General features: G+C 46.8%; 53 protein-coding genes (1 of these 53 running past the window's edge). 25 read left to right on the top strand and 28 right to left on the bottom strand.

Annotation, left to right across the window (positions count from 1 at the left end):
* Nucleotides 1-39: 39 nt before the first annotated feature.
* Complete coding sequence (locus BFC18_RS21290) at nt 40-540, bottom strand: hypothetical protein (RefSeq protein ID WP_070127780.1); 501 nt, start codon at nt 538-540, stop codon at nt 40-42.
* A 249-nt stretch (nt 541-789) separates the two neighbouring features.
* Between BFC18_RS21290 and BFC18_RS21285 the strand changes: the two genes are divergently transcribed.
* Both BFC18_RS21285 and BFC18_RS21280 read left to right on the top strand, forming a co-directional pair.
* Complete coding sequence (locus BFC18_RS21285) at nt 790-1,338, top strand: YaeQ family protein (protein WP_070127779.1); 549 nt, start codon at nt 790-792, stop codon at nt 1,336-1,338.
* The gene (locus BFC18_RS21280; protein ID WP_070127778.1) at nt 1,338-1,646 is read left to right on the top strand and encodes a hypothetical protein; all 309 of its coding nucleotides are present in this window, start codon (nt 1,338-1,340) and stop codon (nt 1,644-1,646) included. Before BFC18_RS21285 ends, BFC18_RS21280 begins: the two co-directional genes overlap by 1 nt.
* Nucleotides 1,647-1,651: 5 nt before the next feature.
* On the opposite strand, the gene BFC18_RS21275 is transcribed toward BFC18_RS21280, so the two are convergent.
* From BFC18_RS21275 to BFC18_RS21245, 7 genes are all read right to left on the bottom strand, one after another.
* Entirely contained in the window at nt 1,652-2,113 is a 462-nt protein-coding gene (locus tag BFC18_RS21275; protein WP_070127777.1) for a YchJ family protein, read from the bottom strand.
* 50 nt (nt 2,114-2,163) lie between these two features.
* Nucleotides 2,164-2,523, bottom strand: coding sequence for a hypothetical protein (locus BFC18_RS21270; RefSeq protein WP_070127776.1), 360 nt, complete (start codon nt 2,521-2,523; stop codon nt 2,164-2,166).
* Nucleotides 2,524-2,659: 136 nt separating this feature from the next.
* Entirely contained in the window at nt 2,660-3,274 is a 615-nt protein-coding gene (locus BFC18_RS21265; protein ID WP_070127775.1) for a protein-methionine-sulfoxide reductase heme-binding subunit MsrQ, read from the bottom strand.
* Complete coding sequence (gene msrP / locus BFC18_RS21260; protein ID WP_070127774.1) at nt 3,274-4,281, bottom strand: protein-methionine-sulfoxide reductase catalytic subunit MsrP; 1,008 nt, start codon at nt 4,279-4,281, stop codon at nt 3,274-3,276. The genes BFC18_RS21265 and msrP overlap by 1 nt, the downstream gene beginning before the upstream one ends.
* Nucleotides 4,282-4,413: 132 nt before the next feature.
* Complete coding sequence (locus tag BFC18_RS21255) at nt 4,414-5,748, bottom strand: anti-phage deoxyguanosine triphosphatase (protein ID WP_070127773.1); 1,335 nt, start codon at nt 5,746-5,748, stop codon at nt 4,414-4,416.
* 121 nt (nt 5,749-5,869) lie between these two features.
* Complete coding sequence (gene yfbR / locus BFC18_RS21250) at nt 5,870-6,475, bottom strand: 5'-deoxynucleotidase (RefSeq protein WP_070127772.1); 606 nt, start codon at nt 6,473-6,475, stop codon at nt 5,870-5,872.
* A gap of 58 nt (nt 6,476-6,533) precedes the next feature.
* Nucleotides 6,534-7,763, bottom strand: a complete 1,230-nt coding sequence (locus tag BFC18_RS21245; RefSeq protein WP_070127771.1) for a pyridoxal phosphate-dependent aminotransferase — start codon at nt 7,761-7,763, stop codon at nt 6,534-6,536.
* A gap of 668 nt (nt 7,764-8,431) precedes the next feature.
* Between BFC18_RS21245 and BFC18_RS21240 the strand changes: the two genes are divergently transcribed.
* Nucleotides 8,432-8,752: a DUF3718 domain-containing protein gene (locus tag BFC18_RS21240; protein ID WP_070127770.1), complete on the top strand. Its 321-nt coding sequence runs from the start codon at nt 8,432-8,434 to the stop codon at nt 8,750-8,752.
* Nucleotides 8,753-8,831: 79 nt separating this feature from the next.
* Here the strand turns inward: BFC18_RS21240 and BFC18_RS21235 are convergent, their stop codons facing one another.
* From BFC18_RS21235 to BFC18_RS21210, 6 genes are all read right to left on the bottom strand, one after another.
* Nucleotides 8,832-11,918 carry an efflux RND transporter permease subunit gene (locus BFC18_RS21235; RefSeq protein WP_070127769.1) on the bottom strand — a complete coding sequence of 1,029 codons (3,087 nt, stop codon included), beginning with the start codon at nt 11,916-11,918 and terminating at the stop codon, nt 8,832-8,834.
* Nucleotides 11,911-15,204, bottom strand: a complete 3,294-nt coding sequence (locus BFC18_RS21230; protein ID WP_070127768.1) for an efflux RND transporter permease subunit — start codon at nt 15,202-15,204, stop codon at nt 11,911-11,913. The genes BFC18_RS21235 and BFC18_RS21230 overlap by 8 nt, the downstream gene beginning before the upstream one ends.
* A gap of 25 nt (nt 15,205-15,229) precedes the next feature.
* A complete protein-coding gene (locus BFC18_RS21225; protein WP_070127767.1) occupies nt 15,230-16,297 on the bottom strand; it encodes an efflux RND transporter periplasmic adaptor subunit in 1,068 nt (355 codons plus the stop codon).
* A 214-nt stretch (nt 16,298-16,511) separates the two neighbouring features.
* Nucleotides 16,512-17,387 carry a multidrug transporter gene (locus BFC18_RS21220; RefSeq protein ID WP_070127766.1) on the bottom strand — a complete coding sequence of 292 codons (876 nt, stop codon included), beginning with the start codon at nt 17,385-17,387 and terminating at the stop codon, nt 16,512-16,514.
* 87 nt (nt 17,388-17,474) lie between these two features.
* Nucleotides 17,475-17,870 carry an OsmC family protein gene (locus BFC18_RS21215; protein ID WP_070127765.1) on the bottom strand — a complete coding sequence of 132 codons (396 nt, stop codon included), beginning with the start codon at nt 17,868-17,870 and terminating at the stop codon, nt 17,475-17,477.
* Between the two features lie 19 nt (nt 17,871-17,889).
* A complete protein-coding gene (locus BFC18_RS21210; RefSeq protein WP_070127764.1) occupies nt 17,890-18,738 on the bottom strand; it encodes a CvfB family protein in 849 nt (282 codons plus the stop codon).
* Between the two features lie 67 nt (nt 18,739-18,805).
* On the opposite strand from BFC18_RS21210, the gene BFC18_RS21205 reads away from it, so the two are divergent.
* Genes BFC18_RS21205 through BFC18_RS21190 form a run of 4 tightly spaced genes read left to right on the top strand, consistent with a single transcriptional unit; the run spans nt 18,806 to nt 22,030 of the window.
* Nucleotides 18,806-19,546, top strand: a complete 741-nt coding sequence (locus BFC18_RS21205) for a 5-oxoprolinase subunit PxpA (protein WP_070127763.1) — start codon at nt 18,806-18,808, stop codon at nt 19,544-19,546.
* Entirely contained in the window at nt 19,530-20,225 is a 696-nt protein-coding gene (gene pxpB, locus BFC18_RS21200) for a 5-oxoprolinase subunit PxpB (RefSeq protein ID WP_083273232.1), read from the top strand. Before BFC18_RS21205 ends, pxpB begins: the two co-directional genes overlap by 17 nt.
* Nucleotides 20,222-21,154, top strand: a complete 933-nt coding sequence (locus tag BFC18_RS21195) for a 5-oxoprolinase subunit C family protein (RefSeq protein WP_070127762.1) — start codon at nt 20,222-20,224, stop codon at nt 21,152-21,154. The genes pxpB and BFC18_RS21195 overlap by 4 nt, the downstream gene beginning before the upstream one ends.
* A 9-nt stretch (nt 21,155-21,163) precedes the next feature.
* Nucleotides 21,164-22,030 (top strand): aminotransferase class IV, encoded by an 867-nt coding sequence (locus BFC18_RS21190; protein WP_070127788.1) that lies wholly within the window; start codon nt 21,164-21,166, stop codon nt 22,028-22,030.
* A 31-nt stretch (nt 22,031-22,061) separates the two neighbouring features.
* Here the strand turns inward: BFC18_RS21190 and fur are convergent, their stop codons facing one another.
* A complete protein-coding gene (fur, locus tag BFC18_RS21185) occupies nt 22,062-22,487 on the bottom strand; it encodes a ferric iron uptake transcriptional regulator (RefSeq protein WP_070127761.1) in 426 nt (141 codons plus the stop codon).
* 374 nt (nt 22,488-22,861) lie between these two features.
* On the opposite strand from fur, the gene BFC18_RS21180 reads away from it, so the two are divergent.
* Nucleotides 22,862-24,868 (top strand): methyl-accepting chemotaxis protein, encoded by a 2,007-nt coding sequence (locus BFC18_RS21180; protein WP_070127760.1) that lies wholly within the window; start codon nt 22,862-22,864, stop codon nt 24,866-24,868.
* Nucleotides 24,869-24,936: 68 nt separating this feature from the next.
* Here BFC18_RS21180 and fldA read toward each other — a convergent pair whose 3' ends face one another.
* From fldA to BFC18_RS21155, 5 genes are all read right to left on the bottom strand, one after another.
* The gene (fldA, locus tag BFC18_RS21175) at nt 24,937-25,461 is read right to left on the bottom strand and encodes a flavodoxin FldA (protein WP_070127759.1); all 525 of its coding nucleotides are present in this window, start codon (nt 25,459-25,461) and stop codon (nt 24,937-24,939) included.
* Between the two features lie 31 nt (nt 25,462-25,492).
* Nucleotides 25,493-25,711 (bottom strand): DUF2788 domain-containing protein, encoded by a 219-nt coding sequence (locus BFC18_RS21170; protein ID WP_070127758.1) that lies wholly within the window; start codon nt 25,709-25,711, stop codon nt 25,493-25,495.
* Nucleotides 25,712-25,803: 92 nt separating this feature from the next.
* A complete protein-coding gene (locus BFC18_RS21165) occupies nt 25,804-26,586 on the bottom strand; it encodes an alpha/beta fold hydrolase (RefSeq protein ID WP_070127757.1) in 783 nt (260 codons plus the stop codon).
* A 58-nt stretch (nt 26,587-26,644) separates the two neighbouring features.
* A complete protein-coding gene (locus tag BFC18_RS21160) occupies nt 26,645-27,037 on the bottom strand; it encodes an H-NS histone family protein (protein ID WP_070127756.1) in 393 nt (130 codons plus the stop codon).
* A gap of 139 nt (nt 27,038-27,176) precedes the next feature.
* Nucleotides 27,177-28,820 carry an electron transfer flavoprotein-ubiquinone oxidoreductase gene (locus tag BFC18_RS21155; protein ID WP_070127755.1) on the bottom strand — a complete coding sequence of 548 codons (1,644 nt, stop codon included), beginning with the start codon at nt 28,818-28,820 and terminating at the stop codon, nt 27,177-27,179.
* Between the two features lie 227 nt (nt 28,821-29,047).
* Here BFC18_RS21155 and BFC18_RS21150 point away from each other — a divergent pair, with 227 nt between their 5' ends.
* Both BFC18_RS21150 and BFC18_RS21145 read left to right on the top strand, forming a co-directional pair.
* Nucleotides 29,048-29,800, top strand: a complete 753-nt coding sequence (locus BFC18_RS21150) for an electron transfer flavoprotein subunit beta/FixA family protein (RefSeq protein ID WP_070127787.1) — start codon at nt 29,048-29,050, stop codon at nt 29,798-29,800.
* Nucleotides 29,797-30,723, top strand: a complete 927-nt coding sequence (locus BFC18_RS21145) for an electron transfer flavoprotein subunit alpha/FixB family protein (protein WP_070127754.1) — start codon at nt 29,797-29,799, stop codon at nt 30,721-30,723. Before BFC18_RS21150 ends, BFC18_RS21145 begins: the two co-directional genes overlap by 4 nt.
* A 69-nt stretch (nt 30,724-30,792) precedes the next feature.
* On the opposite strand, the gene BFC18_RS21140 is transcribed toward BFC18_RS21145, so the two are convergent.
* Nucleotides 30,793-31,101: an isoamylase early set domain-containing protein gene (locus BFC18_RS21140; RefSeq protein ID WP_070127753.1), complete on the bottom strand. Its 309-nt coding sequence runs from the start codon at nt 31,099-31,101 to the stop codon at nt 30,793-30,795.
* Between the two features lie 332 nt (nt 31,102-31,433).
* Here BFC18_RS21140 and BFC18_RS21135 point away from each other — a divergent pair, with 332 nt between their 5' ends.
* From BFC18_RS21135 to BFC18_RS21120, 4 genes are all read left to right on the top strand, one after another.
* Complete coding sequence (locus tag BFC18_RS21135) at nt 31,434-32,654, top strand: efflux RND transporter periplasmic adaptor subunit (protein WP_070127752.1); 1,221 nt, start codon at nt 31,434-31,436, stop codon at nt 32,652-32,654.
* Nucleotides 32,647-35,814, top strand: coding sequence for an efflux RND transporter permease subunit (locus tag BFC18_RS21130; protein ID WP_070127751.1), 3,168 nt, complete (start codon nt 32,647-32,649; stop codon nt 35,812-35,814). The genes BFC18_RS21135 and BFC18_RS21130 overlap by 8 nt, the downstream gene beginning before the upstream one ends.
* A 96-nt stretch (nt 35,815-35,910) precedes the next feature.
* Nucleotides 35,911-36,288: a hypothetical protein gene (locus BFC18_RS21125; RefSeq protein WP_070127750.1), complete on the top strand. Its 378-nt coding sequence runs from the start codon at nt 35,911-35,913 to the stop codon at nt 36,286-36,288.
* Between the two features lie 132 nt (nt 36,289-36,420).
* Nucleotides 36,421-37,584, top strand: coding sequence for a DNA-binding transcriptional response regulator (locus tag BFC18_RS21120; RefSeq protein ID WP_139139064.1), 1,164 nt, complete (start codon nt 36,421-36,423; stop codon nt 37,582-37,584).
* A gap of 56 nt (nt 37,585-37,640) precedes the next feature.
* Here BFC18_RS21120 and BFC18_RS21115 read toward each other — a convergent pair whose 3' ends face one another.
* Complete coding sequence (locus tag BFC18_RS21115) at nt 37,641-38,831, bottom strand: amino acid aminotransferase (protein ID WP_070127748.1); 1,191 nt, start codon at nt 38,829-38,831, stop codon at nt 37,641-37,643.
* A gap of 347 nt (nt 38,832-39,178) precedes the next feature.
* Here BFC18_RS21115 and BFC18_RS21105 point away from each other — a divergent pair, with 347 nt between their 5' ends.
* Nucleotides 39,179-40,423, top strand: coding sequence for a cystathionine gamma-synthase family protein (locus tag BFC18_RS21105; protein WP_070127746.1), 1,245 nt, complete (start codon nt 39,179-39,181; stop codon nt 40,421-40,423).
* A gap of 463 nt (nt 40,424-40,886) precedes the next feature.
* Here the strand turns inward: BFC18_RS21105 and BFC18_RS21100 are convergent, their stop codons facing one another.
* On the bottom strand, nt 40,887-41,423 hold the full coding sequence (locus BFC18_RS21100) for a glutathione peroxidase (RefSeq protein ID WP_070127745.1): 537 nt from the start codon (nt 41,421-41,423) through the stop codon (nt 40,887-40,889).
* Between the two features lie 200 nt (nt 41,424-41,623).
* Here BFC18_RS21100 and BFC18_RS21095 point away from each other — a divergent pair, with 200 nt between their 5' ends.
* From BFC18_RS21095 to BFC18_RS21080, 4 genes are all read left to right on the top strand, one after another.
* Nucleotides 41,624-44,131: a prolyl oligopeptidase family serine peptidase gene (locus tag BFC18_RS21095; protein WP_070127744.1), complete on the top strand. Its 2,508-nt coding sequence runs from the start codon at nt 41,624-41,626 to the stop codon at nt 44,129-44,131.
* 143 nt (nt 44,132-44,274) lie between these two features.
* A complete protein-coding gene (locus tag BFC18_RS21090; protein ID WP_070127743.1) occupies nt 44,275-44,973 on the top strand; it encodes a 3-keto-disaccharide hydrolase in 699 nt (232 codons plus the stop codon).
* Between the two features lie 2 nt (nt 44,974-44,975).
* A complete protein-coding gene (locus BFC18_RS21085) occupies nt 44,976-46,655 on the top strand; it encodes a GMC family oxidoreductase (RefSeq protein ID WP_070127742.1) in 1,680 nt (559 codons plus the stop codon).
* Nucleotides 46,655-47,419, top strand: a complete 765-nt coding sequence (locus BFC18_RS21080) for a gluconate 2-dehydrogenase subunit 3 family protein (RefSeq protein ID WP_070127741.1) — start codon at nt 46,655-46,657, stop codon at nt 47,417-47,419. Before BFC18_RS21085 ends, BFC18_RS21080 begins: the two co-directional genes overlap by 1 nt.
* 7 nt (nt 47,420-47,426) lie before the next feature.
* On the opposite strand, the gene rrtA is transcribed toward BFC18_RS21080, so the two are convergent.
* The gene (gene rrtA / locus BFC18_RS21075; RefSeq protein WP_070127740.1) at nt 47,427-48,017 is read right to left on the bottom strand and encodes a rhombosortase; all 591 of its coding nucleotides are present in this window, start codon (nt 48,015-48,017) and stop codon (nt 47,427-47,429) included.
* Nucleotides 48,018-48,101: 84 nt separating this feature from the next.
* Between rrtA and BFC18_RS21070 the strand changes: the two genes are divergently transcribed.
* Both BFC18_RS21070 and ggt read left to right on the top strand, forming a co-directional pair.
* A complete protein-coding gene (locus BFC18_RS21070) occupies nt 48,102-48,866 on the top strand; it encodes an enoyl-CoA hydratase (protein WP_070127739.1) in 765 nt (254 codons plus the stop codon).
* Between the two features lie 52 nt (nt 48,867-48,918).
* Nucleotides 48,919-50,637: a gamma-glutamyltransferase gene (ggt, locus tag BFC18_RS21065; protein WP_070127786.1), complete on the top strand. Its 1,719-nt coding sequence runs from the start codon at nt 48,919-48,921 to the stop codon at nt 50,635-50,637.
* Here the strand turns inward: ggt and BFC18_RS21060 are convergent, their stop codons facing one another.
* Together BFC18_RS21060 and cysK are read right to left on the bottom strand one after the other, a co-directional pair.
* A complete protein-coding gene (locus tag BFC18_RS21060) occupies nt 50,638-51,105 on the bottom strand; it encodes a nuclear transport factor 2 family protein (RefSeq protein WP_070127738.1) in 468 nt (155 codons plus the stop codon).
* Between the two features lie 103 nt (nt 51,106-51,208).
* Nucleotides 51,209-52,174, bottom strand: a complete 966-nt coding sequence (gene cysK / locus BFC18_RS21055) for a cysteine synthase A (RefSeq protein WP_070127737.1) — start codon at nt 52,172-52,174, stop codon at nt 51,209-51,211.
* A 208-nt stretch (nt 52,175-52,382) separates the two neighbouring features.
* Here cysK and BFC18_RS21050 point away from each other — a divergent pair, with 208 nt between their 5' ends.
* The 4 genes from BFC18_RS21050 (at nt 52,383) to BFC18_RS21035 (ending at nt 55,558) form a co-directional block, all read left to right on the top strand.
* A complete protein-coding gene (locus BFC18_RS21050) occupies nt 52,383-53,231 on the top strand; it encodes an RDD family protein (RefSeq protein WP_070127736.1) in 849 nt (282 codons plus the stop codon).
* Nucleotides 53,228-54,214: an XdhC family protein gene (locus tag BFC18_RS21045; protein ID WP_070127735.1), complete on the top strand. Its 987-nt coding sequence runs from the start codon at nt 53,228-53,230 to the stop codon at nt 54,212-54,214. Before BFC18_RS21050 ends, BFC18_RS21045 begins: the two co-directional genes overlap by 4 nt.
* The gene (locus BFC18_RS21040) at nt 54,199-54,813 is read left to right on the top strand and encodes a nucleotidyltransferase family protein (RefSeq protein ID WP_070127734.1); all 615 of its coding nucleotides are present in this window, start codon (nt 54,199-54,201) and stop codon (nt 54,811-54,813) included. Before BFC18_RS21045 ends, BFC18_RS21040 begins: the two co-directional genes overlap by 16 nt.
* 79 nt (nt 54,814-54,892) lie before the next feature.
* Entirely contained in the window at nt 54,893-55,558 is a 666-nt protein-coding gene (locus BFC18_RS21035) for a rhomboid family intramembrane serine protease (RefSeq protein WP_070127733.1), read from the top strand.
* On the opposite strand, the gene BFC18_RS21030 is transcribed toward BFC18_RS21035, so the two are convergent.
* Both BFC18_RS21030 and moeA read right to left on the bottom strand, forming a co-directional pair.
* Nucleotides 55,540-56,901 (bottom strand): MATE family efflux transporter, encoded by a 1,362-nt coding sequence (locus BFC18_RS21030; RefSeq protein ID WP_070127732.1) that lies wholly within the window; start codon nt 56,899-56,901, stop codon nt 55,540-55,542. The genes BFC18_RS21035 and BFC18_RS21030 overlap by 19 nt on opposite strands.
* Before the next feature lie 6 nt (nt 56,902-56,907).
* A protein-coding gene (gene moeA / locus BFC18_RS21025; RefSeq protein WP_070127731.1) for a molybdopterin molybdotransferase MoeA crosses the window boundary here: on the bottom strand, nt 56,908-57,671 show its 3' portion. Its footprint extends 490 nt past the window's final position; the window shows 764 of its 1,254 coding nt (coding positions 491-1,254); the start codon falls outside the window, past its right edge; it ends in the stop codon at nt 56,908-56,910.

The following is a 57,671-nucleotide window of genomic DNA, read 5'->3' as shown; positions in this document are numbered from 1 at the left end:
ATTTTTTCAATTTTTGAAGATTGTTGATAACATCGATTGTCACCTAGTTATCCCCTTTTTAATAAAGGGGTATAAAACTAGGTGTACAGCCGCTGACAATAAGGCAAGAACTAACACAAATACGGTCGGTAATACTGAGCCAAACGCTACCATCATGCCGAATACAAATCCAAGTATATATTGCGGTTGATAAATCCTCACAATGAGAGATATAGCGAGCAATATCGGCCCAAGCCATGATACCAGTGGCTTAATATTGTTAAGAAACACTACTGATACAATTACGCCAACTAATATCGCCGATATCCATCCGACAATTACTTTTTTATCAAAGGGTGAAGCTGAGTACTTTTCGTGTAAACCAGTGCATATGTATGTGAGTACTGGAATTAACAGTGCTCCCCAAGCATTGGTCAATGAAGGCATGTTTTTATCATGAAGAATATAATGACTGGGTATTCCTCCGTTGAAAAACTGAAATGCTAATAATAGCCAGATGCCTAAACTGGCGAATAACGTCAAACCTATCTTTTTGCTCAAGAATGCCGCTCCCTTATGCTATTTAGATTCATATTACCTTGCGAATAGTGATACGAAATAGCAGTTTGTTGTAACAAGCTTTTCCAGAAGTTACGTTTTGAAATATTGTAAGTAAGAATTGAATGAAGCCCATCAAAACAAATCGACTACAGCGCCTCTTGAGTTTTACTGATACTATACGCGGCGACATTACCGGGCCAAAATATCAACCAATTACGATGCCCGGATCAGCACTTATTCGGACATACCATGGCACTGAAAGCGACCATCTTTAAAGCGGACATTTCGATTACCGATATGGACCGTAATTACTATAACGATCATAACTTAACCATTGCTCGACATCCTTCCGAGAACGACGAGCGCATGATGCTGCGGCTGATTGCCTTTATTGTTAATGCCCACGAGCGTCTGCAGTTTACAAAAGGGCTTTCTGACGACGATGTGCCTGATCTCTGGCAGAAAAGCTACAGTGATGAAATCGAGCTTTGGATTGAGCTGTGTCAGCCGTCGGAGCAGAGAATTAAGAAGGGCTGTAATCAGAGTCAACAGATGACGATTTATGCCTATGCAGACAATAGCTTTGATGTGTGGTGGAAAAAAGAGAGCAGCAAACTGCAAATGCGGAAGAATTTATCGGTCTTTACTGTGCCTGAAAGCTTGGCCGCGCAGTTGGCTAAAGCTGTTCAGCGTTCAATGCAAATTCAGGTTACCATTCAAGACGGCCAAATGTGGTTAACCATTGATGGTTCGGAAACGAGCCAGAGTTTGGAAGTCGACATTCAGAAGCACATGTAATGAAAAAACTCTCTTCGGTACAGTTAAAACAACAGGCTATAGTTGGCGACATCTGCGACACCATTGAAGCTGAAGGGCGAGCGGCTCTGGCGGGTTTTGTTCAATGCTGGTTCAGTGTGGAATATCACCAGTTTCCAGGATCACTGTTATTGCGTTTTCAGTTTGAAAATGAGGACGCGCTGAAAGCGGCGGAGCCGGAATTAAAAAACTGGCAACGACGATTAAGCGCTATGCTACTTAAAAAGGGAGTCGTATTAAAAGATATGCGTCGCCATTTGTTGTTTACCGTTTTAGGACCTGACGACTAAAAAGTTTACCGCAGTTTAGTCATGCAACATTGTTTGTGTTTCTTGCCACTGCCACAAAAACATGGGTCGTTCCGGCCCATTTTTACACTGCCGGTATCATTATGCATTTCACCAGTATGGTAACGCCAGTGGCCATCTTCCTGCACAAAAGATGAAGTTTCGTGCATGAGTCCGAGTTTCTTTCCTTCGCTGAACCAAGCTTTGAATTCCACTGTGTCTATGTCTGCGTGACATACATCGAGATGTAACCAATGCGTATTGGCTGCACTGGCCTGTAGATCTTGAGTGGTTAGCTGGCTTCGTTTTTCTCGGCTGTATGTCGCTAAAATATAATCAAATCGCCCAACTTTGTATGCGCTATAACGGGAACGCATTAATTGTTCTGCGTTAGGTGTGGCAATGCCATCGTCTAATAATGGGCCGCAGCATTGCTTATATTCCCGTTGACTGTTGCAGTAACAAAGCATGTTTTACACTCCTGATGAATCTGGGGCGAGTGTACATGCAAGGCGGATAATTACCAAGGACCCATAACAACGTTCTTACGTTGCTGGCCATTTTCTTCATTAGTGACTTTCAGGTTAACCACAGAAACCGCATAACGCTGGCATAACTGTTTAATAATAACCCGTTGTGCTTCATCTAATGCTAAGTTCTCAACATAAATGGTTTTACATTGACCAGAAGTTATCAATCGGGAGATCCATGCTGGGACTTGTTCTTCGGCGGGCTTCTGCATGCGAATAGTGTGCGGAACATCTTTTTTAAACGCAACAGATTCGGCAAGTAGATAAGACCAACCGCGTATGCGGGTTACTTCTTTAGGTTCACCATCGAATGCAAAACTTAATTGAACTACGTTATTTGAATGTGCCATAACAATGCCTGTTTGTTTATACAGTGTATGGGTATACAGTACTTTGTGTTTGTATATTGGGCAAGTCTTTTTTGCATAAAAAAACACCGCAGGTTGTGCGGTGTTTATTAAGTTTATGATTTAATGGTGTTTTTATTTAAAACTTTTTTAGCTTCGTAAATCGTAAGGCGATGAGCACTACTGCGGCTATCCAGTAGTATACAGGTTCTTGCCAAGCCGTTTTCAACGACCAGGTATAATGGAGCACAATAAGCACCAGCGCGAGGTAGACTAAGTTATGCAATGGTTGCCACTTCTGTCGCATTCTTTTACGCACAATCATGGGGGAAGTGATGGTTAAAGCAAACAGAATGAGCAGTGCCAACATGCCCACAAGAATATAGGGCCGACTAACGATTTCCTCTGCCACCAGTGACATATCAAACTGCAATTCAAACGCAATATAGGTAAACAGGTGAAACAGTCCATAAACAAACACATATACGCCTGCCATTCGCCGACATTTTATTAAATCGCCGCAGGGAAGGCGCCGAGCAAAATGTGAGAGACAAAGACTGAAAAACAACATGAGCAACGCAATAATGCCGCTTGAGTGCAACAATGCTTCAACGGGGTCGCCGCCAAGATTATCGTTCACACCAGCCATGAATAGCCAAACGAGATAGCCAAGTGCCAGACTGTGATAAAAAGCCTTGATGCCGTTAACCTGCAACTTGGTTAAACGGACGGGTCGGTTAAACAGCGTTTTCATTAATAGTTTCTGGTTAAATCCATGCCGGTATACAAACTTGCCACTTCCTCATAACCATTGAATGGTAACGTTGGTATACGCTTCTGGTTAAACAAGCCACCTGTCGTGATACGTCTTTCACTGGCCTGACTCCATCGAGGGTGATCTACCGCAGGATTCACGTTTGCGTAGAAACCGTATTCCTGATGTGCCAGTCGTTTCCAGGTTGTAGGAGGCTCTTTGTCAGTAAGCGTAATTTTCACCACCGATTTGATGCTTTTAAAGCCGTATTTCCATGGCACAACGAGCCTAATGGGTGCGCCATTTTGCGGAGGAAGGGTTTTACCATACACACCTACCGATAACATGGTAAGCGGGTGAGCAGCTTCATCGATACGTAAGCCTTCAACATAGGGGTAATCAATGCCACCACCGACAAAGCGGCTTTTCTGACCGGGCATTTGTTTCGGATCGTACAACGTCTGGAAGGCCACATATTTGGCACTGGATAATGGCTTAGCGGCTGCAAGCAGGCTACTTAACTGAAAGCCCGTCCATGGGATCACCATCGACCAGGCTTCCACACAGCGCATGCGATAAATTCTCTCCTCAAGCGCGAACTTACTGTAGAGATCTTCATAGTTCAGAGTAAGCGGTTGCTCTACCAGACCATCGATGGTGAGCGACCAGGGATCAACATTAAAGCCTTGTGCGTTTTCAACCGGATCACCTTTGTCGGTGCCGAATTCATAGAAATTATTAAACGAGCTGACCTTGTCATACGGCGTTAACGTTTCATCAATAGCGAACTTTTTATTACGGGTATAATCGAGATCACGAGTTTGAAATACTGACTTTTCCTCATCGTCGTCGGTAAACCAGCCGAAAGCCGATGCGGGTTGGCTCATCAACGAACCCAGTCCGATGAAACCCATAGACTTCAGCAACTGTCGGCGTTGAGCGTATACCGACTCATCGGTAACGTCGTTGTCGGTAAGCTTCACGGATGGATTGAAAAGGCGAGGCATCTGAAATCCTTTGGTTGTGCTATTTACTCATTGATACTCAATGGACCACAAACAGACCGGATAAATTTCAATTAAATTTATGTCACCCAGGATAAAAAGCTGTTTCTAAGCTTTTATATGTCTACTGGGAGGTTAGTTGAATCCGTCGAATTGCGCCGTTTGGTTGGGCAAAAACAGACTGGCATACATACGAGCTGCGAAATCGTCAGTCATGCCGGAAATGTAATCCGCTATGACTCTGAAACCATTATCGACTTGTTGCGCTTTCTGCCAGCGCGCCCGGGTGTTGTCTGGTAATAACCGTTCTGGCTCAGCACTAAATGCTTCGAACAATTCCATCACGGTTTGTTGCCCTTTAAACTCAAGAATTTGTACTTCGGTTTTGCGGATCACAAATTTAAGAACGAAGTCTTTAAAAAGTGCAAGTGCAGCAAAGTGGTCTTCTGGCATTACTGCCTGATAACGCAGCAGAGGGTGGTTAAATGCCTCCAGGCTACGAATTTCAATGGCGGTGATAAAACTGTTCACCAGTGCGCCGATGGCATTTTTACGCTTGTGGTGGGTGTTACTGAATAAGCGCTCAGTCAGCGATAAAATATTGTCGGAAAGCCAAGGTACGCCAAGTTTGTTCAATGGCACGGCAACGGCTTCCATAAAGGCGCTTTGGCTTACCATCTTCATCACAATGGCATCTTCAAGATCATGAATGCCGTAAGCGATGTCGTCAGCCAGTTCCATTATTGAGCAATCAAACGATTTAAAGCGGGTTTTACCGTGATTAATATCCGATTGGCTGAAGTCCATGAATTGTTCGCAATCGTTATGATCAAGGGGCTCCAATAACCAGTCAAACAGTGGCTGATCGCAGCGATACAAACCCTTTGGCGGATGCCAGTGTGAGGCCTGTAATTGTCGGTATGAAGATGGCCGCGTGTCTAAACAGGCTGGATTGGTAAGGGTGTCGATAAAATTCGGATACTTTACCAGCCCAAGTACACTGCGCCGACACAGATTCATACCATGGTTTTCAGTGTACGGCTCGAGTTCACAAATGATGCGGAACGTTTGCCCGTTCCCTTCGAATCCACCGTGGTCGTGCATCATGTAATTCAGGGCGATTTCGCCACCATGACCAAACGGCGGATGGCCAATATCATGAGCCAGACACAGGGTTTCAATTAAGCTGGCGTCCAGTTGTAATTCTTCCGTTTGCTTCGGAAACTTACCTTGTAACTGAGCGGTAATGCCGGTACCAATTTGCGCCGCTTCCAATGAATGAGTGAGGCGGGTTCGGTAGAAGTCACTTAAACCGGCACCGAGAACCTGTGTTTTTGCCTGTAAACGCCGGAATGCGGCAGAGTGTAACACCCGTGCTTTGTCACGCTGATAAGGATTGCGATGATCACCATCGCGAGATTGGCTACGGGGAAGGCGTCGTTCACACCAGGGAGAAGAAAAATCCAGCATTATGTCACTGACCTGTCACTGCTTTTCAGGCAATTGGCTAAAATTAAAACATACCACTGATTGACGATTTACACCAACTGGCGGTTTGTACATGCATTATCAAATCGGCAAAGTAAAAGTTTTAAATATCTTGCTGAGACAGTTCGTCAACGCTGACTAAACAGTTATCGGTGAAGGTATCGAACAGAAACCGAACCTCTGGCAGCTTTTCTTTAAAGTGCGCCAACATGCCGTCGAGGCGGTCACGAACGGGAATAAATTCACGGTTACCAAACGCAATTTCGTCGCAGGCTTTGAGGTAAGCAGAAATTAAATCGGCTGCTTTAACCAGTGTTTTGTATTCCGGATCAACCTGCTGTTGTATTACTAATGAGGAAAAGTGCTTTTGCAGCGAGGCTGGCAACGAGGCGATACATTCTCGTTCTGCCACATCTTCGAGCTTCTTAAACTCGCGTGTAATATGGGGATTATGATATTTGGTTACATGGTTAATATCAGATAACTTGGTTTCTGATACTTCATGATACAGGGCGACGGTAGCCGCTCTGTCTGGATTCAGGGTACCACCGAAATGTTCATTGCGGATCACCGCCAGCAGATGCGCGATGACGGCAACCTGATGGGAGTGCTCGGCAATGTTTTCCTGTTTCACAGTGTGCATGAGTGACCAGCGTTTGATCAGCGGCATGCGTAAAATCCAGGCCAGGAAGGTGCTTTGCTTTTTCATATCAGATTGTCCGTAAAGAAGGTTACGTTAACGGGTACTGACTTTCCCCGTTAACCGATCATACCGCCGGACCGTGCTGACGATAGTGTTTAAAGAATGAACCAATACGGGTGAGGGCGGGTTGCAGAATATCTGCATGGGGCAGAAACACCAGGCGGAAATAGCAGCCTTCCTGCAGATTAAAGGCGCGACCGTGCACTAACAGGATTTTCTCTTCATTCAGCAGGTCGAATATCATCTGCTCATCATTGCTGATGTTAAATTTCTGCGCGTTTACCCGGGCGAAACAATACATGGCACCTTTGGGTTTCACGCAGTGAATGCCAGGAATATCGTTAAGCATGTTAGCAGCAACGTCACGCTGCATTTTTAGGCGACCACCGTCGTGTACCAGATCATTAATACTCTGGTAACCCCCTAAAGCCGTTTGAATGGCACTCTGGCAGGGCACATTGGCACACATTCGCATAGAGGCGAGCATGCTGATCCCTTCAATATAATCCTTTGCGACTCGTTTATTGCCACTTACCAGCAACCAACCCGCACGGAAACCCGCAACACGATAGTTTTTAGACAACCCGCCAAGGGTAACGAAGAATACTTCGTCGGTTAGCGACGCAATGCAGGTATGCTTATAGCCATCGTAAAGGATCTTGTCGTAGATCTCGTCAGAGAAAATGACCAGGCCGTGCTCTTTCGCCACATCGACTACTTGTTGCAGCAGCGCTTTATCGTAAACCGCACCAGTGGGGTTGTTTGGGTTAATCAACACAATGGCACGGGTACGACTGGTTATCTTACTTTTGATATCGTCGATATCTGGGAACCAATCCGCTTCTTCGTCGCAGCGGTAGTGTACCGGCGTACCAGATGACAAACTTACCGCAGCTGTCCACAGCGGATAATCAGGCGCAGGCAGTAATACTTCATCGCCGGTATTCAACAGCGCCTGCATGGACATCATGATCATTTCACTCACCCCATTACCGATAAAGATATCGTTAATGCGAATGTCCTGAATGTTCATCTGCTGGTAGTACTGCATTACCGCTACACGGGCAGCATAAATACCTGAAGAATCTGAGTATCCCTGGGATGTGGGCAGATTATAAATCACATCTTTAAGAATATCGTCTGGCGCTTCGAAGCCGAAAGGCGCTGGGTTACCAATATTCAGTTTTAAAATGCGATGCCCCTCATCTTCCATTTTGCGTGCTTGCGCAGCAATCGGACCTCGAATGTCATAACATACATTGTCCAGTTTATGAGAGCGTTCTACAGGTTTCATTGCGGTATCGATTAGTCGTGAAATAAGGTCGAACAGGGTATCCCATAGAGCAGGGGGATGTTAAGTGGATTTTGTTATCTTTATCATCATTTTATGCTGATATTGCAAAATAGTGTTTGCACGTTGATTTGTTTACCCGCAAATCACTGAGATAGCTTTCATCGGGAGGGGGGAGTTAATGGCGCTGAAAGAACGAAATGAGGTAACAAAAAGCGCAAAATGTAGCCAGGCTAATAGCGAACGAAACGCAAGATTACTCAAAAAAATACCACTTTACTTAGTCAAAAGTAGGGTTGAAATGTAGTTTTATTACAGAATTAGGTGCTAATTAAAGGGCCTTGACCCCAGAAAACCCGTTAAATTTTGTTAAACTTTCAGTTTAGCGGCGGCAAAAAGTGACGTTTCAAGCGTATTTTTTAGATTTTATTTGTCATTAATTTGTTTTTATTATTCCTATTTAATATATGTGTTTTGTATTTATCTTGCCAATTCAATCGCTTATAAATGTGAATAAACGCACACATTAGGTTTTACTAACCTGTTACCCACCTGAAACAATAATACAACAGCATTAACGCGCATTTTGTAGGATAACTATAAACGTCGAGAGGGCACAGGGTTCTCAAGGCAATAACAACAAGTTCGCCAAAACTTCTGAGGAAATAACTATGAAAGCTATCGTAAAATCTATCGCTGCTGTATTAACTGTTGCTGCTGTATCTTCGCCTGCACTTGCTGCTGACAAAGAATACCGTTTTGTAGGTGACACTCAATTTGCTGGTTTCTGTAAAGCTGTTGCAACTAACGACGTTCGTGCACTGCGCGTTAACCTGAGCCGTAACGTTGGACGTATCGCTGCAACTGAGCGTGAAGTTCTGCGTATGGTTACTGCTGAAGACGGTCTGACTTGTAACGGTGAAAACCTGGTTGATTTCTCAGTAAAACGTGATGCATCAGACGTACACGAGTTCCTGGTTTCACGTAGCTAATTGTGGGTTGGCTAAAGAACAGGGTGAATACCATGCCTCCGTTGGATATTCGCCCTGCTCAATAGCACCGCAATCTTCCCTACCCGGACTTAGCGCTCAGCAATCTGTCCACTTTCAATTTGCTACTTCTTAGCATCTTGTCCACTTGATATCGCATACGCAATAGCGCCACATACGTGAGTGGAACCAGAATTAAGCTGGTAAGCGTTGAAAACACCAAACCCCCAATGATTGCTATCGCCATCGGTGAATAAGCGGGGCCATCGCCACCAATTCTAGTGGTACCTACAGCGAGCGGAATCAATCCTAAAATCGTTGTGGCTACTGTCATTAACACCGGGCGAATACGTGTCATGCAACCCTCAATAACCGCTTCATATAAAGACACACCCTGAACCACTAGCTGATTGATACGGTCTACCAGCACAATGCCATTGTTCACCACAATGCCCATTAGGATTAGCATGCCAATCATTCCCATTACCGACATGGCGGTGCCTGTAATCAAAAAGGCCCAGAAAACGCCGGTAAACGAGAATAACAATGACGTGATTACCGCTGTAGGTAACAAAATGGATTCAAACAGGGCAGCCATAACAATATAAATCATGCAGATGGCCAACAGCATGTTCATCTGCATCACCGCCGTGGCTTCGTCTTGCCGGCGAAAACTGCCATCTAACGTCCACTGATAGCCGGTAGGCATGACAATATATTGCATGGCATTTTCAATACGTTCGCGCGCTTCTTCAACGGTGAGTTCTTCACTGAGGTTTGCGCCAATGGAAAGGGCGGTTTGGCGATAAAAACGGCGGATCTCTGAAAGTTGAGGCTTCATGGTAATATTCGCCACCATATCAAGGGTTATCGGGCGACCATCTTGTTGGCTGATCACAACGCTTTTTAATGTTTGCAACGACGCTGCTTCAGGTTCACCAAACTTCAACTGAACGCCTATTTCACCACTGTCGCCGTAGCGGAACGTTCGCAGATTACTGCCACGTAATGCCGTGCTGATAAGACTGGCAACATCTCGGGGTTTTATGCCCAAACGCCAGGCTTTTTCACTGTTAACCTTAATTTGATATTCCTGTTTTACTGCCCCGACGTCGGCTTTCACATCGTCTAAACCATCGATAGATGCGAGCACGGGAACGATATTGTCAGCCAGTTCACGCAGGCGGGTAGTGGAATCACCTAATAACGTCAATCGAACACCACCGCCACCACCGCTGTTCCATTGAAAAGACGGGCGAGCACGAGCAAACTTTGGCATGTCTTCGCGGATCATGTCTTTAATGGCTGACGCCGGGACCGGCAGTTCATCTTCCAGGGTGATACGGGAGGTGGCGTGCCCCGCTTCGAAATAACTATAAACCTGCTTGATATGGTATTCCTGCTGGTGGCTATACAGAAACTCTTCCATCTTAACCACGGTGCGTTCTACTTCTTCCAAACTGTAATTCTGGGTAATGTGGTAGTTCAGCCAGAATCCGTCTTCGTCGTCGTTACCTTCATCGTCACCACTAACAGCCCCCATGGGGATCGCCGTACTGAGCAAAATAATCATGGCAATTAAACCGGTGACTTTTTGGTGCTTCAACGACCATCTAAGTACGTTGCCGTAGCGGGTAATGTAACCAGGTTGGCTCAAGCTTTTTTGTTCCGGCACTTTTATTTTTGAGACCAGTAACGGGATCAATGTTTGCGACAACAACAGCGAAGCAAACAGAGAAATACAAATCGCAATGGCCACGTGTTCGAGGAAAATCGTGATGTCGATTTTTACGCCAACAATATTTGGCAAGAACACAATAGCGGTGGTGGCGGTACCCGCGATAACTGCCAGGCTAACCCGGTTTATGCCGGTTTGTGTTGCGCGCAGCGCGTTGCTGTCGGTTTGACGAGCCTGAAAAATACTCTCGGTGACGACAACGGCATTGTCTACCAGCATGCCCACGGCCAGCATTAATCCCATCAGTGACAGTATGTTTAACGTGTAACCCATGAGGTACATGAGGCCAAGGGTGATACAAATTGAAAAGGGCACAGAGAGCACGACGATAAGCGTAGAAGACAGCTGTCTGAGAAAGGCATACAAAACAATCACCGATAGTAGCGCACCTAGCAATCCGGCGGCAATGAGATCGCCAAGGGAGGAGCTCACGCTTTTAGCAGTATCTTCCATGACAAATAAGTTGATACCGTTAAATTCTGGGTCCGTTTCTGCTTTCTTAATGACCGCCATCACGCTGTCGGCCACTTCAACCAGGTTGCTTCCGGATTCGCGATAAATGTTAAAGCCAACGGCATAAGTGCGATCAAGATGACGACCTTCGTCGCGTTCAGGACTTTCTAGGCCAACGTCGGCAATGTCCTTTAACTTCACGCCGGGACGCACGATAAAGTTCTTGAAGTCGTCAATGTGGGTGAATTCGCCCATGGGATTCACCAACACTTTATTTTCTGTGCCGAGGGCACCTGCGCTGGCTGAAAAATTAGCCTGACGCAAGCGCTGCACTAATGCTGGCGTATCGATGTTCATAGCAGTCAATTTGGTGGGATTCAGGTGGATCACGATTTGCTTTTTCAGTACACCATAGAGTTCCACTTTGGATACGCCGGGCACGCGTTCTAATGGTTTTTTAAGATTGCGATCTAATAAATCGTAAGCGTTACTCAAATCTCGCTCACTGGACACCCGTAACTGAAAAACGGGCATATCATTGGTGTTGAATTTAAACACCAGAATACGTTCAACGTCATCTGGTAACGTGTTGCGGATGGTATCAATTTTCTCCCGGGCCTCAATGCTCTTGGCTTTGATGTTCTCATCCCAGTCGAATTCAATGAACACCTGGGCACGGTTTTCATAAGATGTGGCCTGTATGCGCTTGATACCCGACATGGTAGCGAGTACCTCCTCAAGCGGGCGAGTGATCATGCGCTCAACTTCAGCGGGGGTGGCATCTTCGTAGGGGACTTCCACAACGATTTGTGGAATATCAATACCCGGGAATTTTTCCAGTGGCAGTAAACGTGACGCCACTGCACCGAAAATCAGCATTGATAAAAAGCACATACACACGGTGACCGGATGACTCAGGGCAAACCTGGCTAAACCCGCTCCTGAACTGCGCGGCGACGGCACTTCTTGCTTATCCATAAGTACGCTCTCCGCTTTCGTTCGCCAGTTCTGTGTTTGTCGTACGGAACGTTTTGGTATCAAACAATTGATACAAAACTGGAATTAACACCAGTGTGAGCAGGGTGGCAAACACCAGTCCAAAAATGACCGTTACAGCCATTGGTGTGCGCACTTCCGCGCCATCACCAAAACCAATAGCCATGGGTAATAGCCCCAGTACGGTGGTGAGGGTGGTCATAATGATGGGGCGCAATCGGCTTTTGCCTGCGTCGATAATGGCTGCTTGTTTCTGCATGCCTGCTGCCCGCGACTGGTTAATTTTGTCCACCAACACAATGGCGTTGTTTACCACAATGCCGCATAGCATGATTAAACCGATAAACACCACTACGGATACATTGGTTCCTGTGATCCACAATCCGAACAGGGAGCCGGCACCGGCTAAAGGTACTGAAAACAAAATAAGTAACGGGTGTAAAAGCGACTCAAACTGGGAGGCCATAACCAGGTAAACCATGAATACTGCCAGCGCGAGAGCAAATTGCAGTGAGGCAAAGCTTTCTTCCATGTCTTCGCTTTGACCGGCTACTTTGGCTTTCATGGATAGTGGCAGTGACACTGTAGCGAGGAGATCTTCAGCCTGGCTAACGGCTTCAGCCAGATCGCCATAGGCCAGGTTAGCGCTAATTAGCACCACTCGTTGTTGACCCACGCGGGTAATTTCCCCCGGACCGGTGCTCATGAACACATCGGCTACAGCAGAGAGCGGTACTGGATAATCACTGTCAGGATTAACAATGATATTGCGTACGTCGTCAACGTTATCCCGCTGTCGCTGCTGGTTGCGAACCAATACATCGATTTTTCGATCTTCAAGACTGTATTGTGTTGCCACCGTGCCGCCAACCTGAGCAGCAATAACATCAGATACCGCTTTTGCATCGAGCTCTAATCTGGCCAGGCGAGCTTCATTAAAGGCAATCTTGAGTTCTGGGTTACCAGACTGCAATGTCGTTGTAATATCGGTAAATCGCGAATCTTGTTCTAGTCTGTCCATGATTAACTGACTGTAACGTTGCAATTGTGACAGTTCATACCCCTGAAGCTGTATTTGCAATGGAGCGGCAAAACTGAAGAGTTCTGGCTCGCCAAACTTACTTTGTACACCCGCTTTAGACGCCAAAAACGCACGCATATTTTGTTTAACGGCATCAATGTCTGTTTGACTGCTGCCTGGCTGCATCACTACGTTTAACTGTCCCCAATGATCGCCGCCTTGCGAGGGCGCCGCACTTAACAAACTACCGGTTCCAGCAAGAGAATACGTACGTGCCACATGGGGTTGTGCATTTGTCACCTCAGCTAGTTCTGCCAAGAGCGCATCGGTTCGTTCAACCCGGGAGCCAGCCGGTAAATTTACTTCTGCGTAAAATTCACCTTGCGACATCTTAGGTATAAGCTCTACGCCAATGCCAGGGATCAGCAGTAAGGATGAACCGGTGAGCAGGGCAGCAATGCCAAGCACTGAAACAGGTTTCTTGAGTGCCGCACGAATAACGTTATCGTAAGTACGTTCAAGTAAAGAAAAGCCTATTGCCACAAAAGCGGTGAGCGGTCGAAATATAAACCCCAGTACCATCGATGTTACCCGCCAAAGGCCCAGGCAAAGTGTCATTAGTACATAGGGTAAATAAACAAATACCACACGAAACGGCAAGGTTAGCGCAAATACTGCCCAGGCGACAAAACCCTGTCGTGGCGGCTTTGGTGGTGTTTCAAAGGTATCACCGTGGGCGGGCGAAGTATTTCGTGAACGGGCTGCCAGCGCTGGGATCAAGGTTAATGCGACAATCAAAGACGCAGCGAGAGCAAATGACACCGTCATCGCTTGGTCGCTAAACAACTGACCGGCCACGCCCTCTACAAAAATCAATGGTACGAAAACGGCCATGGTTGTGAGGGTTGAAGCAACGATAGCACCTGCTACTTCCCGGGTGCCTCGCTCGGCAGCCCGGGCATTGTCACCCGGTTGAGATTTACGGTGACGGTCGATGTTTTCGAGTACCACTATACTGTTGTCAACCAGCAGGCCCACTGCCAAGGCAATACCACCCAAGCTCATGATGTTCAGACTGATATCGTTACCGTACATTAAATTGAAAGTGGCAATAACTGAAACAGGGATCGATACGGAAATGATCAGGGTGGTCCAGAAATCTCGCAGGAACAGGTAGATGACAAGCATGGCGAGTAAGCCACCGATAATCGCTGATGTTTTTACATCATCGATAGCCTGCTTTATGAAGGTACTTTGGTTATAGATAGTGTCCAGATGGTAATTCTGTGGCAAAGCGTCATGCAGAGAAGCGAGCTCTTGATTAACACTGCGGGCCACATCTACGGAGTTGGCATCGCCTTCTTTGTAAATGGCAATTTCAGTACCTTCAACACCGTTAAAACGGGTGATAGCATCTCGCTCTTTGTAATTGTTTTGGATGCTTGCCACGTCTTTAAGTTGAACATTACGGCCCTCGAACTGGCTGATAAACACGTTTCCAATATCGTTAAGGCTGTCGAATTCGTTCAGTGTTCTTACCAGGAAGGCCTGCGAACTCGCGTTTAGACGCCCACCGGCGGCATTCACATTTTCTTCCTGTAAACGGGTGATGATCTGACTCATGCTTACGCCCAGCTGACTGGCTTTACGAGGGTCTACCAGTACCTGAACTTCATTTTCCAGTCCGCCACCTAAGCGAACTGATGCGACACCTTCAACCGACTCCAGTTTGCGTTTAATTTGTTCTTCAGCAAAAAGTCGTAACGTTTTCATCTGACTAATTCGCTGTTCAGTATTGCTGCTTGCGGCATTTTCATTGAGTGACAAACCGAGCTTCATCACCGGGTCCATGCCTGGATTGAATTTCAACAGGCGGGGTTTCTCAACATCCAGGGGCAATTGCAGAATGTCGAGCTTTTCACGTACTTCAAGCGCTGCAAAGTCCATGTCGGTACCCCAACTGAACTGTAAAACGACATCCGATTGCCCAGCCCGGGAAATGGAGCGCACATCTTTTACGCCTTTCACCACGCCGACCGCTTCTTCAATGGGTTTGCTTACCAATTGTTCCAACTCGGCAGGCGCTGCGCCTTCGTAATCTGTGCGAATGGTTAAGGTTGGGTAGGAGAGTTCAGGGAGTAGGTTAACGGAGAGCCTGCTCAACGACACCATACCAAAAAGTAAGATGGCTGCGGTGAACATGGCGATAGCTACCGGGCGGTTAACCGCCAGTTTTACGATATTCATAGTAAACAGTCCTTTTAAAATAAAATCAGCTGTTTACAACTTCAACTGGGGTTTGGTCCTTGAGGTTCTGGTGACCGACGGTAACCACGGTCTCGCTGCCTACCAGGCCGCTGGTAATTTCAACCATATCGCTGTTTTCGAAACCCAAGGTAACGGGTACTTTTAGCGCTTTTCCTTCGCGCACCACGAACACAGTGCTTTGATTATCAATACTGATTAATGCCTGGCGCGGTAACAATGGTGTATCTGAACGGGTGTCATAATTCAGCGCAACTTCGGAGAACATGCCAGCCTTTAATTGTTCATTGTCGTTGGCAACGGTTAGCGTCACTTTAAATGTGCCGGTGGTGGCATCGATGACCGGACTGATCCGTTCTACCCGGGCGGTCACGGTTTCATTCGCCAGGGCAGGAATTGTAAGGGTAGCGGCTTGTGCTTTTTTAATACGAGAGAGCTCGCTTTCTGGCAGATAAACAATACCTTGTAGGGCTTTTTGCTGAACAATGTGGAACATGCGTTCACGTTGGAATGATTCGGTGAGGTTCCCCACCTTCGCATTGCGCTCTGCAATGTAGCCGCTGATCGGTGCGGTAATGGTGGTTTCTTTTAAATCCAATTCGGCTAACTCTACATTGGCGCGTGCAGATTGATACTGTGCCGTGAGCTTTTGAAATGCATCATCACTCACCAGTTTACGGGAGTAAACCTTGTTAATTTTCGCCAGTTCCTGCTCGATACCAGCTAGATCAGCCCGAGCCTTTTCGAGGTTCAATTCATATCGACGTTTATCGAGTTGCGCCAGCACCTGGCCTTTCTCGACGTAATCGCCTTCTTCAACCAAAATGTGTTCAATGATCCCGGCTGCTCTGGCGACCACAAACGCTTCTTCCTTGGCTTCGAGGATCGCTGTGGTGGCGTAATTTGAAGAAATGACACCCCGCGTAATGGTGGTGGTTTCCACCGGAATGCTAACAACAATAACGTCTTTTTTCTTATCGTCTACGGCGCCAGCATCGCCGCAGCCAGTGAGTAGTGAGGTGAGCATCCCTAGAGTAAGAGAGGCGGCTAACAGATGTGTTTTCTTCGTTTCCATGGTCAAAACCCGCAAGGTGAACTGTTATTAGTTATAGGCGGTTATGAGCATCGTGCATGCCAAGGTGTGGAAAACGAAATAATATGTTTTAAATCAGTATGTTATTTTTATTTGTAAGATATGGTGAATTTGAAGAGTCGCTAAATGTGGTCTGAATAACTATTTAATGGTGAATGCCGCCATTGTTATATGGCGGCATTAGGCGAAGCAACGGTTAGGTCCACATGACACAAATGGCCGCTGCCGAGATTAACAGCAAGCCGGCTATTTCGTTCCGTTTAACCGGAGTTTTAAGCATCCATGCGGATATCAACATGGTGGTGAGCACTTCAACCTGACCGAGTGTTTTCACATAAGCCACATACTGAATACTCATGGCACTGAACCAGCACATAGAACCAAAGCAACTGGTTGTACTGGCAGCCAGCGTGAGCGGTAATTGACGGCGAAGTTGGCCAAACACTTCGGGTTCTTTTACCGCGATGTAGCCGGCCAGTAGTGCGGTTTGCACACACAACACCCATAACAACACCCAGGCGGCGCTAACCGGAAACGGTACGTCGAGTAATTGAGCGGCTTCACGGACATACAAAGAGGTAAGGGCGAAGCTACCGCCACAGGCAAGACCAATTAGCGCCGTTTTAATGCTTAGTTCACCCTTTCGGGTTGCACCACTTAATACAAAAACAGCAACAGCGCCGACAACAATTCCAACCCAGCCGAGTAGCGAGAGCTGGCTACCGAAAAACAGCGTACCAAGCACTGCTGCCACCAATGCTTCACTCTTTGCCAGCCCGGCGCCTACAGCAAAGTTTTTTTGCTTAAATAGCGTCACCATTAAGAAGGTGGCGACAATTTGCATCACTGCAGATATACAAACAAACCCAATGAACTTCATTGAAAATGAAGGTACCGATACCGAATAAAACTGATACAGGCCGAGAAGATATACAAGCGCGATAGGTGGAGCAAAAAGAAAGCGGGCGAGGGTGACGCCGGAGGTATTTACTTTTGCACCGAGCTTGCTTTGGAAGGCATTTCTGAACGTTTGAAAAAGGACTGCGCCCAGGGTAAGAAATATCCAGGTCAAAATCTGGTTTCCCTAATGGAATTAAGCGATTGAGAAAATAAAACGAAGACGCCAGAGCGGCGTCTTCACATGTTTGGTATTCGTTTTCTAGCTGAGAATTTCGTAGCTGGTTTCAATGTCCACATTGCCGGCCAGCATAAGCATCACAGAACAGTATTTTTCTGCTGACAACTGTACGGCACGAGCAACGGCTTTATCGGTAATACCGGTGCCTTTCACTTTATAGTGAGCGTGAATTTTAGTGAATACGCGAGGCGGATTTTCAGCCCGTTCCGCATTGAGCTCACATTCACAGTGCTCAATTTCAAAACGGCCTTTCTTTAAAATATCCACAACATCAATACTTGAACAACTTCCCGCCGCAATCAACACCGATTCCATGGGGGAAATAGCCTGGCCATTGCCATCCATCACCGTTTTGTATCCGGAATCTGTTGTACCGGTAAACGTAAGGTCGTTGTCCCAGATAACTTTTGCTTTCATTTATACCTTGTCCTTAACCTTATTTGTTCAGTCTAATGGCAGTTTTATCAATGGAAATACGACGCTGTTTATACAGTGCCCCCAGCGCCTTTTTATAAGCGGCCTTACTCACATTAAAATGTGAATAAATTTCCTCTGGTTTACTTTTGTCGGTTAGCGTAGAAACGCCGCCATGCGCTTCTAAGTCGTCGAGAATGGCTTCTTCCAACGTTTTACGACCGGCTTTATCGGTGCGCTGTAGGGCAACATCAATTTTGCCGTCTTCACGTACCGTTTTGACAAACGCTTCCAATTCCTGGCCGATGCGCAATTTCTTGTAGGCATCACTGTGAAAAATAAGTCCAAGATATTGCTTCTCGATGACAACCTTAAAGCCGAGTTCGGTTTTTCCGTAAACAATGCAATTAATCGCATCGCCGGCTTTCAAATAGGGCGCACTTTCCTTCAGGAATCGATGCAGCTTGGTGGCACCTAAAATACGGTTAGTACTTTCATCAATATAAATATGCACTACATAATGCATGCCTTCATTTACCGGCGTTTCCTGCATCCCTGATGGCACCAGCAAATCACGGTCGGCGCCCCAGTCAAAGAAGCCGCCAAAATGTGTCGCACCAACGGCCTTAAGTACCACCGTATCGCCTACATTCGCTATAGGGGCATTGGGCCAGGCTTCGAGATTGCCGGTTTCATCCAAACCAACGAACACATTAAGCTCGTCTCCTGGCTTAACTGGCTGATCTAAATTTGCGGCTTTCTCGTGAGAAAGCAGAACAAGGGGATCGTTGTCGTCACCGGTAGTGAGGTGAAAGCCAAAGGGTAATTCTTCGGCAACGCGTAAAGGATTGATTTTTCCAATGTCTATCATCAGGGACTGACTGTAAAAGTAAATACAGGTAGTATGATAACGAATTGTCGGAGTTAGCTAAACCATTATGAAGTTGAATTGCGATTTGGGTGAGAGTTTTGGGGCCTGGACCATGCCGGTAGATGCCTCGGTAATGAATTATATCGACCAGGCCAATATTGCCTGTGGCTTTCATGCCGGCGATCCCGTTGTTATGAAACAGGCAATTAAAGCCGCAGTTAGCGCTGGTGTCACCATTGGTGCGCACCCTTCTTATCCTGATTTACAAGGTTTTGGCCGACGCTCAATGGCCATGTCCGATACAGAACTCAAAGCCTGCATTCAGTATCAGGTGGCGGCCTTGAGCGGCATGGCAGTGTGTGAAGGTGAAACCGTGCGCTACGTTAAGCCCCACGGCGCATTGTATAATGATTTGATGCAAGACAAGCGCATCCGTCAGACCGTGATGGAGGCGGTGGCTGAAATCGGCAACGGCAAGTTGGCATTGATGATTCAAGCGCACCCTACGGCAAATCTGTTGCGTGAAGAAGCGGCGCAGTTTTCACTACCGTTGATGTTTGAAGCGTTTGCCGATCGTCGCTATACCGATGATGGCTATCTGATGTCTCGGCGACTCGCGGGGGCCGTGCTTAACACGCAACAAGCTGAAGCACAGGTGCGTCAACTACTTGCCGAAGGCACGGTGACAACAGAAAGTGGCCGCCAGCTACTGTTAGAAGTCGATACGTTATGTGTACACGGCGATTCAACCGGCGCTGTGGAAATGGTAAAAACCTTCAGGACGATGCTAAATGATGCAGCCATTTAATGCCGTCAGCCGTATTGAGCATGCCGGGTTGGATGGACTGATATTATACTTTTCAGACAACGATATTCAGGCAACCAGTGCCAGAGTGTCGAATTGTCATCAGGCATTGAAAGCCGCCTCGCCAATTTGGCTTCGTGAAGCCATACCGTCGTTTGATTCTCTGCTCGTCATCTTCGATCCATACGCTATTGATGATCATGGTGTGTATCAATTTATTCACCAATTACCGGTTCGCCAGGATAATGTCATTGCCGGTAAGCACCACCGTATTCCTGTGTGGTACGGCGCGCCTGAAGCCAATGATTTGGAAGATATTGCTCGTTTAACCGGCCTCAGTAAAGATGGCATTATCAATACCCATACTGCCACCACATATCGTGTTTACGCGGTGGGGTTTGCGCCAGGTTTTGCTTACCTGGGTGACAGTGCGGATAGCTTAAACGTGCCCCGACGACAATCGCCTCGTACCGCCGTTCCTGTTGGTGCTGTGGCCCTGGCCGATAAACAAAGTGCGGTTTACCCGCAGCGCTCGCCCGGTGGATGGCAGCTACTCGGACTTACGCCGGTAGCCATGTTTCGCCCTGGGGCAGAGCAACCGGCGTTATTAAACATGGGCGATACGGTATCGTTTTATGGTATCGACGAAGACACATTTCGACAGTGGGATATACAAGCATGACGTCGCTTAACGTAATCAGCCCTGGAATTGTGAGTCTGCTGGTGGATGGCGGTCGAATTGGTATGCAGGATCAGGGTTTTTCTGGGTCTGGTCCGTTGGATCCCGTGAGTTTTCGGTTCGCTCAGTGGTTGTGTGGTAATGCTATCGACACCGCAGCCATCGAAATTGTGGGGAATGCCGCTTTTCGTTTTAATATGGCGGCTACCATTGCCTTATGCGGGCCCGATGTTCACCTCACCATCGATGGCGGTGAATTTCCCACCTGGCAAACGGTAACGGTAAAACCGGGGCAAACTATTCAAATATCGGCTGAGCAAATAGGGCAGCGCTATTATCTTGCGGTGTCGGCGGATTGGCAGGTACCCACAGTGGCAGGTTCGGCTTGTACCGTAATGCGAGAAAAACTGGGTGGGCTAAAAGGGGATGGTTCGCCGCTGAAGGCGGGAGATGACTTGTCGATGAAGGCAAGAGCGGTAGCACCGACCAGAAAAATTCCGTATTCCTTGCGCCCTGATTTTTCATTAACCACGCCTGTCGACATTATTCCGGGTTATCAGCATCTTGCCTTTGACACCGTGACGCAAGCAACCTTCTATTCATCTGCTTATACCGTTACGCCGCAAAGCGACCGTATGGGCATGCGGTTGTCGGGGGCCGCTGTGCCAAGTTCGTTAACGGCAATGCGCTCAGAGGGGATTAATTTCGGTTCTGTACAGGTGCCATCCGATGGTCAGCCAATTATAATGCTCGCCGATCGGCAAACCCTGGGGGGTTATCCCAAAATTGGTGTTGTTGCCAGTTACGACATCCCGCGATTAGCCCAGGCCGTGGCAGGGAGTGAACTTGCTTTTACACCTGTCGATGCAAACAATGCCAGAAGTACCTGGCTTCTCAAAGAAACTAAGATTAAACGATTTTTTCAGGAATAAGTGTTACTGATGACAACGGCTTTTTTAAACGATTCGTATCTTCCACTGGAAGAAGCCAGAATATCTCCTATGGACCGTGGTTTTCTCTTTGGCGACGGTATCTATGAAGTAATTCCCACTCTTGGCGGCAAGCCTGTTGGGATGGGCGCACATCTATCTCGACTGCAAGATGGTCTTGATGCGTTATCGATTACCAATCCTAAATCCGAAACAGAATGGCGTGAACTGGTATCAGCGCTGGTGCAGAAAAACGCACAACATCTTCAGTCTGACTCTGTTGGTATTTATATTCAGGTGTCCCGTGGCACCGTGATGAATAGGGCGCATGGATATCCGGAAGATATTCCGCCAACGGTGTTTGCCTTTGCTTTTGCTACAGCTGCGCCGCCAGTTGAAGACATAAACAAAGTGTCTGTTTTTTCCGTGATCACCGGTGAAGATAAACGCTGGCAACGCTGCAATATTAAATCGACCTCTTTGCTAGGTAACGTAATGCATTTTCAGCAAGGAAAAAGTGCCGGAAAGCAGGAAATAATCTTACTGAACCACAGAGGCGAAGTTACCGAAGCAAGTGCGTGCAATGTATTTGTCGTAAAAGACGGCGTAATTATGACGCCACCTCTCGATAATCAAATTTTACCGGGTATCACCCGTAAATTGGTGATCGACAGCCTCAAGCTTGAGGGAATAGAGGTGCAGCAGAAGCCCATAACGAAAGCCTTACTGGATAATGCCGATGAGGTTTGGCTAACCAGTTCAAGCAAAGAAATCGCGCCTGTGACATCGGTAGATGACAAACCGGTAGGCAGCGGCAAAGTCGGGGATGTTTGGCTACAAGCTATTCGCGTGTTTAATCGCCACAAATTTGAGTTGTAAAAAAAAGCCTGCTTCAAAGCAGGCTTTTTTCTTATTCTGTTTTGTCACAGGTGCCGTCTTTACATTCACCGTAGAGATAGAGGCTGTGATGCGTTAGTTTGATGTTGTTACGTTCAGCAATTTCGATCTGACGTTGTTCAATAACCTCGTCTTCAAACTCAATAACCTTGCCACACTTCAGGCAAACGAGATGGTCGTGGTGTTCTTTATGGCTGATTTCGAAAACTGACTTACCGCCTTCAAAATGGTGACGGTTAAGAATGCCCGCATCGTCGAATTGGTTAAGGACGCGATACACGGTAGCCAGACCAATTTCTTCGCCCTGATCGATCAGGATCTTATACACGTCTTCAGCGCTGATATGCTGATTAGCCGGTTCCTGCAGTATCTGCAGAATTTTTAAACGAGGAAGCGTAACCTTAAGGCCCGCTTTTTTCAGTTCTTTATTTTGATCCATAGATAACCACTTCTATACGCACTTTTATTTAATCGCTCATTATAGGTACTTTGTTTTCATTTGAAAGTACATGCCGACGAATTCTTCACATTTATTTGCGCTTGTTGTTGCGCATTATTCATTTTTTGACCAGTGATAACGATGAGAGAGTAAAACGATTTCTCTCAGTATATTAACAAAACTAAAACATGTTATTTCATTATCAGATTAATAAGGTTAATCTTAAGGACAGGTATGACCTCTTGTTATTCAGTCACTGTGCATGTCAAAAGGCGATGTTAATTTTCGACTGAATTACGCAAAAATAACAATATAAATTAAGATTATCAGTGCAATGCATTGATTTCATGATTACAAAGGGTTGAGACCGTCTAATGCGCTTAACAGTAGTTCAAAAAATCACATTGGGTTTTGCTTTATTTGGCTGCCTGCTCCTTATTACCAGCTTGCTTGCTTACCTGGGTTTAACCGACATTCGGCAATCTGCCCGTGCCGTGGTAGCAGAAAAAATGCCGCTGCAAACGAGTATGATGTCGCTTAAAACCGATAGCCAGCTTTTGGCCAACATATCGGTAAACGGTTATTTCACCGAAGAAGCCACAGCGCTCAAAGAAAACCACGCGGAATTCGCTGCACTGAGTGAAGTATTGGCTGAAGAGATGTCGGTGTTCGACACGCACTTCTCGAATAATCAGGAAGCTGCACAGGCTGTAGAGTCCACTCAGTTGTTTATTAGTGAAAGCATGAAAATGTATGCTGCCCTGGAAGAGAGCAAAGAAGACCAGTTTTCTTTGGCTGAGAAACTAACCAGTGCCCAGGCGCACATCAATGAAGCTGGTGCGTTGATGATGGATTTAAGCTTTCTTGAGTCGGACCAGCCTGGTTTTGATGCGCTAGCAGGCCTGGGGACGAACATCGATAATAAGCTCATCACCCTTAGTGCGTTAGTGGGTGAACTTGTTGAATCGGTTAAACCAAACCAGTCCGCTAAATTAATATCAGACCTCAATTATCAACTGAGCAATCTGGATGTCGATAAAGCGTACTTTTTACGCTCAGCCGACGGCATGGATACAGACGGCATTGTAGAGAAATTTCAGTCTGAATATGCCGAAGTGGTGCAATTTATTGAAGGTGACAATGGCATTATTGCGTTGCAAGAAAATAAAATAGCGCGGATCGAGCTTGCAGCAAATAGCAGACTTATTGCCAATACTGCCTTTACCGACGCCATGGCGACAATTAATACGCTCTATGATGAAGTGTCTGCAGAAACCCTCGAAGGACAAAACCTTATTCTCGACACGGTTCAGGATAGTTTGCTCGATACTCTCATTGTGTGCGGTATTGGCCTGTTGGCAGCAGTCATACTTACGTTAACTGTAAGAAAGAGTATCGCGGGGCCATTAGGTCGAATTAACGCTGGACTCGGGCGCTTGAGTCAGGGAGATTTATCTTATCGTCTGGCACAAGATGGTAACGATGAATTTGCTGATCTCGCTGCAAAGGTAAACAGCTTGGCTGATGCTCTGCGAGAACTTATCGGCAACATTCAGGATAAAGAGCGTGCCGTACTTAGCGTTGCTCAGGAAAGCATGAAAATGGGCGAACGCAGTTTGTCGCTGGTGGATCAACAGCGAGATCGGGTGCACCAAACGTCGGCAGACACCGATAATGTCCGTGAAACCAGTCAGAAAAACCTGGCGATGATTGAACAAGCGCTAAATGAGTTAAATGGCGTGGCCGAACAAGCAACGGCAACCTCTGATATGGTGAAGCAAAATCGTCAGCAGGTTGCGGAACAATCTGCGCAGGCGCTGGAATCTGCAACTATTATCGGTCGTCTTGAAGAAAACAGTAAAAATATCGGCTCTATTCTTGATGTCATTAAAACCATTGCAGAACAAACAAACTTGCTGGCGCTGAATGCTGCCATTGAAGCAGCACGGGCAGGTGAGCAGGGGCGTGGCTTTGCGGTGGTTGCTGACGAAGTACGGACTCTGGCTAACCGTACCCAGAACTCTACCGAAGAAATTGAGAGTATGATTGGTAGTTTACAGCGTGATGCACAAAACGCGGTAACAGCCATTAACATCAGTAAAGAAAAAGCCGAACAGGGCGTGTCGGTGAGTGAGCAGGTTTATCAGCAAGTGAACGACATTAGCGATGTTATCGCTAAGCTACAGGCTTTCAATAAATCTTTTGTGCAAGATACCCATGCGCAGAACGCATTACTAACGGCGGTGGCAGGCAATCTTGATGCGATTGTTAAATTGGCAGACGAAAGTGCGCAAAGCACACGCCAGGCCAATGAGTCGAGTGGCCGTGTAGACAAACAAATGGAGGGCTTAAGGGCGGTAATTGAGCGCTTTAAGGTTTAACCTAAAACAATTTAGCACAGGTACAAAAAAACGGGCTGAAGCCCGTTTTCTTTAAAAATGTATCTGCTTTAAGCCAATTCAGCTAAACATAATTCTTCGTGAAGCTGCTTACACCAGGCGCGAACACGCTCTTCAGTGAGTTCAGGCTGACGATCTTCATCGATACCTAAGCCAACGAAATGATCATCGTCTGCCATGCCCTTGGAGGCTTCAAAGTCGTAACCTTCAGTAGGCCACTGACCAACCAGAATAGCACCACGTGGTTCTACGATATCGCGTACCATGCCCATGGCATCCAGGAAATATTCTGCGTAGTCTTCCTGGTCTCCGCAACCAAAAATCGCAACTAGTTTGTCATTGAAATCAATCTCTTCCAGTTCAGGGAAGAAATCATCCCAGTCGCATTGGGCTTCGCCGTAATACCAGGTTGGAATGCCGAAAATAAGCAAATCAAACTCTGCGATCTGTTCTTTGGTACTTTTTGCGATATCCTGAACATCAATCAGGTTTTTACCTAATTCTTTTTGAATCATTTTCGCAACGTGTTCGGTATTTCCTGTGTCGCTACCGAAAAACAAGCCAACACTTGCCATAATTAACCTCTGTCCGATATGTCTTGTGAAATTACACGCCAGTGCTCAGGAAGAACAACTCAATGATACCTTTGGCAACGAAACCCAGTGCACCCAGGCCAAGTACTCCGTAGGCCACCACGCGACCAATCAACGGTACATCATTACTTTTCAAAACATCATGAACGGCGTAGCCCATTAACAGAAACAGGCCAATCAGGCCCAGAGTGAACATGATGGATTCGATGGTTTCGTAATTTTCAGCAAGCATAGTTTTACTTAGTCCAAAATCGGCGCAAACTATAGCACACAATTTATCTCACTCGCAGTGAAATGAATGACATTTTTGCGCTATATCAGTTGTTATGGGCGCGCCAACTGTTTTTCAATAATTCGATTGAATGCATCTGGCTTTTCAGAGTGCAGCCAGTGTCCCACACCTTCAATAATGTGAGCACGTGCATTAGGGAAATAATCAGCAATTGTGCCTTGCATATTCATATCGATGTAATCTGAATTACCCGCTTTGATAAACAATGTTGGCTTATCAAATACGGCATCAATAGTCTGCCAGCCAATAATTTCCTGATAATTAGCTTCCAGACCAGCAAGGTTAAATCGCCACTGCCAGTTTTTCTGCTCGTTTTGATACAGGCTTTTTAACAGGAACTGTCGTACGCCTGCTTCCGGGATAAGGGGTTTCATTGCAGCATCTGCATCAGAGCGTTTGCTTACTGCGCCGAGATCAACCGAATTCAGCCCTTTGAATATGTCGTCATGTCGCGGTTTGTAAGTCACAGGAGCGATATCTGCAACGATCAGCGAATCCAGCTCATCGGGATAACGCAGTGCAAACCGCATGGCCACTTTACCGCCAAGAGAATGGCCAACTATAGCCACTTTCGATTTTTTGTATTGTTGAATAAGGGGAAGTAGCGCATCCACACAGGCGTCGAGTGAAAAATTATCAATGTGTTTGGATTCACCGTGATCAAGCAGGTCGATGGTGAGTACATTCATGGAGTCGACAAAATGGCGTCTTACCACAGACAAATTATCCATGGTGCCAAATAGACCGTGAATAACGACTAAAAGTACATCGGAATCGTTTTTTTCAAAATAAGAGTAATTTAGCGGGGAGGGCATGTCATAACCTAAAAAAGGCGACCAATGTCGCCTTTGTAAATTAATGTAAACTTAGAAATTAAATCGCGTAATCTTCGAGAGATTTACCGCTTTCAAGGGCGTCTTTGTATACGCGAGGCATACGTCCGATACCTGTCCATGGGTGCTCTTTACCATCGCTGTCTGTTAGCGTGTATTTAACAGGACGTTTCTTACCAGTAGATTTCTTTTCTGCAGGTGCGGATTCTAAATCACTAACATCAAGGCCAGCTTCTTGGAGTTGCTTCTGAATGTCTGCAATTTTTTGCAGTTTTTCTTGCTGCTCTTTCTGTTCTTCGAGATCTTTTTCTTTACGCTTCTCGATAATGTTGGTTAATTTTTCCTGTACAGATTCTAATTCGGCTGTGCTTAAATCCTTTACTGCACCTTGTAAACGTCTTCCGTGAGTTAAAATTTCTAAAAAGTCGCTCATTAATCAACCTTGTGTTAGTTTTCTATGTAATTAAACGGGTATTTAAATTTTAGTCTAAAAAAAGCAGCGTATCACTGCTTTTTTTATTTAATTCGATAAATACTTACAAAAAATGAGATAGATCACTATTTAAGAGCGTTTACATATTCGGATAGTTTGGCCCGCCACCCCCTTCAGGTGTTACCCATTGAATATTTTGTGAAGGATCTTTAATGTCGCAGGTTTTGCAGTGAATACAGTTCTGTGCATTTATTTGTAAACTTTTGCCCGTGCCATTTTCTACTATTTCATAAACCCCCGCAGGGCAATAGCGTTGTGCTGGCTCGTCAAACTTTGGCAAATTCACATTGATTGGAATTAATTTATCGCTGAGTTTAAGGTGACAAGGCTGATTTTCTTCATGATTTGTATTCGACAAGTACACCGATGAAAGCTTATCGAAACTAAGAATGCCATCAGGTTTAGGATACGTGTGAAGTACGCACTCTTGAATACTTTGCATAGAAACGTAATCCGCTTTCCCGTCGGCAATTTCAAATTTTGAATTACCATTCAATACATTTTGTTCAAATGTATTAAATGCGCCGCCCCAGATTGCACCATATTTGTGAATTGCAGCACCAAAGTTTCTTGAACTATGTAGTTCATTAAATAACCAGCTTTGTTTAAATTGCTGGCTAAATTCTGCTTCTAACGACTGTTGAGAGCTTTGAGTCATTTGTTTAATTAGGGTGTCCGCGGCGAGCATGCCGGATTTCATCGCGGTATGATTTCCTTTTATTTTAGAAAAGTTCAAAGTACCCGCGTTACACCCCACCAGCATACCGCCAGGAAAAGCCATTTCTGGTAAGGAATTAAAACCACCTTTTGTAATGGCCCTGGCGCCATAAGAAACCCTTTTTCCATTTTCGAGATAGCGTTTAAAAACGGGGTGATGTTTTAACTGTTGGAATTCATCGAAAGGACTTAACGTTGGATTCGTGTAATTAAGGTCTACAATTAATCCGACAAATACCTGATTATCTTCGGCATGGTATAAATAGCCGCCGCCAGTGGCGTCTGAAAGTGGCCAACCCGTGGTATGAATGACTTTTCCAGGTTGATGCAGTGCAGGATCTATATCCCATACTTCTTTAAATCCGAGGGCGTAGTGTTGAGGCTGGCTATCTTTATCTAAGCTGAATTTTTCAATTAATTGTTTCCCCAGATGTCCCCGACAACCTTCAGCAAACAGGGTATATTTTGCTCGTAGTTCCATGCCGGGCATAAAGCCTTCCTTATGGCTACCGTCACTGGCCACGCCCATGTCACCGGTAATCACACCGGCCACAGCGCCATTGTCATCATACAAAATGTCTGCTGCAGGAAAGCCCGGGAAAATTTCAGCGCCTAAGGTTTCTGCTTGTTCTGCCAGCCACCTACAAACATTACCCATAGATACAATGTAGTTACCAGGGTTATGCATCGTGCGTGGAACAAGGCTATTGGGAATTTTATGACTTCGCTGCTTATCGCGAAGATAATAGATATCATCTTCCGTTACCTGCACATGCAGCGGTGCATTTTTTTCTTTCCAGTCAGGAAAAAGCTCGTCTAACGCCGTTGTTTCAAATACAGCACCGGAAAGAATATGTGCGCCTACTTCAGAACCTTTCTCAACTACGCACACCGTCAGAGGCTCAGCTAAAGAAGAAGCTTGCTGCATCAATCTGCACGCAGCAGAAAGGCCTGCTGGGCCAGCACCAACGATAACAACGTCAAATTCCATCGATTCTCTTTCCATGACTCCTCCGCATTGCTTGATTTTTGTAATCAGGTTGACGTTTACGTCAACAGAAAGTAAATTGCATGCTAAGTTTACGTTAACGTAAAGATAAAGTCAGGTAACAGAAAGAAGGCTTTCTTCGACAAGTGGTAACAAATGCTGACAGTGCACTATCCCTTGTCGACGAAGAAGAAAAAGCCCACATGTTATTTGGCAATAAATTAACCGACAGAATGGGGTGTAAAATGAAAATACTCGTTCCCGTAAAGCGCGTTGTGGACTACAACGTAAAGGTGCGTGTTAAAGCAGATGAATCCGGGGTTGATCTGACCAATGCTAAAATGGCGATGAATCCATTTTGTGAAATTGCGGTAGAAGAAGCGATACGCCTGAAAGAAAAAGGCATGGCTGCTGAAGTTGTGGTGGTTTCCATTGGAACAAAAGCCTGTCATGAGCAGATAAGAACGGCACTGGCGCTTGGGGCAGACCGGGGTATTCATGTTAACACCGAGCTGAGCCTTGATAGCTTACAGGTCGCAAAATTACTCAATAAGGTGGTAGAAAAAGAACAACCTGGATTGGTTATTTTGGGTAAACAAAGCATTGATTCAGACAATAACCAAACCGGACAAATGCTGGCTGCGTTGGCAGATATGCCGCAAGGCACTTTTGCCTCTGAAGTCTCTGTAGAAAATGACCAAATAAGCGTAACCCGTGAAGTCGACGGCGGGTTGCAAACACTACGTCTGAATTTGCCTGCTGTGGTTACCACCGATCTGCGACTGAACGAACCCCGTTATGCCACGTTGCCGAATATTATGAAGGCCAAGCGTAAACCCTTGGATACCATTGAGGCCGATGAGTTTGGTGTTTCACTGGAATCCAAAGTAAAAACCATAAAGGTAACGCCACCGGCGCAACGCAGTGCCGGAATTAAAGTGGCGGACGTGGCAGAACTGGTGGATAAACTTAAAAATGAAGCGAAGGTGATCTCATGAAAACACTGATTATTGCTGAACATGATAACCAGAGCCTGAAGCCGGAAACCGCAAGACTGGTATCGGCTGCCACAAAGTTGGGCGGCGAGATTCATATTCTTGTTGCGGGTGAAAACTGTGCAAATGTAGCAGATGCAGCGGCTAAACTTGAATCTACCGCGAAGGTATTGTTAGCAGACGGGGCATCACTAGGTCACCAACTGGCAGAAGAGGTCGCCGCATTGATAGTGACGTTGGCAGGCGAGTACAGTCATGTTCTGGCCGCTGCAACCACTACAGGTAAAAATATTATGCCAAGGGTGGCTGCTTTACTCGATGTTGCGCAGATTTCCGACATTATCGCCATCGAAGCGCCTAACCGGTTTGTTCGTCCAGTTTACGCTGGCAATGCTATTGCTACCGTTGAGTCAGATGAAACTCAGCACGTTATTACGGTGCGCACATCGGCATTCGAAGGTGTGGTGGAAGGTAACAGCGCGCCCGTTGAGTCGGTGGCTGTGCCAGCAAGCAAAGATAAATCGACGTTTATCAGTGCCGAAATCGCTAAGTCGGAAAGGCCTGAATTGACCGCTGCCAACGTGATTATTTCCGGTGGTCGGGGTATGCAAAATGGTGAAAACTTTAAGCTGTTGGAAGCCATCGCTGACAAACTGGGTGCGGCCATAGGCGCGTCGAGAGCTGCGGTAGATGCAGGCTTTGTGGCAAATGATATGCAGGTGGGTCAAACCGGGAAGATCGTTGCGCCTGATTTGTACATTGCAGTGGGAATTTCAGGCGCCATTCAGCATTTGGCTGGGATGAAAGATTCCAAAGTCATTGTTGCAATAAATAAAGACGAAGAAGCCCCGATTTTTCAGGTCGCTGATTATGGTTTGGTGGGGGATTTATTTGATATTTTGCCGGAATTGGAAAAAGCACTCTAAACGGCGTTTATCCAATGAATGCGGTAAGGCTCCTGCATGATTAGGAGCCTTACTCGGGATAAATTGTAGCTAGACTCTGACCACTGAGTTTTCTTCGAGAGACACCGGGGAGGGAGTATAAGCATCTGCTTCCCAATCATTTTCCCAAACATCACCGTCTAACAGATAGCGGAATTGATATTCGCTGTCCGATTCCAACGTTACCGTTTGCGTAAAGTCACCATTTTTCAGTTTCTTCATAGGCGCGACTTCTAAATCCCATTCGTTGAAGTCGCCGATAAGCTTCGCGGTTTCTGCTTCCTTGGCTTCATTGGCATTTAATCTGAAAGTGACTTTGCAAGCTGGTTTAGATTTCAAATACTGTTTTTTTAGACTCATGAGATCCCTCGTGCTAAACGACTAATACCTATACAACTTAAGTCTAAAATATCAACAGTTCAAGGTGTTTTGCAGATATTTTAACCGCATCAGCTATATAACGTTTTTTAGCGGCGAGCGACAGGCTGAACCCATGCGTTAAAACGTCATTTATAGGCTATACATTATTTGTAACAGGTTTATAGATTTAGAAATAAAATTTAACAATCTAAAGGCAGTCAGCTTTACGGAAGGCGGTTACACTTAGCGCCATCATTATTATAAGGGTAATTTGCATTCTTCTTCAGAATGGGTCTTTACCTGTCAAAACGATATCCCATAAAGGAAGCACCATGTCTAAAAGCGGTTGGGTCAGATCTATCGGGCCATTATTAGTACTTTTAATCGCCGTATTGTTGGCCATCATTTTCATTGCATCGAAAAAGCCACCTGAGCAAAAAGAGGTGGTGACCAAAGATTTTCTGGTAGAAGCACAAGTAGTAAATCGTGAGGCAACCGCTTTTGTGGTGAGTTCACAGGGTAATGTGGTGCCAAAAAACCAGACGCGAATCAGTGCCCAGGTAAGTGGTCAGGTTGTGTCGCTTGCAGACGTGTTTGAAGTGGGTGGCATGTTTAAGAAAGGGGATGTACTGGCGGTACTGGAACAAACCGATTATGAAACCGAATTAAAACTCGCTGAAGCCGAATTGGCGCAAGCTGTGGCTGCTTTGCAGGAAGAGATAGCCCGCGGCAAGGTGGCTGAAACGGAGTGGCGTTCGGTGAACTCTAAGGTACCACCGGAATTGGGCTTACGGAAACCGCAACTTGCCAGCGAGCAGGCGAATGTGAAAGCCGCAGAAGCCAAACTCGAAAGAGCACGCCGTAATCTCGACAGAACTGAAATTAAGGCCCCATACAATGGTATTGTGATTGCTCGCAATATCGACCTGGGACAATTTGTCTCATCGGGGAGCGAAGTCGGTACGTTGTATTCCACTGATGTGGCGGAAGTGCGTTTACCGATTACGGAATCTGAGTTGGCGTATATTGATTTGCAAGCTGAACTGGCCAATAACACTGCGGTTGTGCTTTCAGCTAAAGTGGCAGGACAACGACAACACTGGCAAGCTAAATTAGTGCGTACCGAAGGTATTCTCGATTCAGGTAGCCGGGTTATTTATGCCGTGGCTCAGATCAACGATCCGTACAATATGAATAAAGATCCTGCCCGCGCCACACTGCGTTTTGGCCAGTTTGCTGAGGCAGAGATAACAGGAACCCAGTCACAACCCCTTTATGTGCTTCCTCGCAGTGTCTTACGACTGGACAATTCTATTCTCACTGTTTCTGATGAGAACACGCTGCAAATAAACGACGTTGAAGTGATTCGTGCTACCGCTAAACATGTGTATATCAACGACGGGTTACCCGAACAGCCAAAAGTGGTATTCAGTGTAGTGCCAAACCCTTATGAAGGCATGAAAGTGAGAATTTCTGGCGAAGAACTACAACAGGAAGACGATACCGATGCTGACTCTATTGAACTGAATGTTACAGGTGGTAGCGATGAGTAGAGTCGACACGCAAAAAGGCGTCATTGCCTGGTTCGCAAGAAACAGTGTAGCGGCGAACCTGTTGATGATCATACTGATCATCGGCGGCATTTTTTCAGCCCTTTCAATTCAAAAACAGGTTTTTCCGGCGTTTGAAATTAATGTGATTAACGTTCGCGTACCTTATCTGGGGGCCGCCCCACAGGAAGTGGAAGAGGGCGTCATCCTTAAGATTGAAGAAGCCATCAAAGAAGTTGAAGGTATTAAGCAGATTAACTCAACCGCCGTGGAAGGCATGGGCACGGTAAGTATTGAGGTGGAAGACGACTACGACGTACAGGATGTGATGGATGAGGTAAAAGTGCTCGTCGACGCCATTCCTAGTTTTCCTAACAATACTGAAAAACCCGTCGTATACCGGCAAAAAATTCAGCAGGACGTTATATGGGTGTCGGTGTACGGCGATGCCAGCGAGCGTGAGTTAAAAGAATTCGCTAAAAGCATGCGTGATGACATTGCAAATCTGCCGGGTATTTCCAGCGTATCTGTTGAAGGTGCCCGTGACTATGAAGTGTCAATTGAACTGTCTGAAGTTGCGTTGCAAAAATATAGTCTGACATTTTCAGAAGTCGTTAACGTGGTACGTGCTTCCAGTGTTGATTTACCTGGGGGTTCGATAAAAACTGAAAATGGCGACATTCTGCTGCGCACCAAAGGGCAGGCTTACCGCGGCGACGAATTCGCCCGTATTATTCTGCTCACCGACAGTAACGGCAGTCGGGTGACCTTAGGTGATGTGGCTGAGATCAACGACGGTTTTGTTGAAGACAATCAGTTCTCTGAGTTTGATCACAAAGATGCGGTGCATATTCGCGTTCGTGCCGTGGGCGATCAAAACGCACTTGAAATTTCCAAACAGGTTAATCAATACCTTGACGAAAACCGCGACAGCTTTCCGGGGAATATTTCAGCTGATTCGTGGGGCGACAGTTCGTTTTATTTAGCAGACCGCTTAAACATGATGTTGTCGAACATGTTCTTCGGCGCCTTACTGGTGTTTATCGTTCTGTCGTTGTTCCTGAAAATTAAACTGGCGTTCTGGGTGATATGGGGGCTACCCGTGTGCTTCTTAGGCACGTTGCTTGTGATGCCTACAGACGCTGTAGATGTCTCTATCAATATGTTGAGTCTGTTTGCCTTTATTCTGGTGCTCGGGATTGTGGTAGATGATGCCATTATCATGGGGGAATCAGCGTATTCGGAAATAGATAAAAAAGGGCACTCTACCGAGAACGTAATTATCGGCGTGAAGAAAGTGGCAATGCCTGCCACCTTCGGCGTATTAACCACGGTAGCTGCGTTCACCCCTATGGTTCTGGTATCCGGACCAATGGGCGTAATTTGGAATACAATTGGATGGGTGGTAATTGTTTGTTTACTTTTCTCTTTGTTGGAATCCAAACTTATTCTTCCGGCTCACTTGGCGCACATGAAGCTCAAGCCCTACGATCCGGCAAAAGCGAACCGTTTCCAGCGTTTCCGAGACTTTTTTGCTGAAGGCATTAAAACCTTTGTCGACAAAAAGTATGCGCCGTTTTTACGCAAAGCTATCCATTATCGTTATCTAACGCTGTCCGTGTTTGTGGCAATGATGATCCTCACCATTGGTCTGTTTGCAGGTGGTTTGGTTCGGTTTGTGTTTTTCCCCAATATTCCCAGTGATTTTATGCAGGCTTCCTTCGAGCTTGAGCCTGGTTCGTCAATCCAGCAGCGTGACCAAACCCTCAATACGTTACTTGAAGCCATGAGCCGTATGGATAAAACCATCACTGACGAAACCGGCGCGGCCATCGTTAAACATGCCGTGGCATTTGACAGCGGTTCCACAGGAGGTGAGATCTTCGTGGAACTGACGAAAGGTGAAAGCCGTGAAATGAAGGACTTTGAGATCCATCAACGCTGGCGTGATGAGCTGCCTGAAATACCTGGAATGAAAACACTGGATATCGGCGCTGGCGGTGGGTTCGGAGGCGGTGCCGACCTCAGTTTTGAATTCACTTCGTCCAATATCGACGCGTTACGGTCTATCAGTGCTGAGTTAAAACAGCGTTTGTCGACTTTCGAAGGTGTAACCGATATTAACGATACCTTTGCTGGGGGCAGTGATGAAATTCAGCTATCACTGACACCACAGGCAGATGCGTTGGGTATTTCGCTGCAGCAACTTGGTCAGCAGGTAAGATACGGCTTCTACGGCGCTGAGGTGCAACGTATTCAGCGTGATGAAGAAGAAGTGAAGGTGATGGTGCGCTATCCCAAAGAAGAGCGTTCCTCTATCAGTCATTTGCAAGAAATGCGTGTACGCGCGGCAAATGGCGATGATATTCCGTTTGAAGAAGTGGGCGAGATTTCCCTGGGCAAAGGGTACGACTCGATTCTTCGGGTTGATGGAAATCGATCGGTTACGGTTACCGCCAAAGTGAATAAAGATCTCATTGAGCCGGGTGAAATCACCCGTGAAGTGACAATGACCATTGTTCCGGATTTACTTGAACGCTATCCGCGGGTGAATTTTAAATTACAAGGTAACTCAAAAGAGGAAGCAGACGCTATGCTGGGGCTTGCGCAGGGGCTTATATTCGCGCTGTTTGCGATATATGCGCTGTTAGCCATTCCTCTGAAGTCTTACAGTCAGCCGTTTATCATTATGTCGGTTATCCCATTTGGCATCGTTGGCGCTATTTTTGGTCACCTGGTACTTGGCCTGGCGGTGAGCGTATTGTCGATATGCGGCATTATTGCGTTATCCGGCGTAGTGGTAAACGACAGCCTTATTATGGTTGATTTTGTAAACCGGGCACGACAAGAAGGGCACCGATTGATTGATGCTGCCATTCAGGCCGGAACACAACGTTTCCGCGCCATTGTATTAACATCGCTGACTACCTTTATGGGCTTAATGCCCATCGTGGCAGAAAAAAGCTTACAGGCACAAATTGTTATCCCAATGGCGGTATCGCTGGCATTCGGTATCTTATTTGCCACTGTGATTACCTTGTTGCTAGTGCCTTGTCTGTACATGATGATGCACGATATACGGAACTTGCTACGCGGCCGCAAAAAACAACAGCATGTGGGTCATTATCAGCAGAGCGACCCGCAAGCGGTCGATCAGCAGTAATTTAAAAAAAGCCCGATTCGGGCTTTTTTCATACAATTTGCTTGATATGTGTTCGTTTATACAGTACTGTTTTTCCGTACAGTATTTGGAGGTGTTATGAACACAGGCCTAAAAACTATCGACAATTTAATCCATTCCTTTGGTGTTCGCACCGAGGAAGGGGCAGATAAATCTCAATCACTTACCACATTCTGTGGTGGTGATTTTCGGGTTAACACGGTGAAAATGCCGTTTTGCATTATGCAGAAGATTTTGCAGACACCACAAGAAAAGCAGTTACGTTTATTGCAGTGGTTTTTACCTCACAAACAAGCCCGGCTAGCGAGTTTTCTCATTGATGAATCCGGTTCTGTGATCGAGCAGGTTTATTTCCAGCGTGATGCCAAGCATGTTGAGGCTTGCCGCCGAATTCAAAAAATGGTCACCCGAACCTACCGACAAATAGCTGCTACGCCAAGCGTATTAGCGGCGTAATTTCCCCGCTACCTGGCCTTCGACCCAACGGGGCGGGTAGCTTTTTTCCCTTTATTTCAGGGCATTCCGTGCAAGATTGCTTTTCAGAAGCTATACCTTAGTTGATATGGCAAAAATGCACCGGAGGCACCGTTGAATTTACTCGTCGTCGAACCCGATGAGATACAGGCAGAAATACATCAGTTGTCATTGTCGGATATCTTCACCGTTGATATAGCAAACTCCTTTGCTCAGGCTAAATCTATGCTTGAGCAAAAAAGTTATTTGATTGTGGTGAGTGAATGGGAAATTGGCGGTGAGGTGGCAGCCTGCCTGGTACCCGAGAAATCCGATCCAGATACCATCACCACGCCTGCTGTTGTCGTTGTCAGTCACATTAAAGACGAAGAAGTCATGGTAGACGCGTACAAACAGGGGGCGGCTTACTATTTTACTAAGCCATACAACGTTGTTCCGCTTCATGAAACCCTGGTGGCCATTCAAAGTCAGTCTGAAACGCTAAAACGATTAAAGCTGAGTAACGAACAAACAGAACTCGCTTCCCGGCAAGCCGTTAATCAGGCTGCACTTTATAGTATGGGAATGGGGTTATTATCACATCTCAATGAAGCTGAGGATGTCAGCGATATTGCGCGCATTACCTTGTCGGCCTTGAAAGAGCGGGGCATTTACGCTTGCCTGGAGTTCCGTCATCAAAACCGGCCATTGTATTTTGATAATCGTGCTGAAGGTTGCGACGAAACCACAGTAAAAGTATTTACCACGCTGCGCAAACAAGGCCCGGTGTTTTGCTTCGGTGAGCGGGTGATGTTTAATGCGGAGCATGTTTCATTGCTTGTTAAGCAGGTGGCATCTGCAGAGCTTGTCAGTCAGAGTTTGCTTATTGATTTGGGCACCAAATTGCTTCCCGCGTTGAATATGTGTTTTCTGGCCTGGATGCAGGAGCATGCTCTTAAAGAATCGAACCATGACATTGTGCAAATGAAAAATCATCTACACGATGCCTTTCTTTCAAGCCGGGCCGGAAGTCTTGCATTGAGCGAAGCTGTTGCAAGCAAAGTGTTTGAAAATCCATCGTTCAGTGAATTAAAGCCCAACCTAAGAAAAGATCTGGTAGAGATTGTTCAGCAGGAACTTAAAACCAGTAATACGGAAGACGCTTTTATCAATCTCGAATCCCTTGCTGCAGGAATTATTGGCAGAATGGAAACCCGGCTACGGGCATTCTCCATCCACCCACGTGATTTCGGACACACCGAAATAGACGATGAACTTAGTGGGTTAGAGTATTTTTAAACATAAAAAAAAGGGTGACACAATGTCACCCTTTCCGTTTTTGTATCTGTTTTAAATTACAGTACAGAAATCAGTGCTTTTGCCAGGGTATCAACGTTGTTTTGGTTAATACCTGCAACGTTAATTCGGCTTGAATCCACAAAGTAAACCGCGTGCTTCGCACGAATCTCACGCACTTGCTCTGGGGTAATACACAAGTAAGAGAACATCCCTTTCTGCGTATTTAAGAAGCTGAAGTCTTTATCTGCACCATTTTCGGTAAGTTTATCTACCAGCATCGTGCGCAGTGAAGACATACGGTTGCGCATTTCATTTACTTCTGTCATCCACTCGTTTTTCAGTGCCGTGTCAGCCAGAATGATATCGACCAGAGCGCCGCCCCAGCTTGGTGGCATAGAGTAGATTGCACGGGCTACAGACTGAATTTGTCCTTGCGCAATTTTACGGGTTGCTGAGTCGTTAGTCACGATAGCAGCCAAACCTGTACGCTCGCGGTACAGACCAAAATTCTTTGAGCACGATGCAGCAATGATAACTTCTGGCAGGTTTTCAGCCAGCAAACGAATACCGTAAGCATCTTCTTCCAGGCCGTCACCAAAACCAAGGTAGGCAACGTCGATAAATGGCAGGAAACCACGTTCTTGAGCCAGAACCAGGATTTCGTCCCACTGTGCGTTAGTTAAGTCAGCACCCGTTGGGTTGTGGCAGCAACCGTGAAGTAACACGATGTCGCCTTTGCCCGTTTGCTTCAGGGTTTCCATCATTGCGTCGAAATTGATACCCGCGGCTTCTTTATCGAAATACGGATAGGTTTTAATTTCGAGGCCAGCTGAACCAATCAGTGGAATATGGTTGGCCCACGTAGGGTCGCTCACCCAGCATTTCAGATTGTCGCCGCAACGTGCAAGTAGTTCAGAAAGAATGCGCAAAGAGCCACAACCACCTGGTGCCATTACAGCGGCTACACGGTCAGCCATCATCACTTTGCTGTTTTCGCCCAGCAACAGTTTCAGCATGCCGTCGATAAAACCTTGATGACCTTGTGGCGTGATATAGGTTTTAGTGGTTTCTCTTTCTAACAGAATATTCTGGGCCTTAGCCACAGAAGACATGATAGGAGTTTTGCCTTGCTCATCTTTATAAACGCCAACACCTAAATCAATCTTAGCCGGATTTGTATCTTCACGGAAAGAGGCGGATAAACCAAGAATTGGATCTGGGGATAGTTGGGGTAACACTTCAAACACGATAGTTCCTCACGTTGCGTGATAATTAAGCGAGGACGGCATTATGCCACTGCCCGCGCAAAATACGAGACTTAATAACAATTTTTATGCTGACAATTTGGAATAAAACATAATGTATAGACGAATATATTGAAATAGCACGGTTAATCACATGCTGTATTTTTACCTGTAAGCGTATACTTGCACTCATAGGCTGAATTGACACTGGGCGAAAGCTGCTGATTAAGTTAATATTCAGTCCCACTGGCATAGTCACTTGTGCTGTTTGCGTTCTGCCCCCGGACACTACTCATCATCTTCGAAGTGATTCTGCACAATCCAATACCATTCAAACGTGGAGTTTCAGCGTGAATAAACAGGGATTCACTACCCGTCAGGTCCATGCCGACCGTGTGCTTAACAAACCAGCTGATGGAACCGTACATACGGCGACCACCAATTCTGTACTTTATGCCTTCGATGATGCGCAGGGCATCATTGACGTGTTTCAGGGCAAAGTACTCGGCCACGTTTATTCTCGTTCGTCTTCGCCGTCAATTGCATCATTGCAAAATATTCTTAATGAGCTTGAGGGCGGTGTAGGGGCGGTGTGCTTTGCAACGGGTATGGCAGCCATCAGTGGGACGCTATTGTCTCTCTTAAAAGCCGGTGACCATATTATTATGAGTCAGTACCTGTTTGGTAATACCCGCTGTTTCGCCGACACCATGGCCGATTTAGGTATTCAGATTAGCTTTGCGGATGTGACATCAGTAGACGATGTAAAAGCGCTTTATCAACCGAATACCCGCGCCGTGTTTTCCGAAACGGTTGCGAACCCGGCAACACAGGTGGCCGATGTGCACGCCATCGGTCAATTCTGTAAAGAAAAGTCGCTGTTATTTATTCTTGATAACACCATGACACCGCCGCCGCTGTTTGATGCCAAAGCCGCCGGCGCCTCTATGGTGATTTCTTCGCTGACTAAATATGTTTCTGGTCACGGTAATGTCCTTGGCGGCGTAGTGGTCGACTTGGGTAATTACGACTGGACACAATTTCCAAATATCAAATCCAATTACCAGGTAGCAGATACCGCGCAATGGGGCTTGATGCAGGTGAAGAAGAAAGGGCTTCGCGACATGGGGGCGACTCTTGCGCCAGCGTCTGCTGTCACCATTGCTACAGGCCTGGAAACCTTGGCGTTACGCATGAGCAGAAACTGTGAAAACGCCATGAAGTTGGCGACTTTCCTGGATAATCACCCGTTAGTCGAGAAAGTGCATTATCCGGGTTTATCTGAGCATCCTCAGCACTTTGTGGCCCGCGAAATCATGCACGGTGGCTACGGTGCAATACTCAGCGTAGATTTAGTCGACCGTATCAGTCCACGCGATTTCATTAATGCCCTTGAGTTGGTGATTTGTGCAACGCACCTTGGCGACAATCGAACACTGGCGCTGCCCGTTGCCTCAACAATTTTTTATGAGAATGGACTGGAAGAACGCCAGAGGATGGGCATTTCCGAAGGCATGATTAGACTGTCTGTTGGTATTGAAGAGACCGATGATCTGGTTAATGACTTTAAACAGGCATTCAGCAAATTTTCTTAATAGAACGATTTGATTCAGTGGCGTGATAAAACAATCGCGCCTCACTGCTCAGATTTGTAAATATGTGGTTATTTTAGAAGCTATATTGCTACAACTCTGTTAAGCTGATTTCAGCAAGTAAGCGGATAGTCGTTTTTCTCGTTTGGCGTTTTGGCGAACTTCGATACCGGGTGATGTTTGATAGTCCGCTGCTTGCTTCACTTCTTTTAATTCTTATCTTTTATTTTCTATTTATTTCAACTGCTTAAAAAATAATTCTGCTCTAAATAAAAAATATTTCAAAATTTTTCTGAAAAAATTGAACTAAAGAATAATACCATTGACTAAATTAATGCAGTTAGCAATTAACGTTAAGGGAGAGCTTAACAGCTTATAACGTTACCGCTAAAGTGTGTTCCAAGTTGAGTGTGCTTGATTGCCCCGCAGATTCTGCGGGGCTTTTTTATGGGCGATGCAAAGAGAATTACATGGCCGCTTCGATATCGGCAACCAGTTCATCGTCGGAAGGTTTCACGCGACTGCCATAATGCTTAACAATTTTCCCGTTTTTATCTACCAGGTATTTATTGAAGTTCCAGCTTGGCTCTTCACCCGTTGCATTGGTTAACATGCGATAGAGTGGGTCCTGATCATCGCCGGTCACAATGGTAGGTTCAAACATGGGAAACTTCACACCGTAAGTCAATTCACATAATTCAGCGGTTTTTCCTTCATCATCGGCTTCTTGGTTAAAATCGTGCGAGGGGAATCCAAGGATCGCGAAATTTTGATCTTTATACTTATCATACATTGCTTCAAGACCTTCAAACTGTGGCGTGAAGCCACAATAACTTGCAGTGTTTACGATAAGTAACGCCTTGCCCTGGTATTCTTCACAGAGGTTGACGGTTTCCTGAGAGTTCAGTTTTCGCTTTACGAATTTAAGTACGGAGGGGCAGGAATCTGCAATCGCTGTCCCTGAAAGCATGGCGAGCGTGGCGAACAAAAGTGTTTTTTTCATAATATCCTCAATGATGTGAAGGAAGTGTCGCACAGTCTCAGCAAAGCGGAAACCGCTGTGGCGGTTGGGTTGACTAACCCGACATTACACCGTTAGGCTGGGATGATCTCACAAGTTAATTCGATGAATCCCGCTGTCGAACATGGCTTGTTGCGTATAATTAACCTGCTTATAAATAACATACTAAAGACAGATCTATAATGAAAAAAATGTTAAGCCTCGTAATTGCAGCTACTTTAGGTGGCTCGCTCTCTGGTTGTGCGTCTACGACTAGCGAAACACACCCTGTTGCAACTTCTACCTCTGTGCAATCGCCAGCACCTGCTGCAGTGGTAAATCCAATGGTTGAAGATACGCATTCTGACGGCACGATTACCCTCAAGAAAATCATGTCTGATCCGCAGTGGATGGGACGTTCACCCAGTCGTCCTGGATGGAACCTGGATGGCAGCAAACTGGTTTATGAACAGGAGCGTGAAAATAGCCATTTACGTGATGTGTATACGGCGTCTGTTAACAATCCTGCCAATGCTGAGCAAGTACCACTTTCAGAGCAGTATCTTTATCGTTTCGATGAGAAGACCACCAATGCTAACGGTACCGTAACCGCATTTCGTGTTGGCGATAGCTTGTTTGTGAAGCGCGACGGCCAACCGCTTGAACAGTTAGTACGTGGCGGCGAGTCACTGCGTGCGTTACGGTTTATGACCGATGGTCGACTGATGTTCTCAGCAGGTTCACATATCGTTGCTATTGATTTAGAGAGTGGTAAACGTGAACAGCTTCTGGAATGGAAGTTTGCTGATAAGCCCGAAGCAGTCAGTGCCCCGAACGATTACATCGCAGAAGAGCAGCTTTCGCTTATTCGTTATCTTGATAAAAAGCGCAAGCAACGTCAGGCTTCAGCAGACCGCACCGAAACCCTAAAGCAGGTCAGTCCGGCTTTTGTCGCAGAGCCTGTTTATTTTGACAAAGGTGACCGGTTGGTCACGGCATCGGTATCGCCAAATGGCCAATATGCCGTTGTAGTGACAACAAAGGATGTGCCGTATCGTGATGATACTGACATCATGCCGCACTACATTCAGGAAGATGCGCGCATCAAACCGGTTCGGGCCCGGGCACGGGTGGCCGATGTAAAGTCGGCTAATCACGATGCTTGGCTGGTGGACCTGAAAACCAATAAGAAAACGAAACTGTCTTTTGTAGGTCTGCCTGGCTATAACGATGATGTGCTGGCTGAAGTAAAAGCAGAGAATGCCAAAGCCAAAGGCGAGAACTACCAGGTAAATCGTTTGCCTCGCGACATTACCCTGATGAGCAGCTGGGATGCCAACAATCCGTCTGTGAGTTGGAGTAATGACGGCAACGGTTTAGCGCTGATGCTGGAAGCCTGGGATAACAAAGATCGATGGATTGTTACCGTCGATTTTAACAACGCAAAGCTGGTCACTCAGGAAAGGCTTCATGACGATGCTTGGGTCAACTACAGCCACAATAGAATGGGCTGGTTGAATCATTCTAATACCTTGTATTATCAGTCGGAAAAAGACGGTTATTCGCATCTATATGTTCAGCAGCCAGGCCAAACCGCACGCCAGTTAACCGCGGGTAAATTCGTTGTCGAAGACCTTACCTTGTCTGACAATGATAAGTATATTTATTACCGTGCTAACAAAAAGCACCCAGGGATCTACGAAATTTATCGCGTGAATGTAGAGACCGGTGCCAGTGAAGCACTTACCGAGCTAAACGGCATGACGGATTATGTGTTAAGTCCGGATCAACAAACATTGTTGTTAACCCACAGTAAGGTGAATCGTCCACCAGAGCTTTATATAAAGAAAGTGGGACAAACTGCAGCAGCGAAAAAAATCACCGATACTATCAGCGACGAGTTCTTGTCTATGCCTTGGGCAACGCCACAAGTGGTGGCCATTCCATCCAGCCATACTGACCAGCCCATTTACGCCCGCGTCTATTTGCCCAATGACGCTGCTTCAATGAGCGAAAATGCAGGCGCGAAAAATCGTGCCGTGGTGTTTAACCATGGTGCTGGTTATTTGCAAAATGCTCACCTTGGATGGTCGGTATATTTCCGCGAATTCATGTTTAACAGCATGCTTGTGCAGCAAGGCTATGTGGTGATGGACATGGATTACCGCTCCTCTAAAGGTTACGGCAGAGACTGGCGCACCGCGATTTACCGTCAAATGGGTAAACCCGAAGTAGAAGATCTTAACGATGGCGTTAATTGGCTGGTTGATAATGCCAACGTCGACCGCGAAAGAATTGGTACTTACGGTGGTTCCTATGGCGGGTTCCTGACTTTTATGTCTATGTTTACCGATCCCGATTTGTTTGCAGCCGGTGCAGCGTTACGTCCAGTAACTGACTGGGCTCACTATAACGCCCCGTATACTGCTAACATCCTCAATACGCCAGATGTCGATCCACTTGCATTTGAACGAAGCTCGCCCATCTACTTTGCTGAAGGTCTACAGAATCCATTGCTGATCATATCTCCTATGGTCGATGACAATGTGTTTTTCCAGGATTCTGTTCGTTTGGTACAGCGCCTTATCGAGCTGGAGAAGCAGAACTTTGAAACCGCGATTTATCCCGTAGAGCCTCATGGTTTTGTACAACCAAGTTCTTGGTTAGATGAATACCGTCGGATCTACAAATTGTTCGAGACCAATCTGTAATTCACCGCACCCAGGATAGCTGTTGTCGATGACAGCTATCCTCTTCACCTCTGTCATCTATACACCACCCCCTGTTCGCGTTAACGTAGTGTTGAAGGATAAAAACACTATAACGACAATAATTTAACGAACAGGTAACGAACATGAATCGTTTCAAGACCCTTCTATCTGCATTGATAGTCAGTACCACCACTACGACTGCGGTGCTTGCACAGGATAACCAACTCACCGCTGCTCAAAAAGCGCAGGGTTGGGTATCGTTGTTCGATGGAAAAAACCCTACGGCATGGCGTAATTACCAAAAGAGTGACATTCAGCCAGGTTGGGTAGTCGAAAACGGTGCACTTAAATTGGAAAAGGCCGGTGCAGGGGATCTCATCAGTAAGCAGGCATTTGGCGATTTCGACCTGTATATCGATTGGAAAATCAGTGAAGCCGGCAACAGCGGGATTTTCATTTTGGCCGATGAAAAAGGAAAAATGATTTATTCGCATGCGCCAGAAATTCAAATCCTCGATAACGAAAAAGCCCACGATAATAAAATCGATACTCATCTTTCAGGTTCTCTGTACGACATGGTGGCCGTACACCCATCTGCGTTAAAACCGGCTGGTGAGTGGAACACGGTGCGGATAAAACTGCAGGATAAGTTACTTCAAATTTGGCAAAACGATGTCATGACCACCAATGTGGTTATTGGCACCTCGACCTGGGATAACCTGGTAGCGGCGAGTAAATTTGCAGACTGGAACGGTTTTGCGACTAACGAAACGGGGCATCTAGGCCTGCAAGACCACGGCAATGTTGTGTGGTTTAAAAACATGCGTATTAAGGAGCTGTAATCATGGCGAATACAGATTTCCAGGTACTGGTTGTGGGGTCTGGTGCGGGTGGCGCTATGGCGGCTTACGAGCTCACGCGCCAGGGTATCAAGGTCTTAATGCTCGAGGCAGGTCGCGATTACAATCCCCGTGCTGAAACACCTATGTTCAATCGCAATGCCGATGCACCGCTATTGGGCTCGGGCAATAAAGATAAAGATTTTGGTTTCTACGATGCCACCGTAGACGGCGGCTGGTCTGTGCCAGATGAACCATACACGATGGATGAAAACACCGAGTTCATGTGGTGGCGTGCCAGAATGTTGGGTGGCAGAACAAATCACTGGGGCCGTTTTTCCCTGCGTTTTTCAGAGCATGATTTCAAGGGCAAAACCCGTGATGGTCATGGTGCTGATTGGCCTTTCGAATACCAGGATATTGCAAGCTGGTACGACAAAACAGAAACCCTGGTAGGGGTGTGTGGTGCCAACACAGGTCACGAGGATATGCCAGACTCAGCGCCGGGCGTACTGCAGCCTCCACCTAAAGCGCGAGTAACAGAATTACTGGTTGCGGCGGCTGCCGGTAAAGAAGGCATTCGCATGGCACCCATGCACCGTGCGGTGCTAACCCGTGCTCAGGATATACGGCAAAAGTGTCTTTACGCCACCTCTTGTGGGCGTGGTTGTTCAATTGGGGCGGCCTTTCAAACAACCACTTCACTTATTCCCTTAGCTAAAGCCACCGGAAACCTGACTGTCATCACCGACGCCATGGTGCGAGAAGTTCGCACTGATGACACTGGAAAAGTGATCGGCGTATCTTACGTGAATAAATCCAGTGGGGAAAATGTTGAGCTGGATGCCCCTGTGGTTATATTGGCTGCCAGTGCTTGTGAATCTGCTCGCATTATGTTGAATTCACGTTCTGATAAACACCCCGCCGGGCTGGCCAATTCAAGCGGTCAGATTGGACGAAACCTGATGGACTCAACAGGTGCCAATCTTGGCGCATATATTCCCGCGTTGCGTAATCGCCCTCGCTACAATGAAGATGGGCATACGTCTAACCACCTGTTTATTCCCTGGTGGGAACACGATGCTCAAGCGAAAGGTGAGCTTGATTTCCCACGTGGGTATCACTTTGAAATTGGGAGTGGCTTTCGCGAACCCGGCGCTTGGGTAGCCGGTGATTTTCAAGGCTATGGTGTGGAAGTGAAGGAAGAAGCCCGCGCGGCTTACGGTAGCTATATTGGCTTCGCCCTTCGCGGTGAAATGCTGCCCAACGACGATTGCTACATGGACATAGACGAAACCGTGACGGATAAATGGGGCATTCCGGTTGCACGCTTCCATTGGAAGTGGTCGGAAAATGAAATTAATCAGGTTCGGCATGGTTTGGAAACGGCGAAGAAAATTCTCACCAACATGGGCGCCGAGGTAGGCGCGTTGCCTGATCCCGAAGAGGCGATTTTGAAAGGGGGGCAAATCATTCACGAAGTGGGTACGACACGAATGGGTGACGATCCAACAAACTCAGTGACCAACCAGTGGGGGCAAACGTGGGATTGTGACAACTTGTTTGTCATGGATGCTGGCGTATTTGCATCGAATCCTCACAAGAACTGTACGTTGACCATTATGACACTGGCGATGCGGAACGCAGACTGGCTGGCTAAGCAAATCAAGCAGGGAGCAATGTAATGATGGGTGATAATGCAAACAAAAATCGACCCTACGCGCCTTCAATGACACGTCGCGATACATTGAAATGGATGGGCATCATGGCGGCGAGCGCGGCGTTACCAGGCCTCAACGCATGTTCATCAGGGGCAGGGCAAGTCAAGCAGGTTGGGGCAACTGCCGGACATTGGCCAGAGTTAGCGCTCAAACCAGTAACAGCACCGGGATATGGAAAAGATCCTGATCTTATTTCTCCTCCATCGCAAATTTGGCCGCGCACGCTTTCTGCTGATCAGTTAAACGTTGTGGCCATTTTGTCTGACTTAATTGTACCAGCAGAAGGGGAGTATCCCTCTGCCACACAAGTGAAAGTACCCGACGTGATTGATGAGTGGGTAAGTGCGCCTTACGCCTCTCAACAGCGCGACCGCGAGATGATTTTGCCGCTTTTAACCTGGCTAAATGATGAGGCGGTTATCAGAGGTGGCGTGTCATATAGCGCACTTGCACTTGAGCAACAACGCTTGATCTTAGATGATATAGCGACACTAAATGCGCAGACCCCAGCGGCGTTTGAACGCCCAGCTCGTTCATTTGCCCGCTTACGAGCACTCGTTCTTGCGGGGTACTTCAGTTCGCCTCAGGGCACAAAGGATATTGGTTATCAGGGCAATGTTGCCATTGCCGGTGATTATCCTGGCCCTAGCGATGAAGCCTTAGCGCATATTAATCAAGTGATTGATGAACTTGGATTGTCGGCTTATACCTGGACAGATCCCGCTTAACTCGTCATTAACGCGAACGGCGGGCGGGGATGATCATTAGCACAAAAATGATGATCCCCGCTATCGCCCCGTACAGATGCGCATCGACTGCCACTGTGGCATCTATCAGCGACGCCAGTTCGTCAGAACTCCCATAAACTTGTTCATAGCATACCTTTAAAAGCACACCTGCCAACAACAGAAAGCCCGACTTCATGCCGGCGCGAATGTCCATACAGGCGCCCCAGATAAACATGCCATGTAGGGCGCCGGACAAACCCGCATACCAAATTAAGCCAGGGGAGAAAAAGTAAATGCCCACGCTGGTGAGTACAGCGCACCACAAGAACACTTTCCAAAAGCGAATAATACGGTAGTGCTGACTATGAAGCAGGCTGAGCAGGAGTAAACCAGTGAGATTCAGCACCGTATGATAAAAGTTAGTGTGGACGATGTTCGCGGTGAGGAGACGCCAGGTTTCCATACCCTCGACAGCGTAGCGATCGTAAGCAAGCCATTGTCCTGAGAGGGGTTCGAATGCCTGTGCGAGCAGTGCAATCAACGCAAGAAGAACAGGACCACCATAGGCAGTAACGAATTGTTTGGATTTATCTGTCATGGAGTTTTGTAGTTTTTGTCATTAAGTCGCTATGATACAGAAAACTCACTACAAATTGCCTGAATTTTTAAGGGAGTGTACCCAATGCAATCCATTCTTTGTCATTTTGAAAACCACGTACTGACACTGATTTTTAATCGTGCAGATAAAAAGAATGCTCTGACAAGGGAAATGTATCAGCAACTCGCTGATGCACTTATCGCTGCAGAGGAAGATCCCGAAGTAAAAGTGATTTTACTGAAAGGTGAGGGAGACGGTTTTACGGCTGGTAACGATATAGCGGATTTTGCTCATCGTAATGAAGGCGATAATGTTGCTGAGGTGGTGGCTTTCATGAACGCCCTTTGCGCATGCTCTAATCCCATTGTAGCGCAAGTTCATGGCGTTGCTGTTGGCATTGGTACTACCTTATTGTTACATTGCGACCTGGTATACAGTGCGCCAGAAAGTGTTTTCTGCCTGCCTTTTATTAACCTCGGACTGGTTCCTGAATATGCATCAAGTTACATTCTGCCGCGCATCGCGGGCAAGCGTAAAGCCAGTGAATGGTTGATGCTTGGAGAAACGTTTGGGGCGCAGGAAGCCTGTGATTATGGTGTGGTGACGGGCATTGTGCCTGCAAACCAACTTGATGAGCACGTCAGTAACGTGTGTAAGAAGTTGGCGCAGAAGCCGTCGTTTGCATTGAAGCAAACCAAGCTACTTATGAACAACGAGCAAGATGCCATACAACAGCAGATCAGCACTGAATTAGATATTTTTCTCGAAGCACTTGGGTCTGAAGCGGCCAAAGAAGCCTTCGATGCATTCATCAATAAGCGTCCTGTGAACCGGGACAAGTTCAAATAAACCCAGAGGAAATCGAACATTGAAGTTTAGTCAGGGAATCCTTGCAACGACAATTAAAGTCGTTTGTTTATCCGTTTCACTTACCGCGACTTCTTATGCGGTAGAGCGTAATGAGCCTGAGGCTGCTACTGGTTATGAGCAGAAAAAGGCCCATATTGCTGAAGATTATATGGTTGTTGCTGCAAACCCTTATGCATCCTGGGCTGGTAAAAATATTATTGAAAAAGGTGGTTCGGCCATCGACGCTGCGGTAGCCGTTCAAGCCATGTTAACCCTGGTGGAGCCACAGTCTTCGGGCATTGGCGGCGGTGCCTTTATTCTGTATTGGGATAATAAAACCAAAACGCTGCATACGTTCGATGGACGCGAGACTGCGCCTGCCGCCGTGTCTCCATACTGGTTTTATGAAGGCAAAAAGCCAATGAGCTGGATTGAGGCTGTGGTTGGCGGTAAATCAGTGGGGGTACCGGGCGCCCTTCGCGCTTTGGAAATGGCGCAGAAAAAATTTGGCACACTAGAATGGAAAGAGTTATTCGACGATGCCATTAATACCAGCGCCAATGGATTTCGGGTTTCTGCGCGTTTAGCACACCTGGTTGCCCTTGAAAAACATCCGGGACTAAAGACCTTTCCTTCTAGTGCGACGTATTTTTATCCGGCAGGCAAGCCTCTCAAGGAAGGCATGATTAAGAAAAACAAAGCGCTGGCTGATACGCTGACACGCATTGCCAACGACGGGGCCGACTACTTTTATGAAGGGCCTGTGGCTGAAAAGATTGCTAAAACGGTAAACAGTGCGTCTATTAATCCCGGTCAAATCACACCGGAAGATATTGCCAGTTACAAGCCATTGGAGAAAAAGCCAGTGTGTGGTGAATACCGCGATCATAAAGTATGCGGTATGGCGCCTCCCAGTTCTGGTGGCGTGAATGTTTACCAAATCATGAAGTTGCTCGAAGGGCAGGATATTGCTTCATTAACCCCAGACAGTGCAGCGTTTGCCAATTTGTTTGCTCAAGCCAGTGCACTCAGCTTTGCTGACCGCGAAATGTATATTGCAGACAGCGATTTTAATGATATTCCATTCGCTTCCCTTATTAATGCACCGTATTTGAAGCGACGAGCAGACAGCATTGGCGCTGACAAATCTTGGCGGAAAGCGAAAGCCGGTAAGCCTTATACCAATGCAAATGTGCATTTGGGTATGAACCGCGAGCAGCCCAATACCAGCCATTTCTCCATTGTTGACAAAGACGGCAATGCTATTTCCATTACCACCAGCATTGAATTTATGTTTGGTTCTGGTTTGATGGTCGAGGGATTCTTGCTAAACAATCAGCTCACCGACTTTTCGTTTAATCCAGATATCAACGGCTGGCCGGTTGTTAACCGGGTAGAGCCTGGTAAGCGGCCTCGCAGTGCGATGAGCCCCACCATGGTGTTCGACGATAAGAATCAACTGGAACTGGTTGTGGGTTCGCCCGGCGGTAGCCGTATTATTGACTACGTGGCGCAGACGTTGTTTGGCGTATTGGACTTTGGGTTAGATATACAACAGGCAATTAATCTGCCGCGCATGACTAACCGCAATGATTATACTGCCCTTGAAGCAGGCACTCAGGCTGAAAGCCTGAAACCGGCGCTTGAAGCGTTAGGCCACGATGTGAAAATCATGGATCTCAACTCCGGCCTGCACGGTATTCAGGTGAAAGATGGAAAACTTATTGGTGGCGCCGACCCGCGCCGTGAAGGGGTAGCCGTCGGCCAGTAATTACATAAAATGATCCGGGGCGATACGATCAACCTTCCATTGGCCATCTTCTCGGATCATATTCACTGTGCGTAAATCTTCCACTTTATCATCGCCGTACATGCCGCTAAAAAATAACGTCACCTTGGCGCTTTCTGAAAACTCACTACGGCCTACGCCATTGCCGCCTTGGGGGGTTATGGTAACGGTGTCATAACGCAAATTTACAATGTAACGTTGTACGTTACGATTAGTGCGATAGCGCTTGAGCATTCTAGCCATGCTATCTGAACTCAGTTCTATGGCTTTTGAAATGTTTTTACCTTCGTAAATACTTTGCATAAAGGTGAGGGCGGCATAATCAGGCGTATTCTCATCCATCATGCCATAACGACCAAGCCCTTCTTTCTTTTCACCACAGGCGCACAGCACAATTACCAGCAAACTGATAATCGTAAATCGACTGAGGGTGAAATGTGTGATTGTCATGATAATTCCGGTATCTATAAATGCTATAAGTAAAAATAGCAGAAAATAATGACAAAAAAAAAGCGAGGTGTGAACCTCGCTTTTCTATTTATTTTACAGATGCTTACTGAACTTCTTCTTGATCGCTGAATTCACCTGCGAACAATGGGCTACTCAGGTAACGTTCGGTACCGCTCGCTAACAGAACAACCACAATTTTGTCTTTGTTTTCTGGCTTTTCAGCAAAACGCTTCGCTGCAACCACGGCCGCACCCGAAGAAATACCCGCCAAAATACCTTCTTCTTTCATCAGGCGGTGAGTCATTTCCATACATTCTTCGTTGGAAACTTGCTCAACTTCATCAATTAAGTCTAAGTCCAGGTTTCCTGGAATAAAGCCCGCACCAATACCTTGGATTTTGTGTGGCCCAGGTGTGAGTTCTTCACCATTTTTCGCCTGTGTAATGACAGGAGAGTCTTTAGGTTCTACCGCGATAGAGGTAATGGCTTTACCTTGGGTGTTTTTAAGGTAACGGCTAACACCTGTAATAGTACCGCCGGTACCTACACCAGCAACAAACGCATCGACTTTACCATCGGTGGCGTTCCAGATTTCAGGACCTGTAGTTTTCTCATGAATTGCCGGGTTGGCTGGGTTGTCGAACTGTTGCAGTAATACATATTTCTCAGGATCTGATGCAACGATTTCCTGAGCGGCTGCCACTGCGCCTTTCATCCCTTTAGGTGCTTCTGTGAGTACCAGGTTTGCACCCAGTGCTTTAAGCAGTTTGCGGCGTTCCAGACTCATGCTGCTAGGCATGGTTAATGTCAGTTTATAGCCACGTGAAGCGGCAACAAACGCAAGTGCGATACCGGTGTTACCACTGGTAGGCTCAACAATCTCTTTTCCTGGACCGAGTACACCACGTGATTCTGCATCCCAAATCATGTTGGCGCCGATACGGCACTTAACACTGAAACTCGGGTTACGCGATTCGATTTTGGCATAAACGTTACCACCAGTAACACGATTAAGTTTAACCAGAGGCGTGTTGCCGATAGATAAAGAGGCGTCGTCAAATACTTGCATTATTATTCCTTAAGTGTTTAAAAATACCTGCAGACAATTTTTACGGGAATCATCGTAGATTCAGCATCTTTCCCGTACAGGTTTTTGTGTACAGTTATATAATTGGTGTCATTCTGCAAAATGAAAAGTGCTTTTTCGATATAAGTTATTTTTATTTGCGCTGAAACTTGAATAAATACTAAAAAATGCGATTGGCAAGGATTGCGACATGGCAGACAAACAAGAAAACAACACACTTCACGAACCCTCACCACAGTCTAGTACTGAAAAAGAAGACAATACGATCGTTACCCCGTATGCCTTTCAGGTATCGCCCGAGCTGCTCGGTAAACCTTTGGCTACGCCTTCACGAAGGGCCACAGCGCAGTGTATCGATTTGGTACTGTTGTACTTTATCTCTCACGCCAATGCAGTGGTGCTGGGTGTATTGGCTGCGCTCACGTTTATGCGAGCAGGGAGTAACGTGATTAAAGGTAAGGGCAGCACATCTAGAGGTAAGTTCTTGCGGCTAGGCGCAGCTTGCTTTTTGGGTTTTATGGTTTTTACCCTCTTTGACGGGCCGCCTGACACCTCCGACTATAAAGTGATCCAGGCCAGCCATATTAGCGATACAACTCTGGATGACAGCGAAGAGCCGCTAGAAAAGGCAGATGAGTCAGGATCCGAGGCAAACTTCTTTGAATCCTTAAGCGAATTTCTCCATGATGGACAAGCATTCTTAGGTGAGTTGGGGCTTGGTCTTGGCTGGGCTGCACTCTACTACAGTGCGTTTACCGCATACATGCAAGGCTGCACTCCCGGAAAGTGGATCACCCGTATACGGGTACTCAGGCTCGACGGCAGACCTCCTACATTATGGGAAAGTTTCGGCCGATATGGCGGATATGGAGCAGGTGTTGCTACAGGCATGCTTGGCTTCCTGCAGATTTTCTGGGATGCAAACAGACAATCTATTCAAGATAAAATAGCAGAAACACTGGTGGTCAGGCATTCGGTTAAGGTACTTCCTAAAGCGAGCGAGGCCGGAACATCAGGCACATCAGGCGAAGGTATATGAATCACCACATTTACCATGTGTTGTCGGCGTGGGCCGGACAGCGCGATGCAGGTAACTGGTTACTTGCCACCATAATAAACACTGAAGGGTCGTCTTACCGCAAGGCAGGTGCGATGATGCTTTTTAGCCAGGAAGGCGCGCAATTAGGTGTGGTTTCCGGCGGTTGTCTGGAAAGCGATTTATTGCACCAGGCCAGGCGTTGCTGGGAAACCGGTGAAAGCCGCATCGTCACTTATGATATGCAGGAAGAAGGCGATATCGCCTGGCGTCTGGGCATTGGCTGTGGTGGCGAAGTGACCTTATTGCTCCAGCCGGTAAATGCAGACAATGACTATATAGGTTTACAGAGCGTGCTTGATAGCTTGCAGCAACAACAATCTATCTGGTATTCGCAGCCAGCCAGAGCGGGTCTGCCCGCGGGATTGGTCAGCACTGAAAAGCCGAGCAATCCGGAAGATTTCTGTTGTGAGCTTTTACCTCCGCCAACGCTTGGTATTGCGGGTGGTGGTGTCGACGCAATGCCCCTGTGTGACATGGCGGCTCGCCTTGGCTGGCGCGTTATTGTGAACGACAGCAGGGCCCGTTATGCCCGTGCCGGCGACTTCAAAACGGCTACCAGTACAACCGACTTACCTGCCGGCGACATTGCTCAGGCAGAATGGTTTCACCAACTCGATGCGCTTATTGTGATGCACCACCAGGTACGCATGGACGGTGATACGCTCACCGCTTTGGCAAATGATACCCCGGCGTCATTGAAGTACCTTGCACTTTTAGGGCCTTCTCATCGTGCAGAGCGCGTGTTATCTGAAGCCGATCTTAATGAATCGTCACTCCCGCTAACGTTACACGCGCCAGCGGGCATTGCCATCGGCGGAGAACTTCCGGAATCAATCGCGTTATCGATGCTGGCACAAGCCCATGCTGTGTTGCACGGTAAGTCTGGTTCATCACTCAAAGGGCGGCCATGTCAGTCAGACTAGCGATTATTATTTTGGCAGCAGGGGAAGCGCGTCGATACGGCAGTAACAAGTTGCTGAGTGAGCATCCAAGCGGTGACAGCCTTTTGCACTACGTTATTTCGCAGTATCAGCCACTATCTGCCTTACCAATTACCATTGTTTCCGGGCGTTTTGACAATGAACTTCGTCAAGCACTGTCCACAGGTCATGCTATACGAATCGCAAAAAATGAAGATTGGCAATCAGGTATGGGCGGAAGCATCAGTACAGGTATAAGAGCCGCAATGACGCTGGCTGATTCAACTCCCGCTTCGCTTTATCCTACTCACTTCATGGTTGGGTTAGCAGATACACCGCTTGTCACCACAGAAGGTTTGCGAGAGCTGGTGGACAAGGCTTGTATATTTCCAAACGCGCGTATAGCCAGTGAAGCTGAAGGCGTGCGTATGTCACCCGCCATATTCCCGCTTAGCGATGAAGATGCACTTGCAGGTTTGACAGGGCAAAAGGGCGCTGCAAAATTACTCAATGCCGCCGCGCCTCACTGTATTGCAGTACCTTTCAAAGAAGCCGCAATGGATATCGATGAGCCCGCTGACTGGCAGGCATTAGGGCGTTAGTCTTCACGCAATCTGTTCGTTTAATTTTCAAAGTAGCGCGTTCGATTGTTTTATTGCTGTGTGCCCTTATATTTTCTGGATGAACAGAAAACTAAATCGTGATGCGCTAATTCAGGCCATCAAATTAAGCACAGTATTCGTTGCCTTGCTTTGGGTAATCCAATCGGCTGGCGTGCTTTTTCATTTACCTTTAAGAGAACTCGGTATCACGCCACTATCGATGGCGGGACTGCATGGTATTGTTACTGCACCACTAGTGCATAGTTCATACGAGCACCTTTTCCATAACACACTGCCACTCTTAGTTCTTGGAACTGCGCTTATATACGGTTATCCAAAAACCCGGATGAAAGTCTTACTGTTTGCCTGGCTAGGCTCTGGTATTGGCGTTTGGCTATTCGGTCGTCCATCCATGCATCTGGGAGCCAGTGGTGTTGCCCATGGATTGTTTTTCTACTTGTTTGTCGTTGCCATATTGCGCAGAGATAAACGCTCTGTGGGACTCATGATGATCGCTTTTTTCCTGTATGGCGGCATGATGATGTCTATCTTCCCCAGAGATCCGCAGATATCTTACGAGGCACATTTCTTTGGCGCATTAGGCGGTGCAATCGCGGCAATATTATTTGGAAAGCAGGACCCAAAACCGGTGCGAAAAGTCTACACATGGGAAGTGCTGGAAGATGACGACCCGGTGATTGGCGATCAGTGGAAGGCGCCCGTTGATCACGAAAGTCGGCGCTGAATATAACGAACGCGAGCGCCAAGTAATACAGCTGCTGCGCTGAGACCAACAATAATACCAATCCAGAATCCAGCAGCTGACATGGGTTCGTCAGTTAGCCAGTCTGTGCGGCCGAGTATAATTCCGGTGGGCATGCCAACAAGCCAATAAGCTGTAAAGGTAATTATTGACATGGCAGTGGTATCTTTATACCCACGTAGCGCATTAGCTGAGAGTACCTGAATGGCGTCGGAAAATTGAAATAGCGCGGCGTACACCAGCAACGAATTGGCGAGGTCGAATACGGCTTGATCCTGTGTATAGAGCGCGATAATGGTACTTTTAGCCAAAACAGTAAAACTGGCAGTGAGTACAGCGACAAACAGGCCGATAGTCAGACCGCTTTTCACCACCATTTTTGCTTGCGTCAGATTATTCTGGCCAGCGCGGTATCCTACGCGTATTGATAACGCCATGCCCAGGCTCATAGGAAACATAAACATAATCGCGCTGAAATTCAGGGCAATTTGATGGGCGGCAACGGTACTCGGACCAAAAGGGGCTAACAGCAGCGCAACAGCGGCAAAGAGTGTGACTTCAAACAACAGTGTCATTGCCACCGGCAGACCAAGCTTAAAGGTTCGCCATATCATGGTGAATTCAGGCTTATAGGTACGGGTGAACAAATGGTATTTTTTGAGTCTGCTTGAAAGCGCCACATATACCGCAGTGGCAAAAAACATGGTGTATATAACGATTGCCGTGGCTATGCCACAACCCGCGCCACCAAATGCTGGAATGGGACCGGTACCATAGATAAAAATGTAATTACCTACCATATTACACGCCAGCCCAACCAGTGTAATAATCATGGTTGGCTTGGTGGTACCCAGACCCTCACAGAAATTTCTCAGCCATTGATATAAGGCAAATGCGGGCATGGAGAGAAGCACAAACTGTACATAGTCTACTGTAATGGCAAACAGTTGCGGGTCCATTGGAAACAGCGCTACCAGTGACTCAACAAAGGGCCACAGCAACATGATGACCAGGCTACAAGCTAATAGCAGATAACCAGCCTGTTGCGCGGCGTTAGCTACATCAGAAGTATTTCCTTTACCGTGAAGTCGAGACAATATGGGGGGCATGGCAAGGCCCAGGCCCTGAATGAAACACTGTAACGGAATAATGATACTGAAGCCCAGCGCCACCGCTGCCATGTCTATGGCACTGTAATTACCTGCCATGATCGTATCAATAACGCCCATCAGCATTTGCGTGATTTGCGCAATAAGTAATGGCCAGGCGAGTTTAATCAGGCGTTTGCCCTCAAGAACAAAACGCGGGGAAAAGAAGCTTTGCATGGAAGGTTACTGGGTCTCTAGCAATGAAAACGGCTGAATAGTAACACTATTACCTTCAGGAATCTCAGAACATTCTGCGGGTAAAATGATGTAACAGTTGGCTTGCGTGACCGTGGTCATTACACCTGAACTTTGCTTGGCCAGCGGAACCACGTCATAATCGCCATAAGCGTTTTTTTGCATGTGCGCTCGCACAAACTCCTTTCTACCGGCTCTGCGACGCAAAGATGTCGTGAGAGTCGCCTTAATCGTAAGGGGCTTGATAACCTGTTCTGACGCCGCTCCCACCATGCGCTTAATAATAGGCAGTACCAATTGTTGGGTGGTCACAAATGCAGATACAGGATTACCCGGTACGCCACAGAATACAGCATTACCTAATCTGCCGAACGCAAAGGGCTTTCCGGGTTTTATGGCTATTTTCCAGAACCCAATGTCACCCTGACTTGCTACCAGCTCTTTAACAAAATCAGCATCACCCACCGATACGCCACCACTACTGACCACTAAATCCTGAGTGTGAGCAGCGTTGGTAAACACTTCGCTTAACGCCGTTTTATCATCTGCAACAATACCAAAATCTGTGATCTCAACCGGTTCGGCGGCAAGCAGTGCTCGGGTACCCGTGCGGTTGGATTCGTAAATTTGACCTGAAGCCAGCGTTTCTCCGGCGGTTTTTAGTTCATCGCCTGTGGCAATAATACCCACCCGAAGTTTGCGGAAAACCTGAACAGAAGCAATGCCCATTGAAGCAAGTAGAACGAGGTGAC

Origin of the sequence: Alteromonas confluentis (genome assembly GCF_001757105.1) — a bacterium.
GTDB lineage: Bacteria > Pseudomonadota > Gammaproteobacteria > Enterobacterales > Alteromonadaceae > Alteromonas > Alteromonas confluentis.
This window is presented reverse-complemented; position numbering and strand designations above follow the sequence as displayed.

Excerpts from the sequence above, each read along its gene's own strand:
- BFC18_RS21285 (WP_070127779.1), top strand. The coding sequence starts at position 790 with ATGGCACTGAAAGCGACCATCTTTAAAGCGGACATTTCGATTACCGAT.
- BFC18_RS21280 (WP_070127778.1), top strand. The coding sequence starts at position 1,338 with ATGAAAAAACTCTCTTCGGTACAGTTAAAACAACAGGCTATAGTTGGC.
- BFC18_RS21275 (WP_070127777.1), bottom strand. The coding sequence starts at position 2,113 with ATGCTTTGTTACTGCAACAGTCAACGGGAATATAAGCAATGCTGCGGC.
- BFC18_RS21270 (WP_070127776.1), bottom strand. The coding sequence starts at position 2,523 with ATGGCACATTCAAATAACGTAGTTCAATTAAGTTTTGCATTCGATGGT.
- BFC18_RS21265 (WP_070127775.1), bottom strand. The coding sequence starts at position 3,274 with ATGAAAACGCTGTTTAACCGACCCGTCCGTTTAACCAAGTTGCAGGTT.
- msrP (WP_070127774.1), bottom strand. The coding sequence starts at position 4,281 with ATGCCTCGCCTTTTCAATCCATCCGTGAAGCTTACCGACAACGACGTT.
- BFC18_RS21255 (WP_070127773.1), bottom strand. The coding sequence starts at position 5,748 with ATGCTGGATTTTTCTTCTCCCTGGTGTGAACGACGCCTTCCCCGTAGC.
- yfbR (WP_070127772.1), bottom strand. The coding sequence starts at position 6,475 with ATGAAAAAGCAAAGCACCTTCCTGGCCTGGATTTTACGCATGCCGCTG.
- BFC18_RS21245 (WP_070127771.1), bottom strand. The coding sequence starts at position 7,763 with ATGAAACCTGTAGAACGCTCTCATAAACTGGACAATGTATGTTATGAC.
- BFC18_RS21240 (WP_070127770.1), top strand. The coding sequence starts at position 8,432 with ATGAAAGCTATCGTAAAATCTATCGCTGCTGTATTAACTGTTGCTGCT.
- BFC18_RS21235 (WP_070127769.1), bottom strand. The coding sequence starts at position 11,918 with ATGGATAAGCAAGAAGTGCCGTCGCCGCGCAGTTCAGGAGCGGGTTTA.
- BFC18_RS21230 (WP_070127768.1), bottom strand. The coding sequence starts at position 15,204 with ATGAATATCGTAAAACTGGCGGTTAACCGCCCGGTAGCTATCGCCATG.
- BFC18_RS21225 (WP_070127767.1), bottom strand. The coding sequence starts at position 16,297 with ATGGAAACGAAGAAAACACATCTGTTAGCCGCCTCTCTTACTCTAGGG.
- BFC18_RS21215 (WP_070127765.1), bottom strand. The coding sequence starts at position 17,870 with ATGAAAGCAAAAGTTATCTGGGACAACGACCTTACGTTTACCGGTACA.
- BFC18_RS21210 (WP_070127764.1), bottom strand. The coding sequence starts at position 18,738 with ATGATAGACATTGGAAAAATCAATCCTTTACGCGTTGCCGAAGAATTA.
- BFC18_RS21205 (WP_070127763.1), top strand. The coding sequence starts at position 18,806 with ATGAAGTTGAATTGCGATTTGGGTGAGAGTTTTGGGGCCTGGACCATG.
- pxpB (WP_083273232.1), top strand. The coding sequence starts at position 19,530 with ATGATGCAGCCATTTAATGCCGTCAGCCGTATTGAGCATGCCGGGTTG.
- BFC18_RS21195 (WP_070127762.1), top strand. The coding sequence starts at position 20,222 with ATGACGTCGCTTAACGTAATCAGCCCTGGAATTGTGAGTCTGCTGGTG.
- BFC18_RS21190 (WP_070127788.1), top strand. The coding sequence starts at position 21,164 with ATGACAACGGCTTTTTTAAACGATTCGTATCTTCCACTGGAAGAAGCC.
- fur (WP_070127761.1), bottom strand. The coding sequence starts at position 22,487 with ATGGATCAAAATAAAGAACTGAAAAAAGCGGGCCTTAAGGTTACGCTT.
- BFC18_RS21180 (WP_070127760.1), top strand. The coding sequence starts at position 22,862 with ATGCGCTTAACAGTAGTTCAAAAAATCACATTGGGTTTTGCTTTATTT.
- fldA (WP_070127759.1), bottom strand. The coding sequence starts at position 25,461 with ATGGCAAGTGTTGGCTTGTTTTTCGGTAGCGACACAGGAAATACCGAA.
- BFC18_RS21170 (WP_070127758.1), bottom strand. The coding sequence starts at position 25,711 with ATGCTTGCTGAAAATTACGAAACCATCGAATCCATCATGTTCACTCTG.
- BFC18_RS21165 (WP_070127757.1), bottom strand. The coding sequence starts at position 26,586 with ATGCCCTCCCCGCTAAATTACTCTTATTTTGAAAAAAACGATTCCGAT.
- BFC18_RS21160 (WP_070127756.1), bottom strand. The coding sequence starts at position 27,037 with ATGAGCGACTTTTTAGAAATTTTAACTCACGGAAGACGTTTACAAGGT.
- BFC18_RS21155 (WP_070127755.1), bottom strand. The coding sequence starts at position 28,820 with ATGGAAAGAGAATCGATGGAATTTGACGTTGTTATCGTTGGTGCTGGC.
- BFC18_RS21150 (WP_070127787.1), top strand. The coding sequence starts at position 29,048 with ATGAAAATACTCGTTCCCGTAAAGCGCGTTGTGGACTACAACGTAAAG.
- BFC18_RS21145 (WP_070127754.1), top strand. The coding sequence starts at position 29,797 with ATGAAAACACTGATTATTGCTGAACATGATAACCAGAGCCTGAAGCCG.
- BFC18_RS21140 (WP_070127753.1), bottom strand. The coding sequence starts at position 31,101 with ATGAGTCTAAAAAAACAGTATTTGAAATCTAAACCAGCTTGCAAAGTC.
- BFC18_RS21135 (WP_070127752.1), top strand. The coding sequence starts at position 31,434 with ATGTCTAAAAGCGGTTGGGTCAGATCTATCGGGCCATTATTAGTACTT.
- BFC18_RS21130 (WP_070127751.1), top strand. The coding sequence starts at position 32,647 with ATGAGTAGAGTCGACACGCAAAAAGGCGTCATTGCCTGGTTCGCAAGA.
- BFC18_RS21125 (WP_070127750.1), top strand. The coding sequence starts at position 35,911 with ATGAACACAGGCCTAAAAACTATCGACAATTTAATCCATTCCTTTGGT.
- BFC18_RS21100 (WP_070127745.1), bottom strand. The coding sequence starts at position 41,423 with ATGAAAAAAACACTTTTGTTCGCCACGCTCGCCATGCTTTCAGGGACA.
- BFC18_RS21095 (WP_070127744.1), top strand. The coding sequence starts at position 41,624 with ATGAAAAAAATGTTAAGCCTCGTAATTGCAGCTACTTTAGGTGGCTCG.
- BFC18_RS21090 (WP_070127743.1), top strand. The coding sequence starts at position 44,275 with ATGAATCGTTTCAAGACCCTTCTATCTGCATTGATAGTCAGTACCACC.
- BFC18_RS21085 (WP_070127742.1), top strand. The coding sequence starts at position 44,976 with ATGGCGAATACAGATTTCCAGGTACTGGTTGTGGGGTCTGGTGCGGGT.
- BFC18_RS21080 (WP_070127741.1), top strand. The coding sequence starts at position 46,655 with ATGATGGGTGATAATGCAAACAAAAATCGACCCTACGCGCCTTCAATG.
- rrtA (WP_070127740.1), bottom strand. The coding sequence starts at position 48,017 with ATGACAGATAAATCCAAACAATTCGTTACTGCCTATGGTGGTCCTGTT.
- BFC18_RS21070 (WP_070127739.1), top strand. The coding sequence starts at position 48,102 with ATGCAATCCATTCTTTGTCATTTTGAAAACCACGTACTGACACTGATT.
- BFC18_RS21060 (WP_070127738.1), bottom strand. The coding sequence starts at position 51,105 with ATGACAATCACACATTTCACCCTCAGTCGATTTACGATTATCAGTTTG.
- cysK (WP_070127737.1), bottom strand. The coding sequence starts at position 52,174 with ATGCAAGTATTTGACGACGCCTCTTTATCTATCGGCAACACGCCTCTG.
- BFC18_RS21050 (WP_070127736.1), top strand. The coding sequence starts at position 52,383 with ATGGCAGACAAACAAGAAAACAACACACTTCACGAACCCTCACCACAG.
- BFC18_RS21045 (WP_070127735.1), top strand. The coding sequence starts at position 53,228 with ATGAATCACCACATTTACCATGTGTTGTCGGCGTGGGCCGGACAGCGC.
- BFC18_RS21040 (WP_070127734.1), top strand. The coding sequence starts at position 54,199 with ATGTCAGTCAGACTAGCGATTATTATTTTGGCAGCAGGGGAAGCGCGT.
- BFC18_RS21035 (WP_070127733.1), top strand. The coding sequence starts at position 54,893 with ATGAACAGAAAACTAAATCGTGATGCGCTAATTCAGGCCATCAAATTA.
- BFC18_RS21030 (WP_070127732.1), bottom strand. The coding sequence starts at position 56,901 with ATGCAAAGCTTCTTTTCCCCGCGTTTTGTTCTTGAGGGCAAACGCCTG.